The sequence below is a fragment of the Lysinibacillus sp. FSL R7-0073 genome (assembly GCF_038009065.1).
In the GTDB taxonomy this organism is placed as follows: domain Bacteria; phylum Bacillota; class Bacilli; order Bacillales_A; family Planococcaceae; genus Lysinibacillus; species Lysinibacillus fusiformis.
In genome coordinates, this window is sequence record NZ_JBBPAS010000001.1 from 120,001 (window position 1) to 177,671 (window position 57,671).

56 protein-coding genes and 2 rRNA genes (2 of these 58 only partly in view) are annotated in these 57,671 nt (G+C 38.0%); 42 read left to right on the forward strand and 16 right to left on the reverse strand.

The genetic code is table 11. The annotated features are described in order from the left end of the window. Together MKY88_RS00635 and rrf are read left to right on the forward strand one after the other, a co-directional pair. Window positions 1-1,477: ribosomal RNA gene (locus MKY88_RS00635) — 23S ribosomal RNA — on the forward strand (it extends 1,451 nt beyond the left edge of the window). Window positions 1,478-1,589: 112 nt separating this feature from the next. Continuing rightward, window positions 1,590-1,705, forward strand: a 5S ribosomal RNA gene (gene rrf / locus MKY88_RS00640). Window positions 1,706-1,796: 91 nt separating this feature from the next. Here the strand turns inward: rrf and MKY88_RS00645 are convergent. Continuing rightward, window positions 1,797-2,468 (reverse strand): LytTR family DNA-binding domain-containing protein, encoded by a 672-nt coding sequence (locus tag MKY88_RS00645; RefSeq protein WP_340812830.1) that lies wholly within the window; start codon window positions 2,466-2,468, stop codon window positions 1,797-1,799. Between the two features lie 214 nt (window positions 2,469-2,682). Here MKY88_RS00645 and aceA point away from each other — a divergent pair, with 214 nt between their 5' ends. Together aceA and aceB are read left to right on the forward strand one after the other, a co-directional pair. Further along, on the forward strand, window positions 2,683-3,966 hold the full coding sequence (gene aceA / locus MKY88_RS00650) for an isocitrate lyase (RefSeq protein WP_340812831.1): 1,284 nt from the start codon (window positions 2,683-2,685) through the stop codon (window positions 3,964-3,966). 103 nt (window positions 3,967-4,069) lie between these two features. Further along, window positions 4,070-5,668 (forward strand): malate synthase A, encoded by a 1,599-nt coding sequence (aceB, locus tag MKY88_RS00655; RefSeq protein ID WP_328204641.1) that lies wholly within the window; start codon window positions 4,070-4,072, stop codon window positions 5,666-5,668. A gap of 224 nt (window positions 5,669-5,892) precedes the next feature. Here aceB and MKY88_RS00660 read toward each other — a convergent pair whose 3' ends face one another. Further along, window positions 5,893-6,558, reverse strand: a complete 666-nt coding sequence (locus MKY88_RS00660) for an O-methyltransferase (protein WP_193833547.1) — start codon at window positions 6,556-6,558, stop codon at window positions 5,893-5,895. A 130-nt stretch (window positions 6,559-6,688) separates the two neighbouring features. Here MKY88_RS00660 and MKY88_RS00665 point away from each other — a divergent pair, with 130 nt between their 5' ends. The 6 genes from MKY88_RS00665 to MKY88_RS00690 all read left to right on the forward strand — a co-directional run bounded on the left by MKY88_RS00665 (window position 6,689) and on the right by MKY88_RS00690 (window position 11,740). Beyond that, on the forward strand, window positions 6,689-7,579 hold the full coding sequence (locus tag MKY88_RS00665; RefSeq protein ID WP_328204640.1) for a LysR family transcriptional regulator: 891 nt from the start codon (window positions 6,689-6,691) through the stop codon (window positions 7,577-7,579). Between the two features lie 73 nt (window positions 7,580-7,652). Further along, on the forward strand, window positions 7,653-8,048 hold the full coding sequence (locus tag MKY88_RS00670; protein WP_193833549.1) for a GntR family transcriptional regulator: 396 nt from the start codon (window positions 7,653-7,655) through the stop codon (window positions 8,046-8,048). Window positions 8,049-8,052: 4 nt separating this feature from the next. Beyond that, window positions 8,053-9,147 carry a DUF1648 domain-containing protein gene (locus tag MKY88_RS00675; protein ID WP_328204629.1) on the forward strand — a complete coding sequence of 365 codons (1,095 nt, stop codon included), beginning with the start codon at window positions 8,053-8,055 and terminating at the stop codon, window positions 9,145-9,147. Window positions 9,148-9,220: 73 nt separating this feature from the next. Further along, window positions 9,221-9,892: a response regulator transcription factor gene (locus MKY88_RS00680; RefSeq protein ID WP_328204628.1), complete on the forward strand. Its 672-nt coding sequence runs from the start codon at window positions 9,221-9,223 to the stop codon at window positions 9,890-9,892. Beyond that, a complete protein-coding gene (locus MKY88_RS00685; protein ID WP_328204626.1) occupies window positions 9,889-11,262 on the forward strand; it encodes a HAMP domain-containing sensor histidine kinase in 1,374 nt (457 codons plus the stop codon). The genes MKY88_RS00680 and MKY88_RS00685 overlap by 4 nt, the downstream gene beginning before the upstream one ends. A gap of 73 nt (window positions 11,263-11,335) precedes the next feature. After that, the gene (locus MKY88_RS00690; RefSeq protein WP_328204625.1) at window positions 11,336-11,740 is read left to right on the forward strand and encodes a hypothetical protein; all 405 of its coding nucleotides are present in this window, start codon (window positions 11,336-11,338) and stop codon (window positions 11,738-11,740) included. 50 nt (window positions 11,741-11,790) lie between these two features. On the opposite strand, the gene MKY88_RS00695 is transcribed toward MKY88_RS00690, so the two are convergent. After that, a complete protein-coding gene (locus tag MKY88_RS00695) occupies window positions 11,791-13,710 on the reverse strand; it encodes an SEL1-like repeat protein (RefSeq protein WP_328204623.1) in 1,920 nt (639 codons plus the stop codon). 166 nt (window positions 13,711-13,876) lie between these two features. On the opposite strand from MKY88_RS00695, the gene MKY88_RS00700 reads away from it, so the two are divergent. From MKY88_RS00700 to MKY88_RS00715, 4 genes are all read left to right on the forward strand, one after another. Then, entirely contained in the window at window positions 13,877-14,590 is a 714-nt protein-coding gene (locus tag MKY88_RS00700) for a glycosyltransferase (RefSeq protein ID WP_328204621.1), read from the forward strand. Between the two features lie 85 nt (window positions 14,591-14,675). Further along, a complete protein-coding gene (locus MKY88_RS00705; protein ID WP_004233098.1) occupies window positions 14,676-14,936 on the forward strand; it encodes a metal-sensitive transcriptional regulator in 261 nt (86 codons plus the stop codon). A 218-nt stretch (window positions 14,937-15,154) separates the two neighbouring features. After that, a complete protein-coding gene (locus tag MKY88_RS00710) occupies window positions 15,155-16,294 on the forward strand; it encodes a transglutaminase domain-containing protein (RefSeq protein WP_258270182.1) in 1,140 nt (379 codons plus the stop codon). 85 nt (window positions 16,295-16,379) lie between these two features. Beyond that, window positions 16,380-17,684 (forward strand): transglutaminase domain-containing protein, encoded by a 1,305-nt coding sequence (locus MKY88_RS00715; protein WP_340812832.1) that lies wholly within the window; start codon window positions 16,380-16,382, stop codon window positions 17,682-17,684. 25 nt (window positions 17,685-17,709) lie between these two features. Here the strand turns inward: MKY88_RS00715 and MKY88_RS00720 are convergent, their stop codons facing one another. The 7 genes from MKY88_RS00720 to MKY88_RS00750 form a co-directional block, all read right to left on the reverse strand. Beyond that, window positions 17,710-18,657 carry an N-acetylglucosamine kinase gene (locus tag MKY88_RS00720; RefSeq protein WP_258270184.1) on the reverse strand — a complete coding sequence of 316 codons (948 nt, stop codon included), beginning with the start codon at window positions 18,655-18,657 and terminating at the stop codon, window positions 17,710-17,712. Beyond that, window positions 18,654-20,168, reverse strand: coding sequence for an argininosuccinate lyase (argH, locus tag MKY88_RS00725; RefSeq protein ID WP_328204616.1), 1,515 nt, complete (start codon window positions 20,166-20,168; stop codon window positions 18,654-18,656). Before argH ends, MKY88_RS00720 begins: the two co-directional genes overlap by 4 nt. Window positions 20,169-20,195: 27 nt before the next feature. Further along, window positions 20,196-21,917: an ABC transporter permease gene (locus tag MKY88_RS00730; RefSeq protein ID WP_291753665.1), complete on the reverse strand. Its 1,722-nt coding sequence runs from the start codon at window positions 21,915-21,917 to the stop codon at window positions 20,196-20,198. Between the two features lie 12 nt (window positions 21,918-21,929). Beyond that, a complete protein-coding gene (locus MKY88_RS00735; protein ID WP_328204612.1) occupies window positions 21,930-23,000 on the reverse strand; it encodes an ABC transporter ATP-binding protein in 1,071 nt (356 codons plus the stop codon). 95 nt (window positions 23,001-23,095) lie between these two features. Beyond that, window positions 23,096-24,202: an extracellular solute-binding protein gene (locus tag MKY88_RS00740; RefSeq protein ID WP_340812833.1), complete on the reverse strand. Its 1,107-nt coding sequence runs from the start codon at window positions 24,200-24,202 to the stop codon at window positions 23,096-23,098. 205 nt (window positions 24,203-24,407) lie between these two features. Continuing rightward, the gene (locus tag MKY88_RS00745) at window positions 24,408-25,316 is read right to left on the reverse strand and encodes an EamA family transporter (RefSeq protein WP_328204611.1); all 909 of its coding nucleotides are present in this window, start codon (window positions 25,314-25,316) and stop codon (window positions 24,408-24,410) included. A gap of 18 nt (window positions 25,317-25,334) precedes the next feature. Beyond that, window positions 25,335-25,898, reverse strand: a complete 564-nt coding sequence (locus tag MKY88_RS00750; protein WP_328204610.1) for a GNAT family N-acetyltransferase — start codon at window positions 25,896-25,898, stop codon at window positions 25,335-25,337. 145 nt (window positions 25,899-26,043) lie between these two features. Here MKY88_RS00750 and MKY88_RS00755 point away from each other — a divergent pair, with 145 nt between their 5' ends. From MKY88_RS00755 to MKY88_RS00775, 5 genes are all read left to right on the forward strand, one after another. Beyond that, a complete protein-coding gene (locus MKY88_RS00755; RefSeq protein WP_012292424.1) occupies window positions 26,044-26,991 on the forward strand; it encodes a carbohydrate kinase family protein in 948 nt (315 codons plus the stop codon). A 20-nt stretch (window positions 26,992-27,011) separates the two neighbouring features. After that, window positions 27,012-27,443, forward strand: a complete 432-nt coding sequence (locus MKY88_RS00760; protein ID WP_193833563.1) for a protein-tyrosine phosphatase family protein — start codon at window positions 27,012-27,014, stop codon at window positions 27,441-27,443. A 224-nt stretch (window positions 27,444-27,667) separates the two neighbouring features. After that, complete coding sequence (locus MKY88_RS00765; RefSeq protein ID WP_081937092.1) at window positions 27,668-27,871, forward strand: PLDc N-terminal domain-containing protein; 204 nt, start codon at window positions 27,668-27,670, stop codon at window positions 27,869-27,871. Continuing rightward, on the forward strand, window positions 27,868-28,752 hold the full coding sequence (locus MKY88_RS00770; RefSeq protein WP_258270193.1) for an ABC transporter ATP-binding protein: 885 nt from the start codon (window positions 27,868-27,870) through the stop codon (window positions 28,750-28,752). Before MKY88_RS00765 ends, MKY88_RS00770 begins: the two co-directional genes overlap by 4 nt. After that, the gene (locus MKY88_RS00775) at window positions 28,749-29,531 is read left to right on the forward strand and encodes an ABC transporter permease (protein ID WP_193833565.1); all 783 of its coding nucleotides are present in this window, start codon (window positions 28,749-28,751) and stop codon (window positions 29,529-29,531) included. Before MKY88_RS00770 ends, MKY88_RS00775 begins: the two co-directional genes overlap by 4 nt. 51 nt (window positions 29,532-29,582) lie before the next feature. Here MKY88_RS00775 and MKY88_RS00780 read toward each other — a convergent pair whose 3' ends face one another. After that, window positions 29,583-30,236, reverse strand: a complete 654-nt coding sequence (locus tag MKY88_RS00780) for a GAP family protein (RefSeq protein WP_193833566.1) — start codon at window positions 30,234-30,236, stop codon at window positions 29,583-29,585. Continuing rightward, window positions 30,233-31,000 carry a MerR family transcriptional regulator gene (locus MKY88_RS00785; RefSeq protein WP_232540780.1) on the reverse strand — a complete coding sequence of 256 codons (768 nt, stop codon included), beginning with the start codon at window positions 30,998-31,000 and terminating at the stop codon, window positions 30,233-30,235. Before MKY88_RS00785 ends, MKY88_RS00780 begins: the two co-directional genes overlap by 4 nt. 193 nt (window positions 31,001-31,193) lie before the next feature. On the opposite strand from MKY88_RS00785, the gene MKY88_RS00790 reads away from it, so the two are divergent. Next, window positions 31,194-31,898: a CBS domain-containing protein gene (locus tag MKY88_RS00790; protein ID WP_340812834.1), complete on the forward strand. Its 705-nt coding sequence runs from the start codon at window positions 31,194-31,196 to the stop codon at window positions 31,896-31,898. A 19-nt stretch (window positions 31,899-31,917) separates the two neighbouring features. Here MKY88_RS00790 and MKY88_RS00795 read toward each other — a convergent pair whose 3' ends face one another. Continuing rightward, window positions 31,918-32,637: a DUF421 domain-containing protein gene (locus MKY88_RS00795; RefSeq protein ID WP_193833569.1), complete on the reverse strand. Its 720-nt coding sequence runs from the start codon at window positions 32,635-32,637 to the stop codon at window positions 31,918-31,920. A 105-nt stretch (window positions 32,638-32,742) separates the two neighbouring features. Between MKY88_RS00795 and MKY88_RS00800 the strand changes: the two genes are divergently transcribed. Continuing rightward, complete coding sequence (locus MKY88_RS00800; RefSeq protein ID WP_193833570.1) at window positions 32,743-33,948, forward strand: MFS transporter; 1,206 nt, start codon at window positions 32,743-32,745, stop codon at window positions 33,946-33,948. A gap of 201 nt (window positions 33,949-34,149) precedes the next feature. Beyond that, window positions 34,150-35,507 (forward strand): IS3 family transposase gene (locus MKY88_RS00805; protein WP_340812835.1). Its coding sequence is split into 2 segments (ribosomal slippage): window positions 34,150-34,603 and window positions 34,603-35,507, totalling 1,359 coding nucleotides; the frame shifts between segments, so codons are not numbered across the junction. Window positions 35,508-35,585: 78 nt separating this feature from the next. Here MKY88_RS00805 and MKY88_RS00810 read toward each other — a convergent pair. Further along, window positions 35,586-36,272: a universal stress protein gene (locus MKY88_RS00810; RefSeq protein WP_012292434.1), complete on the reverse strand. Its 687-nt coding sequence runs from the start codon at window positions 36,270-36,272 to the stop codon at window positions 35,586-35,588. A gap of 565 nt (window positions 36,273-36,837) precedes the next feature. Here MKY88_RS00810 and MKY88_RS00815 point away from each other — a divergent pair. From MKY88_RS00815 to MKY88_RS00860, 10 genes are all read left to right on the forward strand, one after another. Then, the gene (locus MKY88_RS00815; RefSeq protein WP_328204605.1) at window positions 36,838-39,249 is read left to right on the forward strand and encodes a Na+/H+ antiporter subunit A; all 2,412 of its coding nucleotides are present in this window, start codon (window positions 36,838-36,840) and stop codon (window positions 39,247-39,249) included. Continuing rightward, on the forward strand, window positions 39,239-39,661 hold the full coding sequence (locus MKY88_RS00820; RefSeq protein WP_036122157.1) for a Na(+)/H(+) antiporter subunit B: 423 nt from the start codon (window positions 39,239-39,241) through the stop codon (window positions 39,659-39,661). The genes MKY88_RS00815 and MKY88_RS00820 overlap by 11 nt, the downstream gene beginning before the upstream one ends. 3 nt (window positions 39,662-39,664) lie before the next feature. Next, window positions 39,665-40,003: a Na(+)/H(+) antiporter subunit C gene (locus MKY88_RS00825; RefSeq protein ID WP_004233143.1), complete on the forward strand. Its 339-nt coding sequence runs from the start codon at window positions 39,665-39,667 to the stop codon at window positions 40,001-40,003. Then, a complete protein-coding gene (locus MKY88_RS00830; RefSeq protein WP_328204603.1) occupies window positions 39,996-41,501 on the forward strand; it encodes a Na+/H+ antiporter subunit D in 1,506 nt (501 codons plus the stop codon). The genes MKY88_RS00825 and MKY88_RS00830 overlap by 8 nt, the downstream gene beginning before the upstream one ends. Continuing rightward, entirely contained in the window at window positions 41,501-41,983 is a 483-nt protein-coding gene (locus MKY88_RS00835) for a Na+/H+ antiporter subunit E (RefSeq protein WP_069479713.1), read from the forward strand. The genes MKY88_RS00830 and MKY88_RS00835 overlap by 1 nt, the downstream gene beginning before the upstream one ends. Beyond that, a complete protein-coding gene (locus tag MKY88_RS00840) occupies window positions 41,983-42,267 on the forward strand; it encodes a Na(+)/H(+) antiporter subunit F1 (protein ID WP_025116881.1) in 285 nt (94 codons plus the stop codon). The genes MKY88_RS00835 and MKY88_RS00840 overlap by 1 nt, the downstream gene beginning before the upstream one ends. After that, window positions 42,245-42,604: a Na+/H+ antiporter subunit G gene (locus MKY88_RS00845; RefSeq protein ID WP_036122161.1), complete on the forward strand. Its 360-nt coding sequence runs from the start codon at window positions 42,245-42,247 to the stop codon at window positions 42,602-42,604. Before MKY88_RS00840 ends, MKY88_RS00845 begins: the two co-directional genes overlap by 23 nt. A 313-nt stretch (window positions 42,605-42,917) precedes the next feature. After that, a complete protein-coding gene (locus tag MKY88_RS00850; protein ID WP_328204638.1) occupies window positions 42,918-43,715 on the forward strand; it encodes a transporter substrate-binding domain-containing protein in 798 nt (265 codons plus the stop codon). 200 nt (window positions 43,716-43,915) lie between these two features. Next, a complete protein-coding gene (locus MKY88_RS00855) occupies window positions 43,916-44,575 on the forward strand; it encodes an amino acid ABC transporter permease (protein ID WP_031418079.1) in 660 nt (219 codons plus the stop codon). Then, window positions 44,568-45,290, forward strand: a complete 723-nt coding sequence (locus tag MKY88_RS00860) for an amino acid ABC transporter ATP-binding protein (protein WP_069479714.1) — start codon at window positions 44,568-44,570, stop codon at window positions 45,288-45,290. Before MKY88_RS00855 ends, MKY88_RS00860 begins: the two co-directional genes overlap by 8 nt. A 75-nt stretch (window positions 45,291-45,365) precedes the next feature. Here MKY88_RS00860 and MKY88_RS00865 read toward each other — a convergent pair whose 3' ends face one another. Continuing rightward, entirely contained in the window at window positions 45,366-46,436 is a 1,071-nt protein-coding gene (locus MKY88_RS00865) for a saccharopine dehydrogenase family protein (protein ID WP_340812836.1), read from the reverse strand. After that, the gene (locus MKY88_RS00870) at window positions 46,433-47,134 is read right to left on the reverse strand and encodes a class I SAM-dependent methyltransferase (protein WP_340812837.1); all 702 of its coding nucleotides are present in this window, start codon (window positions 47,132-47,134) and stop codon (window positions 46,433-46,435) included. The genes MKY88_RS00865 and MKY88_RS00870 overlap by 4 nt, the downstream gene beginning before the upstream one ends. Window positions 47,135-47,230: 96 nt before the next feature. Here MKY88_RS00870 and MKY88_RS00875 point away from each other — a divergent pair, with 96 nt between their 5' ends. The 10 genes from MKY88_RS00875 to MKY88_RS00920 form a co-directional block, all read left to right on the forward strand. Further along, window positions 47,231-48,277 (forward strand): helix-turn-helix transcriptional regulator, encoded by a 1,047-nt coding sequence (locus MKY88_RS00875; RefSeq protein ID WP_340812838.1) that lies wholly within the window; start codon window positions 47,231-47,233, stop codon window positions 48,275-48,277. A 280-nt stretch (window positions 48,278-48,557) separates the two neighbouring features. After that, window positions 48,558-49,697: a hypothetical protein gene (locus MKY88_RS00880; RefSeq protein WP_340812839.1), complete on the forward strand. Its 1,140-nt coding sequence runs from the start codon at window positions 48,558-48,560 to the stop codon at window positions 49,695-49,697. A 1-nt stretch (window position 49,698) separates the two neighbouring features. Beyond that, window positions 49,699-50,094, forward strand: coding sequence for a hypothetical protein (locus MKY88_RS00885; protein ID WP_340812840.1), 396 nt, complete (start codon window positions 49,699-49,701; stop codon window positions 50,092-50,094). A gap of 20 nt (window positions 50,095-50,114) precedes the next feature. After that, a complete protein-coding gene (locus MKY88_RS00890) occupies window positions 50,115-50,576 on the forward strand; it encodes a GNAT family N-acetyltransferase (RefSeq protein WP_069479720.1) in 462 nt (153 codons plus the stop codon). Window positions 50,577-50,597: 21 nt separating this feature from the next. Beyond that, window positions 50,598-51,110 (forward strand): phage tail protein, encoded by a 513-nt coding sequence (locus MKY88_RS00895; RefSeq protein WP_193833579.1) that lies wholly within the window; start codon window positions 50,598-50,600, stop codon window positions 51,108-51,110. 15 nt (window positions 51,111-51,125) lie between these two features. Continuing rightward, entirely contained in the window at window positions 51,126-51,626 is a 501-nt protein-coding gene (locus MKY88_RS00900) for a phage tail protein (protein ID WP_069479722.1), read from the forward strand. A 13-nt stretch (window positions 51,627-51,639) separates the two neighbouring features. Continuing rightward, window positions 51,640-52,182: a phage tail protein gene (locus MKY88_RS00905; RefSeq protein ID WP_193833581.1), complete on the forward strand. Its 543-nt coding sequence runs from the start codon at window positions 51,640-51,642 to the stop codon at window positions 52,180-52,182. Between the two features lie 5 nt (window positions 52,183-52,187). Continuing rightward, on the forward strand, window positions 52,188-55,268 hold the full coding sequence (locus MKY88_RS00910) for an InlB B-repeat-containing protein (RefSeq protein ID WP_340812841.1): 3,081 nt from the start codon (window positions 52,188-52,190) through the stop codon (window positions 55,266-55,268). 330 nt (window positions 55,269-55,598) lie between these two features. Continuing rightward, window positions 55,599-57,302 (forward strand): RTX toxin, encoded by a 1,704-nt coding sequence (locus MKY88_RS00915; protein WP_340812842.1) that lies wholly within the window; start codon window positions 55,599-55,601, stop codon window positions 57,300-57,302. Between the two features lie 24 nt (window positions 57,303-57,326). Next, window positions 57,327-57,671: the 5' portion of an immunoglobulin-like domain-containing protein gene (locus MKY88_RS00920; protein WP_340812843.1), read on the forward strand. 2,127 nt of this gene lie beyond the right edge of the window; 345 of the gene's 2,472 nt are visible here — the first part of the coding sequence; the start codon lies at window positions 57,327-57,329; its stop codon lies beyond the right edge, outside the window.

Below are 57,671 nucleotides of genomic sequence, written 5' to 3' on the forward strand. Positions count from 1 at the left end.
TCCTCACCGTTTGAGAAATGGGGGGACGCAGTAGGATAGGGTAAGCGCGCTGTTGGTTATGCGCGTCCAAGCAGTAAGGCGTGTGTGTAGGCAAATCCGCACACTGTAACGTTGAGCTGTGATGGCGAGTCCGTATGGACGAAGTTCCTGATTTCACACTGCCAAGAAAAGCCTCTATCGAGGTGAGAGGTGCCCGTACCGCAAACCGACACAGGTAGTCGAGGAGAGAATCCTAAGGTGTGCGAGAGAACTCTCGTTAAGGAACTCGGCAAAATGACCCCGTAACTTCGGGAGAAGGGGTGCTCTTGAGCGTGCAAGCGCATGAGAGCCGCAGTGAATAGGCCCAGGCGACTGTTTAGCAAAAACACAGGTCTCTGCAAAACCGTAAGGTGACGTATAGGGGCTGACGCCTGCCCGGTGCTGGAAGGTTAAGAGGAGTGGTTAGCGCAAGCGAAGCTGCGAATTGAAGCCCCAGTAAACGGCGGCCGTAACTATAACGGTCCTAAGGTAGCGAAATTCCTTGTCGGGTAAGTTCCGACCCGCACGAAAGGCGTAACGATCTGGGCACTGTCTCAACGAGAGACTCGGTGAAATTATAGTACCTGTGAAGATGCAGGTTACCCGCGACAGGACGGAAAGACCCCGTGGAGCTTTACTGTAGCCTGATATTGAATTTTGGTACAACTTGTACAGGATAGGTAGGAGCCAGAGATCTCGGAGCGCCAGCTTCGAAGGAGGCGTCGGTGGGATACTACCCTGGTTGTATTGAAATTCTAACCCATGCCCCTTAGCGGGGCAGGAGACAGTGTCAGGCGGACAGTTTGACTGGGGCGGTCGCCTCCTAAAAGGTAACGGAGGCGCCCAAAGGTTCCCTCAGAATGGTTGGAAATCATTCGTAGAGTGTAAAGGCACAAGGGAGCTTGACTGCGAGACCTACAAGTCGAGCAGGGTCGAAAGACGGGCTTAGTGATCCGGTGGTTCCGCATGGAAGGGCCATCGCTCAACGGATAAAAGCTACCCCGGGGATAACAGGCTTATCTCCCCCAAGAGTCCACATCGACGGGGAGGTTTGGCACCTCGATGTCGGCTCATCGCATCCTGGGGCTGTAGTCGGTCCCAAGGGTTGGGCTGTTCGCCCATTAAAGCGGTACGCGAGCTGGGTTCAGAACGTCGTGAGACAGTTCGGTCCCTATCCGTCGTGGGCGTAGGAAATTTGAGAGGAGCTGTCCTTAGTACGAGAGGACCGGGATGGACACACCGCTGGTGTACCAGTTGTCTTGCCAAAGGCATCGCTGGGTAGCTATGTGTGGACGGGATAAGTGCTGAAAGCATCTAAGCATGAAGCCCCCCTCAAGATGAGATTTCCCATTACGCAAGTAAGTAAGATCCCTCAAAGACGATGAGGTAGATAGGTTCGAGGTGGAAGTGTGGTGACACATGGAGCTGACGAATACTAATCGATCGAGGACTTAACCAAAAAAAGTTTGAAGCATTCAATGAACTGTTTATCCAGTTTTGAAAGAACAATTCTTTCAAAAAAGAGAGCTTCTAGACACAGCAATACGCCGTGTATGGAAGGTCGACCATAGTCTAGTGATGATGGCAAAGAGGTCACACCCGTTCCCATACCGAACACGGAAGTTAAGCTCTTTAGCGCCGATGGTAGTTGGGGGCTTCCCCCTGTGAGAGTAGGACGTCGCTAGGCAATAGAAAGACCAGAGAATTTTTTCTCTGGTCTTTTTTCGTTTTCAACAGAAAAATCAAAGCTGCCCTCTTGAGTAAGACAGCTAATATATTTAAAACTCAAGCGCACTTCTCAAGTTATTGATATATGATTGACTCACTGGTAATTCACTACCATCCACTAATGTAATAATAAAGTTTGATGTCAAATCACGCGCCATTTTTTTTATAAAATAAATATTTACGATATAGGATCTATGAATACGAATAAAGTATGATGGTAATCTTATTTGAAGTTCTTTAAGGGTGATATTCGTTTTAAATTGTTCGCGCTCTACATAAAACCATGTCTTTTTTTGAAGACTTTCGATATGCGATACTTTATTAATGGCTACAGGATTCCATTCTTCATCTTGTTTTCCTGTTATAAACTCAAATGGTTCTGTCTTTTTAATAGAGAAAGTAGATGGCAGTATGACTACTAGAGCTGCTGGTTCATCTTGAATGAGTATCGGATAGCCGATACCGTAAAAGGGTATATCGAATGACAAATTATCTAAAATTGTTTCTGTTTTTTTCTGTGTACGCAATACTTGATCGGCAATACTTCCAGGTAACACTTGTTGACCCATTTCTAAATGGATACTAGGATGCCCTGATTGAATAAAGATATAAGAATTATCAACGGCAATTGCAATGGATGAATCAGTAGGAATCCAATCGCTCAACATTGAAATATATTGTTCTGAAATATCTTTTGTGCAAGAATTTAACTCATTATTCATTGTGAATATCCCCCTTGTTTGTAAATAACCATCCAAATTTCGTCGCAAAAAAGAATAGCTTTGTCATGAAAATTCGGTCTTTTATCAAAAAATAATGAAAATTCAAATACTCTGTTATATATTAATTTACAACAAATAAACCTGTTATGGAACAGTGATTTAAAAGTTTTTTAACAGAGTATATTGTACACAAAGGGGAAGGTGGAATTTCAATATGTCAACTCGTCAAGAAAGAATCGGAGCATTAGAGAAACAATGGGCTGAAAACCCACGCTGGGCTGGTATTGAACGCACATATTCGGCTGAAGAGGTTATTAAATTACAAGGTACTGTAGTAATTGAACAAACTTTGGCAAAAAAAGGTGCTACTCGACTATGGAATTCATTACATGAGGAGCCGTTTATTAATGCATTGGGGGCATTAACCGGTAATCAGGCGGTACAGCAGGTTAAAGCTGGACTCAAAGCTATCTATCTATCAGGCTGGCAAGTAGCTGCGGATGCAAACCTTTCGGGTCAAATGTATCCAGATCAATCACTATACCCAGCCAATTCTGTACCAGCAGTAGTTAAACGAATTAATCAAGCACTTCAACGCGCAGATCAAATTGATCATGCTGAAGGACGTGTCGATCAATTTGACTGGTTTGCTCCAATTGTAGCAGATGCAGAGGCAGGTTTCGGAGGACCTCTTAATGTATTTGAGCTTGTTAAAGGCATGGTTGAAGCAGGGGCAGCTGGTGTTCACCTTGAAGATCAGTTAGCTTCAGAGAAGAAATGTGGTCATCTAGGCGGTAAAGTTTTACTTCCAACACAAAATGCTGTTCGTAATTTGGTAGCTGCGAGATTAGCAGCTGACGTTATGGGTGTTGATACAATTCTAATTGCTCGTACAGATGCTGATGCTGCAGATATGGTTACTTCAGATATCGACCCACGTGATGCAGAGTTTATTACTGGTGAACGTACTCCTGAAGGTTTCTTCCGTACAAAGGCAGGCATCAAACAAGCAATTGCTCGGGGCTTAGCTTACGCACCATACGCTGATTTAATTTGGTGTGAAACTTCTAAACCATCTCTTGAGGAAGCTCGAGAATTTGCAGAAGCTATTCATGCAGAATTCCCAGGTAAAATGCTTGCATACAACTGTTCACCTTCATTTAACTGGAAAGCAAATCTTTCAGAAGAGGAAATTGCAGAGTATCAGCGTGAGCTTGGTAAGATAGGTTATAAATTCCAGTTTGTTACTTTAGCAGGATTCCATGCATTAAACCACTCTATGTTTGAGTTGGCAAATGATTATAAAGATAATGGTATGGCTGCATATTCTAAGCTACAGCAAGCTGAGTTTGCTTCGGAATCTAAAGGCTATACAGCGACACGCCATCAACGTGAGGTCGGTACTGGATACTTTGATGAAATTTCTCAAGTTATTTCAGGTGGTACTTCTTCAACAACGGCAATGGCCGGATCGACAGAAACTGAACAGTTCGTATAAAAAATTCGTGTTTTCCTAAATTCATAATCATAGAGTATTCTCCTCCGCTCCTCCTAAAGCGGAGGAAGACAAAACTAAAATCGCAAAGGTGGGTAAACAACTAATGAAACAAGCAACGACAGGTAAGCTTAGAATTGTTGGAGAACAAAATGAGCATACAAATGAAATTTTAACGCCTGAAGCTCTTGAGTTTGTTCTTGCCCTGCACGAGAAATTTGATGCTCGCCGTAAAGAGTTATTGAATGCTCGTCAGAAACGCCAAAAGCGTCTAGATGCTGGAGAGAAACTAGATTTCTTACCTGAAACAAAGCATATTCGTGAAGGTGATTGGTCAATTGCACCTCTTCCACAAGATTTGCAGGATCGGCGTGTTGAAATTACAGGGCCGGTTGACCGTAAAATGGTTATTAATGCGTTAAACTCTGGAGCAAAGATGTTTATGGCTTGCTTTGAGGATGCTTCTTCTCCAACATGGGAAAATATGATTGGTGGTCAAATTAATATGCGTGATGCTATTAATAAGACGATTGAGTTTACACAAGCATCCAATGGAAAAACGTATAAACTAAATGCTGAAACAGCCGTGTTACTAGTTCGTCCTAGAGGCTTACACCTGCTTGAAAAGCATGTACTTGTTCATGATGAACCGATTTCTGGAAGTTTCTTCGACTTTGGTTTATATCTATTCCATAATGCAAAAAATGCACTGGCAAAAGGAACGGGGCCGTACTTTTATCTACCGAAGCTTGAAAGCCATTTAGAGGCTCGTCTATGGAATGATATCTTTGTATTTGCCCAAGATTATATTGGCATTCCACAGGGCACTATAAAAGCTACTGTATTGATCGAAACCATTTTGGCGGCATTTGAAATGGATGAAATTTTATATGAGCTACGTGAACATTCAGCTGGTCTGAATTGTGGACGTTGGGATTATATTTTCAGTTATATTAAACGCCTTCGCAATCAAGCAGATGTCATTTTACCAGACCGAGGTCAAGTTACAATGACCGTTCCATTCATGAAGGCTTATACATCTTTATGTATTCAAACTTGTCATAAGCGGAACGCACCAGCAATGGGCGGGATGGCTGCCCAAATTCCTGTTAAAAATGATGATGAAGCGAATGCGGTGGCATTTGCAAAGGTTGCTGAAGATAAGCGACGTGAAGCAACAGAGGGGCATGATGGTACATGGGTAGCGCATCCAGGTATGGTGGCAACAGCAATGGAGCAATTTGATGCCATTATGACGACCCCCAACCAAATTCATAAGAAGCGTGAGGATGTAGAAGTTACTGCGGAAGATTTAGTAGCTGTACCTGAGGGCACAATTACTCTTGAGGGACTTCGTGTTAACTGTAGTGTTGGTGTACAATATATGGCTTCATGGCTTCGTGGTAATGGTGCTGCACCAATTAACAATTTAATGGAGGATGCTGCGACAGCAGAAATCTCTCGTACACAAGTGTGGCAGTGGATTCGACATCCAAAAGGTATTTTAGATGATGGGCGCGGAATTACTTTAACGTTTGTCCTTGAAATTCTGGAAGAAGAGCTTGTAAAAATTAAAGAGGCTGTTGGGGAACAAGCCTATAACAGTGGTCGCTTTGAAGAAGCCGCTGAACTGTTTAAATCCTTAATTGAGCAAGATGAATTCGCGGAATTCTTGACACTTCCAGGCTATGAAAAATTAGCGTAAATGCAAATCTACTAAAAACATATTCAACTTTCCTACTAATAAAATGTGACGGGGTCTGTTCCCCCGTTACTAAAGAGATGAGCACAATTGTACTAAAGGGGTCTACTTATAAAAGCAATTTAGAGGAAAAAGATGTTTTACGAGCTTAGATGGGGAGCTTATAAGACATCTTTTTTAATTAATCCGCGTAACTGTTTTTCCAGGCTACGCGGATTTTTTCTATATTAGCTGACTATGGCTAGGATAAAGCCATCATAGCCCTTGACGCCAACCGTTTGTATAGCTGTTGCTTCAATACGAGGTTCCTCTTTTAGCAGATCTATAAATTGCTGTACGCCTCTAACACTTTCGTCCACATTATTTATATCTGTGATAGCACCATTCCTCACTACATTATCCGCAATAATAACAGCACCTGAATTCGCTAGCTTTAATGCCCACTTTAAATATTCAGGATTATTGGGCTTATCTGCATCAATAAAAATGACATCAAAAAATTGCCCCCTTTTTTTCAAGTCTGGCAATGTATCCAATGCATGACCGACGATAATTTCAATCTTTTCCTCTAAGCCTGCATGTCGTATATTTTGAAGAGCGACAGAGGCATAGTCTTCATTAATTTCTAAAGTCACCACTTTCCCTTCTTTTGAGAGAGCTTGAGCTAAGCAAATACTGCTATACCCACCAAGTGTGCCAATCTCTAAAACATTAACGGCTCCTTTCAATTTAGTTAGTAAATATAAAAATCTCCCTTGGGTTGGGGATACATCAATTTCAGGTATACCTGCAGCTTTATTTGCCAGTAGTGCAGCGGTAAGACAGCTGTTATCTGGTAGAAGCTTATCCGTAAAATAATTATCTACATTATGCCAAACATTTAACTCTGTCATCGTACAGCCCTCATTTCTATGTCGTTTAAAAAGTGCAAGCTTGCATATATAGTGTATGATAAAATGAATCATAAAAAAAATATATTATAATTATTCATATATAACTAAATGTTATGGATAGGAGAAAATGATGAATATTCATGGCTTAAAATTGTTTTATCATGTTGCTTCTACTGGTAGTTTCACAAAAGCGGCAGAATTATTATGTATTAGCCAGCCTGCTGTTTCGAGCCAAATTAAACGATTTGAGCATGAAATAGGTGTACAACTTTTTAAGCAGCAGGGGCGAGGGGTCGTACTTACGGAGTTTGGCATATCTCTAGCTGAGAAAGCTCTACATTTGATGGCCCTTGAACAGCATATAGAAACATTTATAGAAGAATACCGCCTTGCCAAAGCAGGGGATTTACATATAGTAGCTACTTACCTACCAGCCAATTTTTTAATTCCCAAATGGGCGGCAACTTTTAAGGCTGCTAATGAACATGTAAATTTAATGATTACAACTACCAATACCAAGGATGCCTTTGAGCAACTAATACACTATAAAGCCGACATTGCCATTTATGGCGGAGGAATTTCAGAGAGGCCTCAAGAAATAGGGTGGGAGGAATTATATGAGGATGAATTATGGTTTGTCGTGTCACCCCAACATAGGTATGCTCATCAAACTATTACTTTAATTGAAATGTTTCAGGAGCCATTTATTATGAGAGAGAAAGGGAGCTCGATGAGAGAGCATCTTTTTTCCTTATGTCAAACGTACCAAGTAGAGCCACCAAAAATTGCGTTACAATTTAATGGGATCAATGAGACAATACGTTCTGTTATAGCGGGATATGGTGCAAATTTTATTTCATCCCTTGCAGTTAGGGAATATGTTGAGAGTGGGCAATTGGCAAGAGTCTATATTAAAGATATACATCCCGTTAAACATAAAATTTCCATTTGTACGAGAAAAAATGAAAAGCCAAATTTGCTGGTGCAAAATTTTATCGAGACGATTAAGCGCTCACTATAAATAGTTCGTACTCCATGTACATTTGAAAAATATTTGTTATACTAAACATATAACAAATATGGAGCTGATAAACATGTTTATTCAAATAGAGCCGCAATCTGACGTTCCCATCTATGAGCAAGTGTCACGTCAAATCATTGAAGGGATAGCAAGAGGCGATATGAAGCAAGGAGAGACCTTGCCATCTGTTCGGAGTTTAGCTGCTGATTTAGGTGTTAATATGCATACAGTTAATAAAAGCTATCATGAATTAGAGGCTAAAGGAATAATAGTTATACGTGCTAAATCAGGAGCCATTATACGCTCAACAGAGGAGAGGGCTTTGACGCCAGAACAACTACGACAAATTGAAAAGAATTTAAAGCCTGTTGTGGCAGAAGGTATGGTGCTCGGCGCAACAGTAGAACAAATTGAGCACATGATGAAAAAAGTGTTTGCAGACTTGCATATTCCAGCAGAGGGAGTGTAGCAAAATGCTACTTGGTATTTTTATATCTATTTACATCATGACATTAGTTTTACAAATGATCGTTCCTTTTATCGTACGTGAGACCATTGTTTTTGGGGTCACTGTGCCAGATCAAAATATTAAGCATCCTGCCTTAGCCAATGTGAAAAAACGTTATGCCCAAATAGTCGGAGTCACAGGTGTTGTGTTTTTAATTGTTATGATTATTAGTTACAACTTACTTACCTCTGAATCCATTCAAGGTATGTTTTTACTCGGGTGTTTATGGAGCATGCTTACAGTGAGTATGGGGCTATACTGGGTATATCACCAAAAGATATCAGCCTTAAAAAGGCAGGAACAGTGGGGCGTAAATCTTAAACAGGTACGTGCAGTCGATCTCACAGCACGAAGCCGTGATGAGATGCTTCCTTGGTCATTCTTTGCTGTGCCTTTGGTGATATCAGGATTTTTAATTATTTATACAATCCTTCATTACGATCAAATGCCAGCTAATATAGCCGTACATTGGGGACCAAGTGGAGTGGCTGATGCTTGGAGAAAAAAGACGTATTTAACAGCCATTTCATTGCCTCTTATTATGCTAATGATACAATTCATGATGTGGGGCATTACTGATTCTATAAAACGTTCTGCCATCAAAATAGCGGTGAATCGCAAGGAGGAGTCGTTGGAGGATCAGCTAAAAACGCGAAAATTTATGAGTTGGCAAATTTTATTGGTAAGCTATGCTATAACCGTGTTATTAACGGTGCTACAACTTAGTAATATTTATCCTGCCATGACTGTGGGCTATAAGCTATTACCGCTATTTGTTTTATTTTTAGTTGTTGTAGTCGGTTCCCTTTTAATTTATGTTGTGAAAAAGCGCAAATATAGAGTTCGCTATGAAAAAAATATTGACTCACAGGTCATGGATGTGGATGAAGATCGTTATTGGAAGGGCGGCTTAATTTATATGAATCGTCAAGATCCTTCTGTTTTTGTAGAGAAAAGATTTGGGGTAGGGTGGACGATGAACCTTGCCAATCCAAGAGGATATATTGTCATTGGGTTACCTTTTCTCTTATTGCTGTTGATTTCTATACTTTCGTTATAAAATAATAGGGATCTATGATGAAAAATTCGTTCCAAGTGAGCGAATTTTTTTCATATTGACTGGAGGTAAGCAGATGAGAATTCTTGTTGTCGATGACGATGTGCATATTTTACAGCTAATAAATATTTATTTAACAAGAGAGGGCTTTCAAGTGTTACGTGCGGAAAATGCTCAGCAGGCACTAGCATTACTTAACGGGAATCTACCCGATTTAGCAGTTGTAGATGTGATGATGCCAGGTATGGATGGATTCACACTGACCGAGATTTTAACACAAGATTATGATATCCCTGTTTTATTATTAACAGCAAAGGGTGAGCTTGAAGATAAAGAGCGAGGTTTTTTAGCCGGCTCAGATGATTATGTTGTGAAGCCCTTTGAGCCGAAGGAATTATTGTTTCGTATAGCCGCTATATTACGTAGATTGGATAAGAAAAATCAAATAACCATCCAAGTGGGCCAACTAGTAATTGATCGTCGTAGCTTCGAGGTTATTATTGGAGAAGAGACACTTATCTTACCTTTAAAGGAATTTGAATTGCTGGCGTTATTGGCATCACGTCCTAACCAGGTATTTACAAGGAGCTTTATAATGGAGCAAGTATGGGGCTATGACTATAATGGAGACGAGCAAACACTGAATACGCATGTGAAGCGGGTTCGAGAAAGATTAAATCGTTTTGATACGGCTGTTGAAATTATAACGGTAAGAGGTGTTGGCTATAAGTTAGAGGCAACGTCATGAAGACTTTATATAGTAAATTTGTAATGACCACATTGTTAGTGATGGTTGGGAGCTTGTGTCTTGGTTTTTTAGCGACGAATACCTACTATCATCAAGTCGTAAAAGAAAAAAATGATACAAAAAACGTTGTCATCGCACAGGAGATTGTGCAATATATTGAGACTGCTAAGCCAGAGGATTTAAATAATTATTTCATGACACTTGGCGAAATTGGCTATCAAATATATGTAACAGCTGGCGAGGAAGGGCACTTTTTTGGTGGCGATTATCGTGATAAGACATTGTCAGCATCCGTTGTAGAGCGTGTTTTAAATGGTGAGGTCTATCATGGTATGCGAGATTTCCCAAAAGAAACATTTGTAACAGGCTTTTTTGCTAATGAGTTAATTAATACAATTGGTGTGCCATTTACGTATGAAAATAGATCATATGCATTGTTCGTAAGACCAGATATTCGCTTATTGTTTTCGGAGGTACATACATTGCTTGGTGGATTAATGCTCGTCATGATAGTGCTCAGTTTACTGGCTATGCTACTATTTGCTAAAGCATTAATTCGTCCCATTACAAAGCTAACAGCAGCGACTCAACAGCTTGCACATGAAAAGTTTGATACCGTCTTGGACATTGACCGTAATGATGAATTAGGCCAATTAGCTACTAGTTTTAATATAATGACAGAAAAATTACAGGAGAATGATCGCGTGCGAAAGGAATTTATAAGTAATGTATCGCATGATTTTCAATCCCCTTTATTAAATATTCAAGGATATGTTGACTTACTAAAAAATCCTTTGCTGAAGGAGAAGGAAAGACAGGAGTACGCAGCCATTATCGAATTGGAAACAAAACGTTTATCAACTTTAACGAAGCAATTATTGTTATTAACATCGCTTGATCAATCGACACGAATAGTCAAACGTGAGCGTTACCAATTAGATGGACAGCTAAAGGAAAGCGTACGAAAATATCGCTGGCAAATGGAAGAGGCTCAGCTCCAAATCACTTACAAAATGGAGCAAGTTATTTTTAATGGGGATGCAGGGCTTCTACAAAATGTTTGGGACAACTTGCTGACAAATGCGATTAAGTACAATGTGGAGGGAGGTCAAATACATCTAGATTTACAGCAAAAACCTGCTTCGCTTGCAATACTTGTTGAGGATAATGGAATAGGTATGACTGCAGATCAATTAGCAAAAGTTTATGACCGTTTTTATCGAGCAGACACTTCTAGAACGAAGCAAGGGACTGGATTGGGGCTAGCAATCGTCAAGCAAATCGTAGAGCTACATGGAGGCACTGTCCATATAGAAAGCGCAGTCAATGAGGGGACAAAGGTATATATAGATCTCCCCATTTTGTCATGAGGAGTTCATGTAAAGTTCATGTTCTCCCGATAAACTGCTACTTAGTTGAAACAAACTAAGGGGGAGTTTTCGTATGGAACAGAAGTGGAGCATACGCCTTATTCGATTGGCTGCTATTTTTGCTTTAATCGGAACCTATCTAGGTTCACATATGACCGGTTCAGGTAGCTACGAATATAGACCGATACATGCACATATTTTACTTGTTGGTTGGCTGAGTATGTTTGCGTGGGGTATTTTTTATAGAGCTTTTAAAGTCAAATCACAAAAATTAGTGAATATACATGGTTGGACAGCTATTCTTGGTGTTTTTGGCTTAACATTAGGGATGTGGTTTTACAATATCAATCCATTTAATTTTGGCAGCACATTTACTTTAGTGTTCTTTATTGTAGGTGGAACTACGTTATTAATTAGCTTTGCCTTGTTCATTTTAGTAACATTTATGATTAAACAACAAGAAGATATGAAAAATTAGAAAAACCTACCGTGTTACATAGTCAACGTGACGCGGTAGGTTTTTCATGTTTATTGAATATCTTCAAGTGATTTTTTCAGCCATTTTGTGGCTTCTTGATAATCTTGGGCAACACCCTGCCCTTTTTTATAGAGCAGACCGAGTTGGAATTGTGCCTTTTGATGCCCCTGATTAGCAGCTAATCTATATAGTTGGGCAGCTTTAGCAAAGTCCTTTGGAACGCCTTGCCCATGACTGTACATTTGAGCTAATTGATATTGTGCTTTTATATGCCCTTGTGTCGCAGCTTGCTCAATCCATTTGGCAGCTTCTGTGTAATCCTGTGTAACACCCTTGCCTTTATCAAATAAATTTCCGAGCTGATATTGAGCACCCGCATGCCCTTGAATCGCAGCTAATCGATAGCAGCGGCGTGCCTCTTCCAGATCCATAGAAACCCCTAATCCTTGCTCATATAATAGGCCTAATTGATATTCAGCCTGAATATGTGACTGATCAGTTGCAGCTCTCCACCATTGCACGGCTTCCGGATAATTAACAGGAACACCAGCTCCTGCAGTTAATAAAAGACCTAGCTCGTATTGAGCATCCACATAACCCTTTTCAGCTGCAGCCTTTAGATAGGGTAGAGCTTTATCTGGTTGTTGAAGTTGATAAACATATAGACGCCCAAGCTCGAAGCCAGCACTAATATGTCCTTCTTTAGCAGCTAGGAGTAGCCATTTCTCAGCTAAAACGATATCCTGTTCTTTTTCATAGAGAAGACCAAGGTAATATTGAGCATGTACATGTCCTTTATGTGCCGCTAGCTTAAACCATTTCAAAGCCTCAATATGGTCCTTGTCTATACCTTGGCCAGTATTGTAAAGCACAGCAATTTGAAATTCTGCATTCATATGGTCTTGTAAAGCGGCCATGTGAAACCATTTGGCTGCCCCTGCAAAGTTTTGTGGAATACCACGACCTTTCAAATGCATATAGCCTAGATTATATTGCGCACTTGCATCTCCGGCTAAGGCAGCCATTTCAAAATAAGTGCTGGCCTTCGCATAACTTTGCTCTACACCTGTTCCATTATGATAAAGAAATCCTAAATTGTTTTGTGCACTGGTATTCCCTTGATCCGCGGCTAAGGTGTACCATTTGGCTGCCTCATTGAAATCTTGAGATATGCCAAGCCCTTGATTATAAAGCACACCAAGATTATACTGAGCATCTGCATTTCCTAAATCAGCTGCTATTTGGTAGTGATGAGCGGCCTTCCCATAATTTTGTTCCGTACCTTGTCCTAGATGATAGAGTACACCGAGACTATAGTGTGCATTGGGATCGTTCTGAGCTGCGGCTCGTTCATACCACATTTTCGCAAGCGTATAATCTTTTTTAACCCCTTGCCCATGGTTGTAAAGTGCCCCTAAATTATATTGCGCACTTGCATCACCATTTTGAGCCGCAATTTCGAACCAATCAACTGCATGTTTATAAGCATCGGTTGAATGGTCCCGCTGATATAGGTTGTTTTCCAACATGAAAATTTCCTCTTCAGCTACATTCGATTTAATGCTACGATCATAGCGCTTCATAAACCATTCAACAATATCACTTATATAATCAAGAACTATTTTGGCCGCCTTTGCCTCCACAAGTTCATTACTAGTATGGCTCGTCATTTTATAGACGAGATTCATTAATAGGAAAATTCGCCGAGGATGAATCTGGGCTGTAAAACTACGATTATTTAACAGCATGCGGACATTTTTTAATTTGGGCGTAGTACGCATTTCCAATTGATAAACCTCATATAAAATTTCTTCTAATACTAGCAGTGATTTTTGTAAAGAAACTAGAGGGTTCGAAATGGCGAAAAAACTAGCTTCCTGTAAATTTTCAGCTAATGTTGCGAAGGAAAATTGCCTTAACTTGTGACATTGTTCTTCAAGAATTTCGTAATGTATGACGATAGTACTCACCCACTTTCATGGTATTCTCTTTTTTCATATATCGGAGAAATATCGATATTATTGATATGTTTTCATGGGATTCATCAGTTGAATTGTTGCTGTTACATGATACTATTTGATATAAGGGGAATTCATAAATATGAAGAGCCTGACAGCCTATAGGTGGAGGATAGACATGAAAAATATTGCAGCTATTATTCCAGCATATAATCCGCAACAATCACTCATTACCTATGTACATCAATTACTAGCAACGACCATTACACAAATTATTATTGTCAATGATGGAAGTGATCAGAAATATAAAGGGATTTTTGACGACCTAAAAAAAGTAGAAGGTTGCCAAGTCCTTCAGCATAGAGACAATATTGGAAAAGGTGGTGCCCTAAAAACAGCCTTTACATATATACGAAAGCAAAAAAGAATATTTCATGGGGTACTCACAATAGGGGCACATGGTCAGCACACATTACAAGATGTAAAGCTTGTTTTAACGATGACGAAGGTCTTTTCAGAAGGTATTGTGCTAGGCGTGCGAAACTTCCATTCGTTTGATAGTACCTTTCTTTCTTATTGGGGAAATCGTGCAACAAGTCTCTTTTTTGAGCTGTTATATCACCGGAAATTGATGGATACTCAAACAGGTTTACGTTATATTTCGATAAATGAATTGCCATGGCTAATGAAGGTAAAAGGTGAACGCTATGATTATGATACAAATATGCTAATCGCTGCACTTAAAAGAAAGTGCCCTATTTTCGAGGTAGAGATTGGGCAATTACGAATAAAAAAGAACTCCATTATTCAGTATGATGAAATAACAAATGCAAGCTCCATTATAACGAGAATGCTTATGAATTATTTACGACCAAGAAACAATGATAATTAGGGTTTAAAATTGAAATAAAGAGCTAGGATAAAGAATAACAATTACTCAATAGAACGTAGCGAGTATAGAAAGAAGGAGCATGTTTATGGAATATTCAGATCAAGTTAAAAATCGTGTGAAAAGGATGGAAGGTCAGCTACGTGGTATTTTGAAGATGATGGAGGAAGAAAAAGACTGTAAGGCAGTGATTACGCAGCTATCAGCCGTCCGCTCCGCTGTAGACCGAACAGTTGGTGTGATTGTTAGTACAAATTTATTGGAATGTGTGCAAAATGCGGAAGGGGATGGCGAAAAGATGAATGAGGCCATTCAGGAAGCGGTTAACCTAGTAGTAAAGAGTCGTTAATTGTCGTAAAACTCACTGGAATGTAGTGAGTTTTATTTTTTTACAATTTAATAGTTATAATCGACCCCTATATTCTATTTTTAGGTAATTTATAGTATAAGGATCATTTTATTTTTTTTAGTTGAAAGTCTTAGTTGGGGCACTTGTCTCATAGCCTAGTAGTCACTTTCTTTGTTATGCTAACTAATAATGATAGCGTAAAGGGAAGGTGATCGTGTATGAAGAAATGGTTATTATGTGGCGCTACTTTACTTATGTTAAGCCCGACTGCGGTTTATGCACAACAAAAAGAAACTAATTCCGTAATAAATCCTGTTGTAGCAAATTCAACAGTTACAACTTGGGAGCAGTTTACAAAAGAACTAATAAAGAAAATTAATAGTTTTGAAACAGATATAAAAATTACATATACTGGGCCGATGGGTGACTTCAAAGAAGAGATTATGGATGCCTTTGATCAAGCTAAAAAGCAGGCTGTATACGCAAGCGGACATATGGAAAGCACTACAATTTCCGCAGACTCTTTAGGTAATGTATCCTATAAAATAAAGTACCTGACAAACCAAACACAAGAAGCAGCCGTACAAAAAAAGATTGGTCAAGTATTGAAAAATATTATAAAACCCACTATGACTGAATTCGATAAAGTAAAGGCTATTAATGATTATATTGTATCAAATACTAGTTATGGTACTAAAACAAAGGCAAGCCCCCATAGTGCCTATGCTTTGCTATTTGAAGGACAAGCTGTTTGCCAAGGCTATGCCTTAACTGCACAAGCAATGCTGTCACAGAGTGGAATGGAAACAAAATATGTGGTGGGATTTGTGAATGGAAATGAGGCCCATGCCTGGAATTTGGTAAAGGTAGACGGCAAATGGTACCATTTGGATACAACATGGAATGATCCACTACCAAATCGCATTGGTGCTGGATCATATGATTACTTTTTAGTGACGGATGAAGTGCTGAAGAAGGATCATTCTTGGATTCAGACAGATTACCCTGCTGCCTCAAGCACTAACTATAGCTTTATGCATAATGTTCATTTTGCGTATCAATTAAATAATGTCGTCTATTTTAGTAATACGGCTGATCACGATAAATTATATAAGCTAGAAATGGCAACTGGTAAAAAAACAAAAGTGTTGGATAAACGAGCGTTGTATATTACTGGAATGGGCCAAAATCTATATTATAGTGATTATAGCAACAGCGGTTATTTAACAAAACTAAATCTGAAAACATTAAAGGCTGAGGTGTTGGTCAAACAGCCAGTAACAAATCTAAAGATTAGTGACAATTATCTAATCTATAACATGAATGCCAAAGAGCATAAACTTACATTAAGTCAATAAACAATTATTAACAGGCATAAAAGGACTCTGAACGGGTTCTTTGTGCTTGTTTTTGTATATAATGAATAGAAGAAGACGGTTGGAGGTGAGGAGTTTGTGGAAGAAATTAGCTATTATTATGATCATCATTATTTTCATTGACCCCATTTATACGGCAGGTAAAGCAGTTGTCCGGCAGGTAGCGGAATGGACAAATAATGATGAGATAGAAACAATGCTTCTTTCAACAAAGGAAAAAATCGTTGATGTAACCGCTAGACTTTCAGACAATGCCTCAATAGAAACGGCCATACCTATAGAAGACATGCATGATATGGAGGTAGCACCTACTGCTCAAGCAATTCAGAAGCCAGAGACAAAGTTAGTTGTGACAAACGTTAAGGAAATGACTGATGCAATGTATGCGTATTATAGTAGTTTCTCACCGAAATTTGAAATTCAATATAAAGGGAATACACAACGAATTGAACAAATTGTAGAAGAGGCCTATAACAATGCCATCGAAAGAGATGATTATGTGTATGGCCATATTAGTAAACATTCAATTCGTTTTGAATATGGAAGAAACCAGGCAACAATATTTGGGGAGCAAAGCTATTTAATGACGCCAGAACAGGCTGCCTACGTGGAGATGAATGTCCAAGAAATCATTTCCAAAATCAGTAATACATCTATGTCAGACATAGAAAAGGTACGAGCAGTTAATGACTATATTGTGGCGAATACGGCTTATACCGATCAAACAAATTCTAGTCCGCATAGCGCCTATACCGTTCTTGCAGAGCACGGAGGGGTATGTCAGGGCTATGCTTTACTTGCACACTCCATGTTACAAAAACTTGGGATTGAGACGAAATATATTGTAGGATATGTAGGTCAAGAAGGACATGCGTGGAATTTAGTGAAGTTAGGTGGACAATGGTATCACCTTGATACGACCTGGAATGATCCAGTACCAGATCGTAAAGGGGCGATTCGTTACCAATACTTTTTAGTTGATGACCGCACAATGGCAAAAGACCACTCATGGATTGCTGAAGATTATCCAAAAGCTACAAGTACACTCTATAGCTACTATCATGATATAGACTTCCCAGCACAGGTTGACAATCAGTTATATTTTAGCAACATCTCTGATGACAATAAGCTATATGTGCTGGATATGAAGACAGGGAAGACGAAACGAGTAACAAATTCCCGTGTACAATACGTCGTTTATGCAGATGGATGGCTCTATTACAGTAATTATTCCCGAGGCGCTTATTTAACAAAGATTCGTCCAGATGGTAGTGGGGAACAGTCCCTAAACCGAGAAGATACGAAGGATTTATTTGTGAAAGATGGCTATCTTTATTTCACAACGAATGAGTTGAAGAAAATGGCCCTATAAATGGGGACAACAAAAAGGGCCTGACTTATAAACAGTCATAGGCCCTTTTTGTTCGTTCAATTAAATAAGCAATTGGTTGCTGTTCACAAAGAGAAATGGAAATCTGCGGATACGTTACTGCTAATATATTTGTAAATGTTTTTAAAATTAGTGGATTATATTTGATGGCACCCCCATTACAATAAAGAGGAAACGGTCCATTCTGATAGCCTACCTTTTTTAACACGGCTCTTGCTAAAAGAGCCAATTCTTGAGCTGCCTGTTGTGATATTTGAATGGCACAAGTATCTTGTTGTTCAACTGCTTGAGCAACAAATGACCCCATTTTAGCCAACTGTGCATTTGTATAGGATGGCTGAAATAACCATTCAGCGAGCTCGGTTACATTTTGTATACCTAAGGAATGATAGACAGCCTCTTTTAAAATAGTGGTCTCACCTCGACCATCTTCCATTTTAAAGATGGCTCTTACCACCTCTTGCCCTAGCCAATAACCACTACCCTCATCTCCAGCTCGGTGTCCCCAACCTCCAGCCCGAACGATTTGCTGTCCATCATAGGCGTAAGCGATTGCTCCTGTTCCAGCAATGAGTAATGCACCTGCCTGTCCAGCAGTCACACCAAGTAGTGTGGCTTCAGCGTCATTTTCAATAATAAAAGTAGCAATAGAAAGCTGTGTGGCTGATAGGGCATTTTCAACAATGGCTGTAACCATTTCTTTGTCTTTTGGAGAATCAATCCCAGCTAAGGCAAAGGTAGCTACAGCAATTTGAGAGCAGGGATACTTTTGCAAAAAATTTTCTACCTTTGCTAAAAGCTCATGTAATATCACTGTAGCTGCTTCCATACCAATGGCTTGATAGTTGGAGCCCTTTGTTGAAGCTGAATATTCCATAACACCAGTTTCCGCGTGAACGACTGCGCATGCCGTTTTTGTCGCACCGCCATCAATAACTAGAAGCCATTTCATCATTGGCTCCATTCCTCAAGAAAAATCGTTAATTCTTTCTCCGCTTCAATAATGGAACTTTCCTTTAATTGAATCCATTCATAAAGACTTTTCGTATTCATTTTGGCATGTTCAAGCGCTGCTTTCATTGTGGAGGGAGCTGGGCCACCTGGTAGTGTTCGAACACCCACAAAAGACTCTGGCTGTAAGGTTTTATAAAAATCCTCTTCTGAAATATTTAATTCTTTTCCCGTAATCAATTTAGATTGAGTATTCACGAGTCCCCATGTAAGGCTTGCTAGTGATTCCTCACTATGAGCAAGTAGTACTTTAATGCATTTACTAACAATGCTATGTGCTTGGCGGAAGGAAATATCCTCTGAACGTACTAATGTATCTGCCAGCTCAGTAACATTGGCAAAGCTGTTCTCTGCACGATTTCTTAATTTTTTCTTGTTCACATCCATTGTGACAACAAGTGAGCCAAATAATTTATAAATCCCAACTAAGCGGTCGATGGCACGCCATAAATAGGGTTGCATATCATCCTCAGTATCGACGATATCTCCAAACGGTGTATTATGTACCATCTGTAACACTGTGCTTGCATCTCCAACAACGGCCGATAGTAACGAACGCGTATGTTCAATTGAAACAGGGTTACGCTTTTGGGGCATAATAGAGCTTATTTGAACATATGGACTTGCGAGTGTGAAGGCATTGAACTCCTGGGTAGCCCATAATAAAAAATCTTGAGAGGTACGGCCAAGATTGAGTGCAGCAAGCTGTACAATACTTGCTGCTTCAGCAATATAGTCTGCTCCTGCCACTGCATCCCAAGCATTTTCGATAATATCGTCGAATGCCAACAAATCACGCATCCGTTCTCGATTTATATTAAATCCTGTTGTAGTTAAGGCTGCAGCCCCCATACTGCTACGATTAACAGTTTTATAGACATGCTGCATGCGCTCAAAATCTCGTTCAAGCTGGTCAATGACAGCCTTTAAATAATGGGCAAAGGTTGTAGGCTGAGCCTGTTGCGTATGCGTGTAGCCAATCATAATAGTATCTACATGCTCCTCAGCAGCTGCGATTAAATCATCTCGCAATGTTAGTAGTTCTCGCATTAATAATAGTAATTTTTGCCTTAGTGTCATACGATAAATCGCGATGCCCATATCATTACGACTTCGTCCAATATGAAGATTTCCAGCAACGTCGCCAGCAAGCTCTATTAATTTATTTTCAATGCGGAAAAATAAATCTTCGTATTGGGGGCTATAATCTTCTAAACGATAATAATTTAAATCTATTTTCTTTAGTGCAGCCCCAATTTGTTTCGCTTCCTCTTTTTTTACAAGTCCTTGTTCTTCTAACATTTTTAAATGAGCTATATTAATTTGTAGCATAATAGTTAGAAAATTTTTCTTTGCCTCTTCATAGGCTGGCTGTAACACAATTTTCCGATAGATGTTAGAAGGGAAAATCATCCCATCTTCCTGCTGCGTTTTGTTGCGAAAATCTTCAAACATTATCATGGCCTCCTAATAGATTAGCAGTTAAATAGCTGTACCAGCACTGCCTTTTGATAGTTTTTCAGAAATAATAAGGACAACTAAAATTAAGCAAATTTGCAAGACACCATAGGCACACGCAGTCCCAAATTTAAATGCATATAATTTTTGGAATATAGCAACAGACAATGGAATAGTAGATGTACTGTATATAAGAATGGATGCAACAAATTCACCAAAGCTTTGTACTAGGGCCAATAGTGTCCCCGCTAATATTCCGGTGAATGTTAAAGGTACGACGATTCGTCTAAATGTATACCACCAATTGGCGCCTAATCCTCGTGATGCTTCTTCAATTGACGGATCTAGTTGGACAAGAGAAGCAGATGTTGACCGAAAAACAAGTGGTAAATGTCGGATAAAATAGGCTAATGGTAAAATCCAAAATGTCCCGATTAATACTTGATTAAAGGCAAAGATGTTTTCCGTGCTAAAGGCGGCAATTAAATTGACTGCTACCACTGTCCCTGGTAAAGCCCAAGGTACCATTATTAAAATATCGAGTAATGTTTTTCCTTTAAAATTTAAACGGACCATCGCATAAGCGGCGGCAACACCAAAGATAATATTGCCAAATGTTGCGACGACACCCATCTGTATAGAATTCCAAATAGGTCGCCATGTACGCTCATCAGTAAAGAGAGCCATATAATGATCCAATGTATAGTTTGTAGGGAGTATTTGAGTCTTCCATGCCCCATCAACAGAAAAGGATATTAATATCAGCACTAATATCGGTAAAATTAAAATCAACGTGCCGATAAAGGAGGCAATAGTTGCCGCTATTTTTATTTTCTTGGAGGATACCTCCGAGCGATGGACACTTATCCCTTTACTGAGATTTTGATAATTTCGGCGATTTTGATACCAACGCATCATCATTAAAAATGTAATAGAGACAAAGGACAGTATCATCGACTGAGTTGCGGCCATCTCAAGATTTCCATTAGTACGCGATAAGTAGATTTGCATGGTCATAGTTCGTTCTACACCAAACATTAAGGGTGCCGTGTAAGAGGCCATAGATATCATAAACACTAATAAGGAGGAAGCAACAATGGAAGGGGTCAGCATGGGTAAAATAACCTTTGTCCACACGCGAATACGCCCTGCACCTAAACTAGTTGCAGCTTCTTCAAGAGCAGGATCTAGCCCCTTGATGGCAGCTGACGCGGTTAAATAAAAATAAGTATACATGGTGAAAGTATGAACAACGATGACTCCCCAAATCCCTTTCAATGAAAAGGGTACATGATCTAAGCCAAATAAATGCTGAAAGATTCTAGGGAAAATGCCACTATCTCCGTACAAAAAGGAAAAGGATAGCACACCGACTAGGGGGGGAAGTGCCATAGGGACTAATACTAAAATAGAAAGTATTCGTCTCCCAGGGAAATTATAGCGTTCAAGTAAAAAAGCCATAGTTACCCCAACGATAGCGCAGCAAAGGACGCTAATAATGGAAATATAAATACTGGTCCACAAAGCCTCTAAATTTGCTGGGCTTGCTAGATTGAAAAATTTTTTATAGTGAAGGAATGGCTCATCACCAGCAAAGCTTTGAGTAAATGTTTGATAGAAGGGATAGACGACATAGGCGAACAACACTAAAAATAATGGCGATATTAAAATATAGATGAACCAATTGGAATGAAAAATTCGTGTCCATATACTTTCTTGAGAAGCATTGACAGTTTGCTTTTCCATATTGGCTTCCTCCTATTCCCCTAAAAAATACAGCGAGTCATGTGTTATATGAATGGTAATATCCTCGCCAATCTTTTTTATTTGGTCATAAGAATTAATAAGCATTACTTTAAGTGAAAAGGCGTTACAATCTACAATATAATTGACGCTAATGCCTGTGAATTCAACAAAGGTTATTTTTCCTGTTAATGTATTATCTCCAGTCCCCAAATGAATAGATTCTGGACGAATTGAAATAAATACTTTGTCTCCAATCATATGCGTTAATGCTGGAGAGCTCTGTTGCTTTCGCCCAGTAAAAATATGCCCATTTGCTGTTTTCACTTGTATTTCTTCGCCTTCAATTGCTTCTAATATGCCCTCAATTAAATTGGTTTCGCCAATAAAGTTAGCTACAAAGCGATCTACAGGTCGGTGATATATTTCCTGAGGAGTCCCAATTTGCTTCATATAGCCGTTTTCCATGACCATGATTCGGTCAGACATCGCCATGGCCTCCATTTGATCATGGGTAACATAAATCGTCGTGACACCTAGCTCAGATTGAATCCGTTTGATTTCAATACGTGTTTCCTCACGTAACTTTGCATCTAAATTGGATAATGGTTCATCAAGTAATAAAATATCTGGCTCAATTACTAGTGCTCGAGCCAAAGCCACACGTTGCTGTTGCCCACCAGAAAGCTCATTTATTTTTCTGTTTCCGTAATTTGACAGATGTACTTGTCCTCTAATTCGATCAACCTTGCGCTGAATCTCAGTTTTAGAAAATTTACGAACCTGTAAACCAAATGCGATGTTTTCATCTACTGTCATATGGGGAAAAAGGGCATAGTTTTGAAATACCATACCGATATTGCGTTTATTTGGCTGAAGCCGAGTGACATCTTGTTCATCAAATAGAATCTTACCTTTAGTAGGGTAATAAAAACCGGCAATCATTCTCAAAGTAGTTGTCTTGCCACAGCCACTAGGCCCAAGAAAAGTGAAGAATTCACCAGCCTTTATTTCGAGATCTACATCTTTCACACCAGACAACTGACCAAATTGCTTCGAGACATTTTCGATTGTGACTCTTTTCAACAAAAAACTCCTCTCCAACAAAGGATTCATAGCTATATAGGGGATAAGATAGTAAGGTGAAAATCCACTAAAAAAGCTGGATTTTCACCCGGATACTATTTACCGCGGCCTTTAATATTGTTATCCCAGTATTCCATCCATTCAGCCTCTTTGTCAGACATTTGCTGCCAGTCTATATCGAATGTTTTTAAATCTAATTCTTGATACCACTCTGGCATGGAGGCCTTATCGATATCAGATCGTGTAGGAATTTGATAATAATCAATTGCTAACTGTGTCACCATCTCTTTTTCGAATAAAAATTCGACAAATAGTTTGGCATTCTCTAGATTTTTCGCATTGTTGACAACTGCAACACCATCTACCAAAATAGGTGCTCCGCTTTTTGGATAAATATAATCAAAGGGATAATCAGTTGTATATTTCTTTAATAAAATATCTTGTAGATTCCATAAGGAGACACTGCCTTCTTGTCGTGTTAGCTTTAAGTACAAAGCATTAGGATCTTGCGTATATTCCTTCGTATTAGCGTCTAATTGTAATAGCCATTCATAGCCTTTATCAGGAGAGTTCGCATCTTGTCGTACAATCATAGAGGAATATATGGTGCGCATTGTTCCTGAAGCCAGCACACCCCTAATTAAAATTTGATCCTTCCATTTAGGGTCAAGAAGGTCATCCCAGTCCTGTGGCCCATTTTCTTTTGTTAATAAATCACTATTGATCATAATGACTTCTGGTAGCAGCATCTCTCCAAACCAGCGGCCATCTACATCTTTATGTGTAGCATCAATAGAGTCAATAAAGCTAGGCTGCCAGGCATGTAATAAGTCTTCATTTGCCCCAACAATGAGCGCTGATTGTGTGCCGCCCCACCAAAAGTCTGCCTGAGGATTAGCCTTTTCGCCACGTAAACGTTCTAAAATTTGCTGAGCTCCCATTGTTAAAAACTCTACTTCAATATCTGGATACTTTTTATTAAACTGGTCGATTACACTTTGCACCATTTCTTCGTCACGCCCTGTGTAAATAACAAGCTTACCGGATGGCGTTGTTGCCGCTACTTCCGTTTTGTCGCCATCTGTCGTTTTATCGTTATTGGCAGCATCATTAGTAGTTTTTTGGTCATCGTTTCCACTACATGCAGCTAAAACAAACAGTATGAACACAAGGAAAAAACTAAGAATACGTGTTTTTTTCATCAACTTCCCCTTTCTTAAAGTAAGGTACTTACATATTGCAGTATAATACGAAGGGGTAACATTCATGTTAGAATTATTAAAAAATTACATTTCCCTTCATCATAGCGAAGTGCCAATCCATTAGCAACGGCATTTCATTGAAGTTCAAAAAAACTCCTTAAAAAGGAATATTTCCATTTTCAAGGAGTTTTCTATCTGTTTAAGTTTATGCATCCAATAGGCTATCATTTTGTCGGCGTTGCGAAATAATTGTCGGCAATAACATACCGACTATCACTAGACCAATGCCCATAATTTGCAATGCAGTTAAAGGTTCATGTAGGACAATAACGGAAACGGTAACTGCAACAGGTAATTCAATAGCGCTTAAGATGGAAGCGAGTGCACCACCAATTTTCGGAATAGCAATGGAGAATAAGTATATAGGTAAAATGATACCGAATAGACCGAGGGCTAATCCATACCGCCATAAGCCTTCCATAAACAATTTACCGTTCCAAATCACTTCAGGACTTAAGAAAATACTGATCATTATAAGGGCTACAAAGGAAACGATAAATACCCTTGAAGTGGTTGTAACACCCTCCACTGGTCGAGAGTTAAATTGAATGAAGCAGGCAAAGGTAACGGCAGCAGCAAAGCCGAATAACCATCCTTGGAGAGGGATTCCACTTAAATCTACATTTAAAACGCCTGCAGCTAAAATCGTTCCTACAAATAAGATGATAATAGAAAATACTTCAGGTCGACTTGGTAATCTTTTATGTAGAGCACAATCAATTAACAAACCAATCCATGTAAATTGAAACAGCATCACTACCGCAAGAGAAGCGGGTAAATACTTGAGAGATTCTCCGTACACTATACCTGTCGTCCCGGTAAAAATACCAGCGCATAATAATATAAGTATGCCCTTTTTGGATGGCTTAGGTAATTTTCTGTCTGTCAACATAAAAATAACTAAAACGAGTATAAAGCCAATAATATATTGGCTCGATACAGCCTCTGCAGATGTAAAGCCATGCTGCATCGCTACTTTTACAATAGTCGACAAAATTCCGTAGCTACTAGAGGCAATGACGATCAAAAGAGGATAAATTAAATTTGTTTTCATGAATACAATCTTCACTTCCTAAAACTGTTTCACCATATGATGAAAAGGTTCATCGATAATGGACCATGGCTCAGTTATAACAAAGCCTAAACGTTCATAAAGTCGACGAGCATCTTCTTTTTGAGTTTCTACATTTAAGGATAACTTTGTATAGCCATGCTGCTTTGTCAGCTCTTCGGCATATTGTAAAAGTACTGTACCAATTCCTTTACCGCGTGCTTCTGGTGTTACACAAACTGTATCGATATAAGCCTCATCTTCGTGGGCTTCTTGATCGATGATGATTGATGGAGCATTTTTAGCCGCTAACCATTTCACAAGGTTAGCATCCATAGCAATGGCATGTGCGCCATAATAATAAACGAGAATTCCTACTATTTGCCCATCCTCCGTAGCGACATAAGTATTTAAATAAGAATGTCGATTGTCATCACGCTGAAAAAGGGTTGTCAGTTCTTGACGAACAGCTTCGGTCGATTGCTCGCCAGTTAAACGATTAGCAATCTCACCAATCGCATCAATAATTAAAGGCACAACGGCATGGGCATCTTGTGGTTGCGCTTGTCGAATTGTAATACTCATCTTGAAAATCCCTACCTTTCTATAGGCAAGTATAACAAAGTTAGTGGATGACACAAATTTTCAGGCATACTCTCAAAAGTTAAACCTTTATAGAATGACAATTTTCGTGTTAATCTATAATGACTAGACTTTCAGGAGGACAATCATGACGAAGCAAGATAAGGATTTTATTTTAGTCTATGGAGATGCATTTATTGACTATATTGCTGATGATGTAACAAACACATCATTTACAAAATATATGGGTGGTGCAACAGTAAATGTTGCAGCAGGTATTAGCCGAATTGGGGCACCATCTGCCCTAATTACAATTACAGGGGATGATGAGGGTTCTCAGTTTGTGCGTGATGGGCTTGTAGAGGAAGGTGTCAAGCTTGACTATGCCATATTTGACCCAGCTAAACGAGTAAGTGGTGTTTATGTGCATCTGACAGAAGCCTGTGAACGAATTTTTAAAGATTATGTGGATGAAACACCTGATTTACAAGTGGAGCCACTACAGTTAAATGAAGCAGCATTTAAACATGCTTCTGCTTTAACAGTATGCTCAGGGACCATGTTCCATCCGACGGCTCTAGCTACAACTCGAGCTGCCGTAGAAATGGCGAAGGACAAGGGTGCGATCATTGCGATGGATGCAAATATTCGTCCATTACGCTGGAGTAGTGAAGAAATTTGTCGAGAAACGATTACGTCCTTTTTTGAGGATGTAGATATTTTAAAGGTAACAGATGATGAGTTATTCTTCCTGACGGAAACGACTAGTTTAGAAGAAGGAATTGAACAACTAAGTAGCTATTTAGTGCCTATTATTTTAGTAACAGTAGGAGAAAATGGCACTTATGCTGTGTTGAATGGGGAGGTTATCCATGTACCAACTGAAAAGGTGATACCTGTAGATACAACTGGTGCAGGGGATGCATTTATGGCGGGGGTATTACGTGATGTTCATTACAATGGCTTACCTACAACAAAAGAAGAGCTTGTTCGCTGTACAAGCTTCGGCAATAAATTAGGAGCATTTGCAGCAACAAAAGCAGGAGCTTTAACGGCTTTACCCTATTACGAGGATATTAAGCATTTACTGAAATAATCCTATGGAGTGTGACCAATATGGAAAAAAACTATGATGTTTTAGTAAAGGATCAAATATTCTTTGGCGGTGCAAAAGATGCGGAGGCGGCTTTTGAGCAAGAAGCTGTAGATATTGTAATAGATGTTCGTATGCAGGGACTTACTTCAGAAGAGCAAGAGGCCGTTTCTTACTCGTATAAGCATATACCAATTGCAGATGAGGATAATGCGGTAGCATCATCTATTCAGCATGTAGCTAAGGAAATTGCTTCGTCCTATGAGGCGGGACAGAAGGTGTATGTTCACTGTGGGAGTGGCGGTGGTCGTGCTGGTGTAGCAGCTACTGCTGTGTTAATAGAGCTAGGGCTGGCTAATTCTCTAAAGGAAGCGGAGGAAGCAGTCAAAAAGGCTCGTCCACAAGTTACGATTCGTCCTAAAATGGAAGAAGCTCTACAACAACTTTATAAATAAAGGAAAAGATGTACTGATTAAGGTACATCTTTTTTGTTTTTATAAAAGAGGCAGGGCGTATAGAAAATAGGCGACTACCTTAAACATGACACCATATCCTATGAAAATGGTGCAGAATATTTGGAAGAGCTATTTGTGGATTTGAAAAAAACATCAATTTTGTTCTATACATGTTAGAACAAAATTGTTATAGTTAGTATATAACAACTAATGGGGTGATCTGTATGATGGAGGAATTAGCAAAAGTTCCATGGGCAGTGATAGCACCGCTCATCGTCGTTCAATTAATATTAATGATCGTAGCACTTATTGATTTGCGTAAAACACATGCAACAAATGGGCCTAAAATTTTATGGGTATTTATTATTTTATTTACAAATATAATAGGGTCAATTGCGTACTTTATAGTTGGGAGAAAGCAGTCATGACAACATTACTTCAAGTAACTGGTTTGACCAAACGATTTGCAGAGCACAATGTTGTAGATAATGTTCAATTTATTCTAGAGGAAAAGACTTCAACGGCGTTAATAGGGCCAAATGGCGCGGGTAAGACAACAACATTGTCCATGTTAACAGGGCTCTTAACGCCGACTGCCGGAAGTGTAGAAATGCTAAATGGGGATTTACGTGAAAATATAGGGTTTTTACCCCAATATCCACAGTTCCATCCTTGGCTAAGCGCGTTAGAATTTACGGAGATGGCTGCGCGGCTAAATGGTGTATCAGCAAAAAATGCTAAATTAGAAGCCCAAAAAACATTAGAGTTTGTGGGGTTAGGAAATGTCCAACATAAAAAAATAGATACTTTTTCTGGTGGGATGAGGCAGCGCCTTGGTATTTCCCAGGCAATTGTGCATAAGCCCAAATTGCTGTTATTAGACGAACCTGTTTCAGCATTAGACCCTGTTGGTCGTAGGGAAGTTCTTGATTTATTAAAAGGTTTACAACAAGAGACAACTATTTTATATTCAACCCATATTTTAAACGATGCGGAAGAAATGACGGATCAATTATTATTCTTACAAAATGGAAAACTAGTAGAGCAAGGAACATTACGAGAGGTACGACAACGTTTTGATGAGCAAAATTATATAGTCGAGTTTTCCAGTGAGGAAGAGGCAAAGCTTTTTGCAAGCTCGACTGATCATGTAATAGGTTGTTATGTATATATCGAGATATTAAATGAGGAGCCTACGATGAAGGAGCTACTTCATCGTTTAAGTAATTGTCCTTATACCATAAGAAAAGTAGAACGACAAACAGCATCGTTGGAAGAAATTTTCATGAAGGTGGCGAAAAAAGCATGAGAGGATTCAACGTACTTCTACAAAAAGAATTTAGAGAGGCATGGCGAAGCTGGAAATTTTTGTGGATACCTCTTGTGTTTGCCTTGCTGGGAATGAATGATCCCCTGATAAATTATTATATTATGGATATTTTAAATGCTGTTGGAAATGTGCCAGAAGGTTTTGAAATGTTGATGCCCGAATTAAAGCCCGTTGACCTATTACAGGCCTCTATAGGGCAGTTTCAAACGATAGGGTTATTGGTGATAATGGCTTCTTTTGTGGGGATTATAAGTAAAGAACGTGCAAGTGGTATGGCTACTTTATTATATGTAAGACCTATATCTTTTGGAGCCTATTTTATGAGTAAATTTATTGTTATGAGTGCAGTTTGTTTTGTGAGTATTTTAGCAGGCTTTGCAGCCAGTGTGTATTACACTAGTATTCTATACGGAACTTTAGAAATTGGACCACTGCTTGCGAGCTTTTGTACGTATTATGTTTGGCTAATATTTGTAATTGCTGTCACATTAATGATGAGTGCTGGTTTTAAAACGATTATAGCTACTACATGTGCCTTTACGGTTATCTTTGTCGGGCAAATAGTCGATATGGTAGTAGGTCTATTCTGGACTATATCCCCTTGGAAGCTAGCAAGCTATGGACCTTTACTAGTTCGTGGAACAATGGAGATGTCTGATTACTGGTGGAGTTTAATCATGACAATAGCGCTGATATTTCTTTGTATTTGTATTGGAATCATAATGATGAAAAGAAATGCGGCTATGACCAAAATTTAAAAAATATAGGACGGAAAATCTAATTCGTATAGATTTTACCGTCCTTTTGTTTTAAAGCATTCCACCATTGATAAGCAGGATGAGCCCAACAAAGAACATGATCCATGATAGGGCCGAGCTAGTACTTTGATTAAAGAATGTATGGATTTTTCTAAATGGTTCATTCATCAACCGACGGAATATTAGATGGAGGACTAGTAGGATTATGGCTGGGGTAATCATCACCAAATTATAACCAGTTATTATGGGTAGCCATTCATAAAATGCCAGATGATTGCTTGTTAGAATACCTATTGTTGCAAAATAAGGAAGAGCTGTAGCCACTTCAAGAATAGAGGTAGTGAGGCCTAAGGCTACCATAGCACCCATTCGTAAGGACTTCGGTTTAGGAGCTCCTTTCGCTTTTTTCTTAGGTACTAGCCAACTACCTACAAATAATAGTCCACCTACAATGGTCATCAGTAGCCGAGCAGAGTAACTATTCAACAAATTTTCAATAGGGTTCAATATAATATCAAAGCCTAACATTAGAAAAATCCCTGTACAAAAATAAAATAAGGTAACCGTCATTAAATAAGTTAATAACAAACGAACTTGTTGTTTTTTTGCGACGAGTAATATATAGACTGTTACACCAAGGATAGATGGGCTAAACATGTCCAATAAAGCTAAAGCACCAATCAGTAGTAATAATTCGGTGCTCATTGTGAATTACCTAATGTTTGACTGTTTTCTTCATAAAATTTGAAGGCTTGCTCGATAAAACGCATGAATTCATCTTCTAAAGGATATAATCCAATTTGTTCTGATTTTAGAGGAGATTTACGAATTGCCCATATTTTTTCTATAAATTCATTGTTTCCTTTGTATTCTGCCTCTGCTTTCTCCATCATTCGTTTTATAATGGACTGCACGGAATCTGCCCCAGGACTGCTATTTCTCAGCCGCTCTAGCTGACCTAATAATCCAATCCATTCTAAAGAAGTTGGATCATTACGATTGACATTAGGGAGTTTGCTCATTAGATCCATTTCGGATGCAACAAAAATCTTCTGTCGAATAGCTTGCTTCTTATCATGCTCCTGATTGGAAAGCTTAATGAACTTTTGTAAAAGAGATTCGGTAAGGCCTCCCTCAATGGATGAGGCGTTCTTTAAACCTAGTATAGCGCTCTCCATCTGTTGTAATTTCCTTTGCTCCTCTACAAGAAAAGCAAGTTGTTGATCTAAGCTTGCCTCCCACTCCCATGTATTATTAAGAAGCGCTTGTATTTCTTTTAATTTGAACCCTAATGTTTTTAAGAAAACAATTTGTTGAAGAATTTTTAATTCATTCTCACTGTAAACCCTATGTCCACCCTCTGTCTTAGTGGCTGGTAACAACAGTCCGATTTCCTCATAATAACGTAACGTCCGAACAGAAATGCCAGTTTGTTTGGAAATTCTTTGAATTGTCAGCAAAATAACCATACCCCTTTCCATGTTAGTGCCATTATACAAAATGACGTAGCGTAACTTTCAAGGGAGAATGTAAAAATAAATGACAGCAAAAATTACATTCTTGGAATATCCATTACTTAGGAATATAATGGTGGTGTAACTCGAAATTTGTCAAATAACTCGGAAAATACATAAAGTTACTAGAGAAAGAGGGTACGTAAAGGTGGAGACTGAAAATTCCGATCGTTTCCTGACAGCATTTAATCGAATAGACCATAGATTACGAGATATTGTAGGCACTAAGGATTTTACGCCCTTTTATCGGCTCGTTGATCAAGCGAAGAAAAAAGAGGTATTGGTGAAAAAATACGAAGATGATTTACGGTCATACGCCGATCTGCGAAATGCAATTGTCCATCATCGTACTTCTATTAACTATGTAATTGCTGAACCACATACCGATGTAGTCGAAAGAATTGAATACATAGATGCTACGCTCGCTAAGCCTATGCTTGTCGGTCAAATGTTCCGAAAGAGAGTACTTGTTTTTCAAGAGAATGATTCCCTCAAGCATGTGTTAAAGGTTATTCACCAGCGAAAATATACGCAGTTCCCCGTCTATTTTAATAAACAATTTAGAGGGCTAATTACAACTGTAGGAATCACCAATTGGCTTGCCTCTAAAATGGGTGGCGACCATTTACCTAAAGGAATTCCTACGTTGCATGATATTTTAATGCATGAGAAAAATAGGGTGAATTACAAGTTTGTTAGCAGATACATAACGATATATGAAGCCGAAGAAATTTTTAAACAGGGAGTGGAAAGAGGTAGGCGTTTTGAGGCATTACTAATAACAGAGCATGGCAAACCACACCAAAAATTAATAGGAATTATTACACCGTTAGATATTGTAAAAATTGATTAAAAAAAAACGAGACAAGCATTTACGGGCTTGAATGTCTCGCTTTATCTTTTAGGCTAATGTATAAGGACCCATTTGTTTGAACCTGTGCAAAAAAGACATCTTCAACGGAATGCACATTTTGTTTTTTCAGCTTCTTCATTACCCAGTCCTCTGTTAATTCGAGCTCAACAATGTTTTCCTTGATGAGTTGCCCATCTGAAACAACCTCTGTAGGCAAATAAGTAGGTGGGGAAACATCAGCTTTAACATCCTGCTTCGTGGCAACTTGTTCGGAGGTTTTTTGCAGGACACTTAGTTTTCCGTTTGTTTCCAGTAACGCATATTGTATATCTTGTACAGAAAAGATGGCTTGCTCACGTAGCATCATTGTCAGCTCGTCCATATGCAAACGATTTTTTCTTAAGGCAGATTCTAAAATAAGACCATTTTGTACGACAATCGTAGGCTTGTCATCAATAAGTACGCGAGCTTTTTTTGATTTAATCGTAATAATCGTCATTAAGTAGGTTAAGGCACTCCACCAGATAAGAGATATTAATCCATCTAAAAAGGGCGTTTCCTCCTGTGAGGCGATCTCTGAGGCAATCGATCCAAATGTAATACCAGTAATATAATGGAAAAATGTAAGTTGGCCCAGTTGTTTCTTTCCAAGAATACGCGCCAAAATAAGTAATATGAAGAATGAAAGTGTTGTTCGAAGAATCATTTCCCAAAAATGAGCATGAATAAAGCTTTCCATACATACATCAACTCCTTTTACAGTTGTCGAAACATAGCTTGTGCAAAATGGTTGATAGTATGCGACAATCGTCAATAACAAAAACTAAAAGTGCGAGGTGGCAGCATGAATAATCAAATAAACATCGCAAATCCAATCTATCCCATCATGATTTTAATAGGTGTTGCTCACCTGATCAATGATACGATGCAAGCTGTTATTCCAGCTATGTTTCCAATCTTTAAAAGTGAGTTAGGACTGACCTTCACACAAATTGGCCTCATATCATTTGTCTTAAATATTTTTGCGTCTGCATTACAGCCTATTGTTGGTTTTGTTAGCGATAAAAAGCCAATGCCCTATGCATTACCAATAGGTATGATAAGTTCTTTTATTGCTATTACAATTATTGCTTTTACTACTCAATATTGGATTATTCTTATTGCTGTATTATTTTTAGGCTTCGGTTCAGCAATATTTCACCCTGAGGGTTCTAGAGTATCCTTTATGGCAGCAGGTTCTAAAAGAGGGCTTGCTCAATCGATTTATCAAGTTGGGGGAAACTCAGGACAAGCTCTTGCCCCATTAATTAGTGCCTATATTTTTGATATTTTCGGCCAGCGTGGTGCAGCGATTGTATTAGTAGCGGCAACATTCGGTATTATTCTATTAACTAAGATTGCAAAATGGTATAAAAATCAATTAGAGCAGGAGCGCACAGCGAAGAAAAAACGTGTGTTGATTTCGACATTACCACCATTAACAAAAAAGCAGGTAGGGGTAGCTTTAACCTTACTATTTACGATTATTTTTGCACGATCATTTTATACAACAAATATAACTAGCTTTTATGTATTTTATTTAATGGATCATTATGATGTGAATCTTCGGCTAGGACAAATCCTTATTTTTCTATTCATGGCATTTGGGGTAGTGGGGACATTTTTTGGAGGCTCTCTGTCGGACCGAATTGGAAGAAAAAATGTCATTATTCTTTCCGTTGTAGTACCAATGCCGTTTTGCCTAGCATTGCCTTATGTACCGCTATGGGCTGCTATGATATTTTTAGTGATTATTGGTACATTGATCATGATTAGCTTCTCTGTAACAGTGGTATACGCGCAAGAGCTAGTTCCTTCTAAAATTGGCACAATGGCCGGCTTAACAACTGGCTTTGCTTTTGGTATGGGGGCTATTGGAGCAATGGTTATTGGTGTTTTAATGGACCACAAAGGTATTGATTTTACAATGATGGTTGTTTCATTATTGCCGTTATTATTACTAATAGCTTTTTTCCTACCGAAGGATAAACCAGCATCTTCAGCAGCTTAGTAAAAACATATCCAGACTGTAGGCGAACTCAAGAAAATTGAGTTTGCCTACAGTTTTTTACAATGAAATAAAGCTTCAACTGCTGTCGGAGTGTGGTTAATCTCAGTCCAGAGAGTTAAATTGAAATGATAAAAGCCATCGAGAGATTGAACTGCCCCGTAAAAGTTGGACATCAATCTAACTTTTACGGGGGTTTTTTTTATGGCAAAAGTAAGTGTTGAACAACGTATTCAAGCAGTTCAACGATATTTAAATGGAAATGAACCTATGATCGAAATTGCGAAAGATATAGGTGTGACAGCTCAGATTGTCAGTGAATGGGTTCGCCGTTATCAAAAAAATGGCGTAGAGACTTTCTTAAAGTCCTATACAAAATATTCAGCTGACTATAAAATGAATGTACTTAATTATATGAACGAGACAGGTACATCTTCGAGAGACACAGCTGCACTATTCAATATTTCATCTCCTGGCATGATTCGGAATTGGAAGTTGAAGTTTGAAGTTGGTGGTTATGATGCCCTTGTTTCTAAGAAAAAGGGGCATCCATCTATGAAAAAAGAGACAAAAAGAACAACGAAATCAACACCAGCTGAAGGATCTGTTGAGGCGTTAGAAGCACGAATCAAACAATTAGAAATGGAGAATGCGTACTTAAAAAAGTTGAATACTTTAGTTCAAATGCAAGAAAAATTACCAATCAAATCAAAGCGCAAGTAATTTATGAACTAAAGGAAATCTATGAAGTAGTGGAATTAATCAAAGTCGCTGATATTCCACGTAGTACGTATTATTACTGGGAAAAGCGTTTGAATCGTCATGATAAATACGCTGATGTGAAAGTCGCAATTCAGTCCATTTATCATGAACATAAGGGACGTTATGGTTATCGTCGGATCACCAAAGAACTAAAAAAATTTGGTATTCACCATGATCCGAAAACGATTAACTGCTTGATGAATGCCATTGGCATAAAGTGTGAAGTCCGCATGAAGAAATATCGTTCGTATAAAGGTAACGTCGGAAAAATTGCCCCAAACATATTACAACGCGATTTTACAGCGGAAAAAATGAACGAGAAATGGGTAACAGACGTGACAGAGTTCCATCTATTTGGTGAGAAACGCTATTTATCACCCGTCCTTGATCTATGTAATGGCGAAATCATTGCATACACGGTTATGAAGCGTCCAGTGTATAAACTAGTCCATAATATGTTAGAACAAGCATTGGAGCGCCTCGAATCAAGTGATCAAGTTATTCTTCATTCAGATCAAGGTTGGCATTATCAAATGAAAAAGTATCAACAAACATTAAAGCAACATGGTATTACGCAGAGTATGTCCCGTAAGGGTAATTGTTTGGACAACTCAGTCATCGAAAATTTCTTTGGCTTATTAAAATCTGAACTCCTGTATCTACAAGAATTTGAATCCATGGCACATTTTGAACAGGAACTCAACGACTATATTCACTACTACAATCACAAACGAATGAAAGAAAAATTAAAAGACCTAAGCCCGGTGGAGTACCGAACTCAGGTCTTAGCAGTTGCTTAACTAAATATGTCTAACTTTTTTGGGTCAGATCATTTATCAACAGTTTGAACCCTCCTTTAAAAAAGAGGGCGCGTTTTTTTATTGTCTTAAAGGGGATAAAAATTCTGCAGGAAGCTTCTCTTGATCGATCACATAGCCCTCTGAAATATGAACCTCATGCATTTTATCATTGTAAGTAAATTTAAAGACACCATTGTCAAAATCCGTGCCGATTTCCTTGAAGAAGATACCTTCGATGGATACATATTTCGGACATGTAAATGCTACTTTAAAGTTCTCCTGTTCTTTAATTAAGTAAGCACGAACACCTTTTTCGTATGTCTCGTTAGCATCATCATCAGTAGGACGTTGAACAGCTACAATATGAAAATCTACAAATGGAACTTCTTTTAACAGCACATTAAGGAATGATCCTTTAGTGATTTCTTCCCAACGACTTTGTGCGCTTTGTCCTACAATAATTTGTGAAATGCCATAGTTTTTCGCGACTTCTGCAATGACTTTCTGAATGGGGCGTTTTTCATTATCTTGCAAAATGAATTTTTCGACCTCAAGTTCGTCTGATAACTTTTCCCATTGCTCAATATAACTAGATTTCTCAGCGTCAAATGCATCAAGGGGTTGCGAATCAACTGAAAGAATATAGAGTGGGCAATCTAGCATTGTCGCCATTTTGTGCCCTCTACGTATCAAACGTTCACCATTTAAGCCATAGTAAACACAAACTAATATACTTTCGTCTAAACGCCCTTTTACATGCCTCATAAAAAATGTACACCTCTTATCTGTTGGTATTTTGTTAATTTCACTGTTGATTTCGAAAAAATTATCCTAAAACAGCTAAAATTGATGCTGTTACAGTGCATTATGCTCATTTATATTGTATACTTAAAAATGTATAAAAGTTAACGGAAATATATTGGAAAACCCTTGAAGGAATAAGCTTATATCAATAATTTAAAGTTATTTAATTTATGCATTGCGTGCATCTAAGCTAAATTGATTTCATATGCCACACTATTATGCAGTGTGTTAAATAGATAGTCAAGTGTCTTTATAATGCTGATATAATTGAGTTGTAACTGTATAAATTATCTGATTTTCCACAAGTTATTTAGGCTTGCATCGGGTTAGAGGTGACTAAATAACTAAACATACCATTTTCTATGAATGACAAGACACTTTAACACCCCATCACTTTCCATTTGCAAAATTTCAAGAATATATCTGATATGTTACTTAGCTTAAACAAATTGCTATAGTTTTAGCACTTACCATTCCAATCACCACAAAAATTTGCTTGATGATTTTGATAGTAGGAGGTTTTCATTTGGTTACAGTTCTTATCGCGATACTTTTGCCATTTGTCTGTGCTGCACTTATCCCATTGCTGTATAGGCGACTAAGGCGTATAACACATCTTGGCTGGTTTGTTTTTTCTGTTCCATTCATCTTGTTTCTTTTACTTGCGCGCTATATTCCTCAAATTGCCGGAGGTAAAACATTTATCCATACATATGAGTGGATTCCCTCTTTTAATATAAATATTACAACTTACCTAGATGGGCTCAGTATGATTTTTGGCTTGCTGATTACAGGTGTAGGTAGTTTAGTCATTTTATATTCTATTTTCTATTTGTCAACGAAAGAATCACTTCACCATTTTTACTGCTATTTATTACTATTCATGGGCGCTATGCTTGGCGTTGTTTTTTCAGATAACCTAATGGTATTATACACATTTTGGGAATTAACAAGTGTGTCATCATTCCTATTAATTGCATTTTGGCATCATAGAAAGGCCTCACGTGCAGGTGCTAAAAAAGCAATGATGATCACAGTATTTGGTGGTCTCTCTATGCTTGCAGGTTTCCTGATGCTCTATGTAGCTGCTGATACATTCAGTATTCGTGAAATTGTAGCTCATGTAGAGGTTATCCGTGATCATGCCCTATTTACTCCAGCATTAATCTTAATTTTACTAGGGGCATTTACAAAATCTGCACAATTTCCATTTCATATTTGGCTACCGGACGCCATGGAAGCACCAACACCGGTTAGTGCATACTTACACTCAGCCACAATGGTAAAGGCAGGAATTTATTTAGTTGCCCGTTTTTCACCAGTCTTTGGCGGAGAAGCGATTTGGTTTTGGCTTGTAAGTGTTATTGGTCTGGTTACACTCTTCTGGGGGTCATTTAATGCGGTTCGACAAACAGATTTAAAGGCGCTCTTAGCCTTTTCAACGATAAGTCAGCTAGGCTTAATTATGAGCCTATTAGGTCTAGGGTCTGTTGGCCATTACTATGGCTACACGAAAGACTCTATTATATATACACAAGCAAGTTTTGCGGCTCTGTTTCATCTCATCAACCACTCCACATTTAAAGGAGCCTTATTCATGATGGTTGGAATTGTCGACCATGAAGTGGGAACTCGGGATATTCGTCGTTTAGGTGGTTTAATGTCCTTAATGCCTATTACATTTACTATCGCAGTCATTGGCAGTTTTTCTATGGCAGGATTACCACCATTTAATGGTTTCTTGAGTAAAGAAATGTTTTTTGCAGCGGTCTTGGCTATACGGGATGTAGAGGCCTTTTCCATTGCTGATTTAGGGTTATTTTTCCCTTTAGTAGCGTGGGTAGCCAGTATCTTTACCTTTGTCTACAGCTTAATTTTAATTAGTCGAACATTTTTGGGTAAACTACAGCCTGAGAAGATAGATAGAAAACCACATGAAGCTCCATTGGGTATGCTAATATCACCCATTATTTTATGCCTGTTAGTAGTCGGTATCTTTTTCTTCCCGAACGTGTTAGGCCATTATATTTTAGAACCAGCCATGGCAAGTATTTATCCTACATTCCCATTAGCCAATGAATTAACACCACATATTTCTGCTTGGCATGGAATAAATGCGGAATTGTTAATGACGTTAGGTGTCATTGTGCTCGGGATCATCTTATTCAAAACATTGAAAAGCTGGAAGCCGATGTATCGCATTTTTTCACAAAAATATACGTTTAATACTTACTACAATCGATTGATAGAAATAAGTGAAAGTGGTTCAGAGAAGCTTACTCGCAAATATATGACAGGTAATTTAACCCATTATTTTGTCTATATATATGTATTTTTTGTGGCACTTATCGCTGGTTATTTTATTTATTCAGACGCAATGATCTTTAATTTTGATATGGACTCTACGATTGAGTCATACGAATTAATTCTTGTATTTGTTATGGTATTCGCTGCAGTTTGGATGATTTTTGCAAAGGGCCGCGTTACAGCCATGCTATTAAATGGCGTATTAGGCTATTCAATTGCCTTCTTCTTTGTCATTTTCCGCGCACCAGATTTAGCGTTAACACAATTAGTTGTAGAATCAGTAACAACTGCATTATTCCTTTTATGCTTTAAGTATTTACCAGATTTAATGCCTGAGGCACCTCGCAAAAGGGTGCAATGGTCGAAAGCCATGATCTCTATTTTTGTCGGGGCAACAGTGACAATGGTTGGTCTAGCTGTAGTGCACTACGAGCAATTTGAGCCAGTATCGACTTATTTTAACGATGCCTATGAGCTAGCAGGTGGTTCCAACATTGTTAATACAATTCTAGGGGATTTTCGTGCCTTTGATACAATGCTTGAGGTAGTTGTGCTTCTGATTGCTGGCTTAGGGGTTTATACACTAACAAAGCTTAAGCCTCGGAAGGAGGAAGCAGATCATGAAAATTAATGATGTGATATTACGGACAGTCACTAAGGCAGTCGTCTTCATTATTTTAACACTTGGAGTGTATTTGTTCTTTGCGGGACACCATGCTCCGGGTGGTGGCTTTATTGGCGGCCTCGTGTTAGCTTCTGGCATTGTTTTATTGTATCTTGCTTACGATATAGAGACTGTGCATAAGGGAATGCCGTTTGACTTTAAAAAGGTTGCGGCTCTTGGTGTTTTGCTTGCAACAGGTACGGCAATTGGTTCTTTGTTTTTTGATGTACCATTTCTAACGCAGGCTTATACGTATATAAATGTCCCGATTTTCGGGAAAATGGGTTTTTCAACCGTAACCATTTTTGAAGCAGGAGTAGCTTTGACGGTGGTGGGTGTTGTCGTGACAATTATTTTAAGCATAAGTGAGGATGAGTAGCCGATGGAATCTTTAATACTTGTTTTAGTAGGTATATTAGTAGCTGTTGCGACGTACTTAATCCTCTCTAAACAGTTATTACGTGTTATTTTAGGCACTGCTGTTTTATCACATGCTGCCCACTTGCTGATTCTAACAATGGGAGGTCTTAAAAAAGGGGATGTACCATTATTAGGTGAATCAGAGGGTCCTTATACAGATGCATTGCCGCAAGCCCTAATTCTAACAGCTATCGTTATTAGTTTTGCTGTGACTGCGTTTGTTCTCGTTTTAGGTTATCGAGCGTACAAAACAAATGGTTCAGGGAATTTTGATGAATTGAGGGGTACGCCGGATGAGTAATATGATTGTTTTACCATTAATAGTACCAGTAATTACAGCTATTTTACTGGTGTTTTTAAAAGAGCATGTCTTTTTACAACGGATTATTAGTTTATTGACATTAAGCTTTATCGTTATTATTAGCGTGATTTTATTAGTAGAAATTCAAGAACAAGGGATACTGCGCATTGACTTTAGTGGTTGGGCACCGCCTTTTGGTATCTCATTTGTGGCAGATTCCTTCGCTACGCTGCTCGTGTTAATAGCAAATCTTGTAGCAGTTATTTGTATGCTATATGCAATTTTTACAATGGAGTTAAGGTATGAAAAGATGTATTTTTATCCGTTTACCTTACTAATGATAGCTGGTGTTAACGGTTCATTTTTGACAGGAGATATCTTTAACTTATTTGTATGCTTTGAAGTGATGTTGCTGGCTTCATATGCACTTATTAGCCTAGGTGGAAAAAAGATTCAGCTGCGTGAAGCATTAAAATATGTGCTTATTAATATTGTTGCATCTTGGATTTTCTTAGTGGCATTGGCCTTTCTCTATGGAACAGTCGGTACATTAAATATGGCCCATATTTCTGTGCGTGTGATGGAAGCGGGAGCAAATCCACTTATTACAACAGTGGCACTCATTTTCTTAATTGTCTTTAGCTTAAAGGCCGGATTGTTATTATTCTTCTGGCTCCCTGGCTCTTATAGTGTACCTCCCACTGCCATTGCCGCTTTATTCGCAGCATTATTAACAAAGGTTGGGATTTATGCACTTGTAAGAACATTTACATTGCTTTTCCCAAATAATACTGAAGTCACACATATGGCACTTGGCATTATGGCAGGTATTACAATTATAGCAGGCTGTATCGGTGCTCTTTCAGGGCGTGATGTTAGAACTATTGCTTCTTATAATGTATTAATTGGTGTTGGGTTTATAGTAGCTGGTCTAGCGATTGGTACAGAGTCTGCTTTACAGGGCGTTGTCTATTATTTAATGCATGATATGGTGGCAAAGGCTATGTTATTTGTAGCTGTCGGTATGATGATTTATGTAACTGGGGAAACGGTCATAGATAAAATGAGTGGGCTTATTCGGAACTATCCGTTCTTTGGATGGCTATTCTTTGTGGCCATGTGTTCATTAGCTGGTATCCCGCCATTGAGTGGCTTTTTAGGGAAGGTTTTAATTGGACAAGGTGCGATAGAGGGCGGTAATTTTGTTCTATTAGGTCTAGGATTTTTCTCTAGTTTAATTGTTTTGTATTCATTACTGCGGATATTTCTCTCCTCCTTTTTTGGCGAAACCATTATTAGTTTAGAGGATGAAAAGCCTTTACCCAAACGTGTAATACTGCCGTTAACTTTACTGGCTGCTTGTACAATTAGTTTAGGAATAGGGGCTGAGAAATTGGCACCCTTTGTAACCGATGCAGCAGAAACGTTATATACACCATCTATCTATATAGACGCTGTTCTAGATGGTGAACAATGGCAAGGTGAGGTGAATAAATAATGGCGATGCAGTTTATTTTAAACTTATTTATCGCAGCACTTTGGTTACTCTTGCAAGATGAAGTGACTCCACAATTTTCAACGTTTTTAATGGGGTTTATCGTAGGAATGGGTATATTATATGCGATGCACCGCTTTTATGGGACCCAATTTTACTTGCGCCGAGTCTTTTCGATTATCAAGCTATTATGGCTATTTAATTGGGAGCTATTTTTATCAAGCTATAGCGTATTAAAACAAATTACTACACCAAAGCTAAACATTACGCCAGGTATTTTTACTTATAAAACCGTACTCGAGGGTGATTGGGAAATTACGGCGCTAGCATTATTGCTAACTTTAACACCTGGCTCTGTCGTCATGGAAGTTTCTGAAGAGGGCGATGTCTTTTATATTCATGCGATGGACATTGAGCAGTCTAAGGATGCTGTCATTCGCTCTATTGGAAAGTTTGAACAAGCAATAATGGAGGTGACGCGTTAATGATAGAGAATATTTTACTTCTGGCTCTCGCCTTCTTTAGTATTTCCATCGCGCTGTCGTTGTATCGGGTTATCCGAGGCCCATCTATGCCTGACCGAGCCATCGCTCTCGATACAATTGGTGTAAATCTTTTATCCGCTATTGCGATTGTTTCGATCATATTAAAAACAAAGGCTTACTTAGAAGCCATTCTTATACTAGGTATTTTAGCGTTTATTGGGACCATTGCCTTTACAAAATATATTGAAAGAGGTGTGATTGTTGAACGTAAATCAAATGATTGAATGGGCGGCAGTCATCCTCATTTTGATCGGTTCGATTGTGAGTGTTATTAGCGCATTTGGCATGATTCGTTTACCAGATGTCTATACGCGATCACATGCTGCTACGAAAAGCTCCACATTATCCGTGTTAACTTGCTTATTAGGTGCATTTATATACTTTTGGGTGCACGATGGTTATGTCAGTGTCCGATTAATTTTAGGTATTCTATTCGTCTTTGTTACAGCTCCAGTTGCCGGACATTTAATATGTCGTGCTGCATATCGTTCTCATGTTCCATTAGCGGAAGGCTCTGGTGAGGACGAATTAAAAGATAAATTATTTACGGAAGACAAATAAGCAAGAGACCTCCAAATGGGGGTCTTTTTTATTTCCACAGAAATTTTGATAAAGAATGAAGGGATAATTATTAAGCTTTCGGAAAATAGTAAGGAAAGCGAACTCGAAAATAATAAATTTACTTATCTGAAAATTTCGTATATAATATTTCGCTAAAAATTTTCTAGTTTATCTTGATTATTATTTCAAAAGAGTATATCTTAATTAGCAGATAGTTTTTTTATTCTCAAACATGAATAAATATCCAATCGACTACTTTCGAGAAATGTATTCTCATACACAATACATTATAAATAAAAGGAGATGCTTAATGATGAAAAATAAGTTATTCATGATAATTCTTGTCCTAGCTATTGGCGTACTATCAGCTTGTGGCGCTAAAGAGGATAATGCAGATAATTCTGGCTCAAATACTGATGGTAGTACAGACAAACAAGTATTAAAAGTTGGTACTTCAGCAGACTATGCGCCATTTGAATATGTTGACGCTGCAAAAGGTGAAGAAATTATTGGATTTGATATTGATTTAATTAAATTGGTTGGGGAAAAAATAGATGTAGATATGCAAGTGCAAGATATGGACTTCAACAGTCTTGTACCAGCGTTACAAGCAGGGAAAATTGATGTAGTAATTTCTGGTATGACACCAAACCCTGATCGTGAAAAGGTAGTAGATTTTTCTGATCAATACAATGAAACAGAGCAAGTAATCATTGTTAAAAAGGATAGCGGTATTAAAAAGGAAGCTGATTTAGCTGGTAAAAAAGTCGGTGTGCAAACAGCCTCTATTCAAGAAAATTTAGGTAATAAAATTGCTAAAAAAGTGGATGTTTCAGTTGAAGGACGTACACGAATTCCTGAAATTATTCAAGATATGATGTCTAAGCGCTTGGACGCAGGTATTTTAGAGGGTGGCGTTGCGAAAGGTTATTTAAAAACAAATGATCAATTAGCAGCCTTCCCTGTAGAAGAACAGCCCGAGGATTTCAAAGCGATTGCTGTGCCAAAAGGCAGTGATCTAAAAGAAAAAATAAACAAGGCATTAAAAGAACTAGCTGAAGAAGGTAAAATTCAAGAGCTAGAAGAAAAATGGTTAGAAAAAGTTGAATAATACATGCATGCGATAGCTCTTATTTGAGCTATCGCTTATGCTTTTCAGTTCAAACTAATACGCTTCGGCATGATTACGTCTAGATTTTTTCGAGTGTGCTAGAAAACCCCCACTCCAATATCTGTGACATCAAGCTTCTGTATTTGTTGTTTCGTTTTCGGTACAGCTGAATCAAGATGAAAAAGAAAGGAGGGAGCGCTGTGAATTTGGATTTTACAGCTATCGTTCCCTCTATTCCTTATATTTTAAAAGGGATAGGTGTTACACTTCAAATTGCAATAGGTGCATCCATCATTGGTTTTATCGTCGGTATATTACTAGCCTTATGTAAAATTGGAAAGGTAAAAGTTTTACGCTGGTTTGCTGATTTTTATACGTCGATTTTCCGTGGTACACCACTAGTATTACAATTATTAATTATTTATTATGCGGTACCACAATTATTAGATATTCAAATCGAGCCTATTCCAACGGCCATTATTGCATTTGGATTAAATTCGGGTGCTTATATTTCAGAAATTATTCGTGCAGGTATTAATGCTGTGGATAAAGGGCAAATGGAGGCAGCACAAGCTCTTGGCATTCCTTATGCAAAGATGATGAAGGATATTATTATTCCGCAGGCAGTAAAAAATATTTTGCCCTCTCTAGTTAATGAATTTATTACACTAAATAAAGAAACAGCAGTTGTCACAGTAATTAGTGCCCTTGATATAATGCGTCGTGCTTATATCGTAGGCGGTTCGACCTATCGATATCTTGAACCTTTACTATTTGCCGGTATTATCTATTACCTCATGACACTTGTTTTAACGTTCCTTGGTAAACGAATCGAGAAAGGAATGAGAAAAAGTGATTAAAATTGAAGATTTACACAAATCATATGGACAGAATGAAGTACTAAAAGGTATTTCAACCGAAGTTAAAGAAAAAGAAGTAATTGCTATTATCGGACCTTCAGGATCTGGCAAATCAACATTCCTTCGTTGCCTTAACTTATTAGAAATCCCTACGAGTGGAAAGGTAACAATTGCTGGGGATGTTCTTACAGATAAAGGGACAAATATTATGAAAATACGGGAAGAAGTAGGGATGGTATTTCAGCATTTCCACCTTTTCCCACATAAAACAGTGTTAGAAAATTTAACGTACGCTCCAATTAATGTAAAAGGAATGGATAAGGCGGTTGCGATAAAAAGTGCAGAAGAGTTACTTAAGAAAGTAGGTCTCTTTGAAAAGCGCCAAGAGTATCCAAACCGTTTATCTGGTGGACAAAAACAACGTGTTGCCATTGCCCGAGCACTAGCAATGGATCCAAAGGTCATATTATTTGATGAACCAACGTCAGCACTTGATCCAGAAATGGTTAAAGAAGTATTGGCTGTTATGAAAAACCTAGCAGATAGTGGCATGACAATGTTAATTGTTACACATGAGATGGGCTTTGCACGTGAAGTTGCTGACCGTATACTCTTCTTAGATGGTGGTAAGCTTATTGAGGATGCCCCTCCCGAGCAGTTTTTTACAGCACCTTCAACACAGCGAGCAAAGGATTTCTTAGAAAAGGTTTTATAAATAATCAAACGCAGTAATTTCTCTCTGAGAAGGGAACTTACTGCGTTTTTTTATTCAGAACGCAAAAATATAAGGTTATGCCTTTTGTGATGTAATGAATTGAGAGAAAGAAGATGCATCAAATTGATTTTGTAATGTTTCGAATGTAAATAATTCCTCAATATGATAAGTCCCTGCTGGATATTTGTTATCTAAGAGTTCTCTAGCAATTGCCGCTGCAACTTTTGCTGTCACAAGTGATTCATCACGATCTTTAAAGTCTAGTGTCACAGTCGCTTCTTTATGTTGTATCTTACCAATGGCTTCAATTTGTATGGAGCACACATCTGTACCCATTTTTATTTTTTGAACGAGGGAGGCAAGCATGGATTGTATTCCTTTAAATTTCAATAAATAGGAAATACGACTTTTTTGTAAGAAGGCGACAAACCAATTAAGTGATTCGACATCAAAGCCTAATCTCGTCACGATGGGCACACTAGGAAAATAATGAGCTAATGTGTGCTGATCTGAAAAGTTGAATTGGTACACGCTACGTTTTCCAATACCTCTAAATTGCACAGATCTCTTACTAGTGAAGTTAGTAATAATCTGATTTTCGTAATGGTAATACGGAATATTTAATTGTTGCAAAATCCAGAGAATAGCTGCAGTGCCATGGGTATCTCCTGCTCCAAGTAAAATAGAAATATGGAGTTTCTCGATAGTGGTTAAAGGCTTGGTCGCATGCATGGCCATTATATTAGTTAATCCCGGAGCCATACCGACACTGAATATGGCAGTTGAACGATACTCTATAGCTGTCGTATGAAGATTTTTTAATTGTTTGAGGAAGGTATGGCTAGCTGTAATATCAATATACTTAATCCCTTCTTTCAAGCAGGTTTCTGCAAATGCAGTATCTTGTTGTTCCAAACACATAATGACCAAGGCTACATTGGCTAATTGCTGTGGATGTACAGTATTAGATACATCCATTTGTAAAGGTGTCGCAAGACCATTGAGCTGTGCACAAAACTGTCTGGCTTTTTCTAAATGCCTTCCGGCGATACATACATTATTTGGGTAGCTAGAGAGTAGTATTTTTGCAATTTTACGTCCAACTTCACCATAGCCACCAACAATTAATATATTGTCTCTTGTCATTTTTTTACTTCTTCTTTAATGGCTAATAAGGCTTCAACCATATGTGATTTAAAATATGGAGTAACCTTTGAAAATCCGACTTTTTGTAGGAGGTCAGTTAGCAATTCAAGTGTAATTGGATGGGTAGAAGAGCCAAAGGATTGCTCAAAGCGAAGCCAGTGTTCTTCAGACAAATTATTTTGCAGCATAGAGCTTCGCCAATACTTGAGTTGGTGTTGGAATGATACAGCTGACATGTCTGCATTAATGGATGATATAAATAAAATTCCGCTATCCTGTAAGCTATCCGCCATTTTTTGTAGTAGAGCTTTCTTTTGTTCAAGTTCCTCAATAAAATGTAAAACTAAGTGACAGGAAGCCACTTCAAACTGATGGTCAAACACTACCGAAAGTAAATCTTCCTCATACCACTCAATATGAAGAGGGTGTTCCAATTTCTCTATATGTTTATGGGCAGCCTGTAGCATAATTTTAGAAGTATCAACGGCTGTAAAGTGAGAGAAGGGGAAAGCTTCCCCTAGAGAAGAGAGTTCCTGACCGCCACCAGCTCCAACTATAAGCATGTTATCAATAGTCGGGTAACTTTGAAGAATATCGGTCATCATGTCATAGATAAGGTCGTAACCAATAATTTTTTGTCGAATAGTATATTGGTAGTTAGAATTGAAATTATGCCAGTCATGTTGTGGATTTTTCATTTTTACCTCCTTGTTGTACAATTTAATTAAGAATTATTCTCAATTATAAATACTTATGGAAAATGTGCTATCCCATAATTCTGGGGGAGGAATTTCGTGCAAGATATTCATTACTGGAAAAGAAGGTCAGAAATCCACTTAAGAAATAGCCAGACTTCAGTTCAATACCGACAAAAGATGATAGAAGAATTGCGAAATTTTATTAGTTTTGATGCATATTGTTGTACCATGACAGATACCCAAACCCTTTTTTCTATAGGAGCTGTTACAGAGCAATCAATAGAGGATATTCATCAGCAAATAATGTCTTTGGAATATGGCTCAGATGATATAAATAGCTATGTATATCTCGTGGAGAGTGGCCAATACATCGGTAAACTTAGTGATGTGAGTAGTCAGAGTAAACGTTATCGAGAGGTGCTAAAACCTAATGGATTCAGTGATGAAATTCGAGCTGCATTGATATTTCAGGGGCAATGCTATGGTTTTTTAACACTATTTAAAACGATAGAAAACGGACAGCGCTATTTCCAAGATGCTGAGGTAAATCAAGTGAAAATACTCATGCCTGTTATGGCTGAGGCATTAATGGGGTTTTACCATACGATTATAGAAGAGCGGCTCTTCATCGAAGAGGAACAGAGTGGAATTATGATTTTGGATAAAGAGTATCGTATTATTTCCACCAACACAATGGCTGCTCAATTGTTAACACTTTTAAGAAACAATGAAGGCTTGCTTGATTGGCAAATACCTAAACCAATTCAGTCGTTTTGTGCAAAGCTACAGGCTAACAAATTGAACAGCCAAACTTCGTTATTAGTGCCGATTAATAACACGGGTTATGTAACAGTCCAAGCATCAGTTCTCATGACAGCAGATTCACAGCAGCAAATAGCCATACTATTAAATGAAGCATCACCTAAAGAAATGTTAACCTATTTACTGAAAGCCTATCATCTTACACCTAGAGAAAAGGAAGTAGTAGTAGAAGTAATGAAGGGGATGCCAACAAAAATTATTGCACAAAACCTTAGGATTTCTAGTTATACCGTTCAAGATTATTTAAAGCTAATTTTTCAAAAGGTAGATGTTGGAGATCGAAATGAATTAGTATGGAAACTCTTTACGCGTTTTAATTGAATAAATAAGCCTTACTTCAATCTGTTTATGTTCATTCATGGAGCATGAGCAGATTTTTTTGGTTCTTTGACAAAATAATAGGTCGAAAGGTTAAGAAAAATTAACCTAAAAAATGGAATTATTCCGTAGAAGAAAATAGGGAAGTTGTAATATAATAAAAAACAGTAAGAGAGTCCTAAGAAAAATACAATGCTCGACACCGATTTTAGGTAGTAAGAGATAGAAAATAAAATACATCCGCTTTTATTATTCAGAAAATTCAGATAAAAAGGAGGGAAAAATGATGACGTGGACTTTTTATTTAAATGTCACAAATAACACAGATCGAGATTTAGAGTTAGTAGAATCGCAGTTACATTGGGGTTATTGGAATACAAATGGTGAAGAGGATAAAAAACCTCAATCGATTAAGGCAGGGGAAACGATTCAAGCAGTTGGAGCCAAATCAGCCTTTGGACCAAATGGCTATGAGTTTTCTTGCTCCTGGAAAGATAAAAATAATACAACACAAGCACCATATGGAGTAGTAAGCCTTTATGTAAATGTTCCCTATAATGACCCAAATGAAGCTAGATGTCTAGCAAATGGATATTTTGAAGTAGCTGAGTGGAAAGACATTCCACACGATGGTCATAACTTTGTTCGAAATATACGGATCTCTAATAAAATGGATAAATTGAAACAAAAAGAAACAAGAAATAATTTATTTACGGACTGGTCCAAAATAAAAACTTTAAACGAAATTGAAGATGTTCGAGAAATTGATTTGAACCAATCGATTCCGAGTGGTGTTCATTTTGAAAAAATGCCATTATTCAGAACGCCTCTCTTCGATATTTCTAAAAAATTATGGGACGGGGTCAATGATTTAGAGTTTGATAGCCTTTATTTAAAGCAGCGAGAAGCACAACAGTATTTTTCTGTAGAGGTAACTTGCTTAAGAGGAGATGCTTCTAAAATTGAAACTGTTACTAAAAAGGGAAAAATTACAGTAATAGATGAGTATGGATTATCTACTACTAGTAAAGTAGTGGAGGAAAAGGTTTGTACTATTGAAACTGCCTTTAAATTTACTGAAAAGGTATCTGTATCTGATGAAAAAGTAGTGAAAGCGAGCGTAGCACAGGAACTACAGGCTGAATTAAAGGCGAAATTTAATATATTAAATGCTGTTACAAAAGAGCAACATCAAACAGAGAAAAAGACAAAGACAAGAGTTTTTGAAGCTCCCTCGGATAAGGATATGGACGTTGTGCCATGGATTTTTAGTAAAATGATTCTTCTTTACCGAACAGACAATCATAATATCACAACACTCATTGGCGCATCGGAATGGGATTATGCAGTCTTACACCGTACGCATGTATACGATGTGATGGATAACGCGAAGAAAAAAGTACCGACAGGAGGAGCTTACTAAAATGGCGACTTGGACATTTTCATTAATGATTACAAATGCAACAGACCGTGAGCTTGAAGTGTTTCAATCACAGTTGGAATGGGGAATCTGGAACACCCAAGATGAGGAGAACAAGAAGCCGGTTAGTATCCCACCAAATACAACATTGCAGGCATTGGGCATAAAAGCATCCACTGGTCCAAATGGTTATGAATGCTCTTGTTCGTGGCGTGACAAGACACAGCTAGGTGAAAAATCCTATGGCACCATCTCGCTTTTCCTGGACGTACCTCAAAAAAGTAAGAATCGATCTGAATGCTTAGCTGACCATCAATTGCACGTAGATAGCTGGGAAGACTTGCCTGAAAAAGGACATAATTTTGTAAGATCTATCATTGTGACCAATAAGAATGCTTAGAAGAAAGTGGAACAAACATCATGAAAATAGAGCTTAAATCTATAGTAAAGGAAGATGAAGCACTTCTCTATGAAATCTACGCCTCTACAAGAAATGAAGAAATAAATTCATGGGGATGGTCGACTGAACAAAAGACACCTTTTTTAGATATGCAATGGCGTGCACAGCAAGCTTCCTACAATCAGCAATTCCCAAGAGCGAGTCATTGGAAAATTGTCGTAGATGCTGAGGACGTGGGCAGGTTTCTCACGGAAGAGCAACCTGAATACCATCATCTTATAGATATAGCTTTATTGCCAAATTACCAAGGGAGAGGTATTGGGACACTTCTTATTGTTCAACTTCAGAAAAAAGCGAAGGAACAACACAAAGCAGTTGTATTACAAGTTCTTAAAACTAATTCTGCAAGAGACCTTTATGAAAAACTAGGATTTCAAGTTATTCAAGAAGATGAGATTTATATGAAAATGCTATGGAAATAAAAAGAAAAGGAGAGTGTTGGCATGTCAGAGGCGTATTTAGGTGAGATTCGTATGTTTAGTGGTCAGTTTGCTCCAATGGATTGGGCGCTTTGTAATGGGCAACTGTTATTGATTAATCAGTATCAGGCTCTTTATTCATTAATAGGAAATAAGTATGGAGGGGATGGAGTAACAAATTTTGCTTTACCAGACTTACGTGGAAGAATCCCCATTCATCTAAGCCCGCAATATCCTATTGCGAGTAATGGTGGAACGGAAAAAGTAATACTGACAGAAGGTAATTTACCATCCCATACTCATATGGTTTCAGCAAATAAAGAAAAAACGGATACAACAGAAAGTTCACCAGCTAATAATGTCTGGGGAAAAGCTGATTTAAAGAATTATCAAACAAATTTAGCTAGTGATATTGTGCAGATGAATACCACTTTAGTGTCGTCTGTGGGTGGCAATCAACCTCATGAGAATATGATGCCATCATTGGCCATTAATTTTATTATTGCAACGCAGGGTCTTTACCCTGATTTTTCTTAAAAGGGGGAGAGTATATTGGCAGAACCATTCTTAGGAGAAGTGCGGCTATTTAGTTTCGACAAAATACCTCAAAATTGGTTACCGTGTGATGGCCGGCTATTACTAATAAGACAGCATACAGCACTTTATTCTTTAATAGGAAACCGCTACGGAGGAGATGGTAAAACAACTTTTGCTCTACCTGATTTGCAAGGAAGAGTACCACTTCATAAAAGTGATCAAATTGCCTATGCGTCGATTGGCGGTGAGGCAACACATACATTGACAATAAATGAAATGCCTAATCACACGCATGAAGTTTATGCTGATGATGGCGTAACAAATAAACCATCCCCAATGAATAATGTGTGGGGAAAATTCGATGGGAATCCTATGTTTTCCAGTAATATAAATACTCAAATGAGTTCAACGGCGATGACAGTTACAGGACAAAGTCAGGCGCATAATAATATGCAACCTTATCTAGTAGTATCGTTTTGTATTGCAATAAATGGAATTTATCCACCTAGAAGCTAAGGAGGGACAAAAAATGGCAGATGCCTATACAGGAGAGATTCGAATATTTGCTGGAAATTATGCACCAAGAGATTGGGCTTTTTGTGATGGCAGTACATTACTTATTCAGCAGCATGCCGTGTTATATTCGATTATTGGTAATAGATTTGGTGGGGATGGCAAAACAGATTTTAAGTTACCAGATTTAAGAGGTAAAGCGCCCATGCACTACGGAACTGGCACAGGACTCACAACAAGAGAATTTGCCAAAGAAGTAGGGGTAGAAAATGTGACATTAAGTAATGAGCAGATTCCTGCCCATAAACATGTATTACAAGGAAGCTCGAAAACTACTGGTGGAGATAGTAGTCCTGAAGGTGCTGTTTGGAGTGCTATAGGTGGACTAAATCCGAAAAAATTATATAAAGAGTTTACAGCAAATACAAAAGTAAATATGCATCAGCAAGCGATTGGTACAACTGGAGGGAATTTGCCACACAATAACATGCAGCCTTATGTAGCGTTGAATTATATTATTTGTTTGTATGGAGAATACTACCCAGTGAATGAAGGGTGAAGGAAATGAAAAATGATAAACAGGTAAATGTGGCATTAATGTTGGTTGCAATGTTGCTTATAATTGTGCAACCATTTTTAGAATTACAAGTTGTGAGGGCAGCAGTTACAACTATTTTCCCTAGTAAGATTGTGACGGGAACGGTCTATCAAGGAATACCAAATAGTGTTGACATTTTAGAAGAAATTGCTGGAGTTGGGGGTTATGATTCAGGTGATCAGACAAACACTGCTTATGTAAAATTTAACTTACCATCAAACTATGATTATTCTAATGCAAAATTAAGTCTTACACCTATTCCTGGTTCGGATAGTGGTGGAGATATATCCAATTTAACAATTAATATTGGCAGCTCGGACGATTGGATAGTTACTGACGGGAATACATATCCTCTAACTTCTTTGCCAAGTAAGAAGGTAGGTATTGAGAAGGATTTTTCAAAACCAACTTATAGTTTTAATAATTTTAATTCCCCTATTTTATTACCTATCGGTGATTTACTTACGGAACAAAATATTAATGATATAGGTAGTAGTAATATTATTACACTAATTCTTTCCTCACCAAATATGAAAGATGACTATGCTGTTTTTAACAACATATCATTAGTCGATTTTAACACCTCGCCTCAAGTGAAACATACAGTCAGTTTTGAAACAGATGGTGGGAGTGCAGTGCCAAGTCAATCTGTTGTTAATGGCGGAATGGCAACGATGCCGGAGGTAGAGCCAATAAAAGCTGGCTATACATTTGGCGGCTGGTATAAAGACGCTGATCATACAGAGAGCTATGATTTTAATAGTAATATTACAGGAAATACGATAATTTACGCCAAGTGGAATGCACAGGCGTATACCGTGAGCTTTAATACAGACGGAGGAAGTGCAGTATCTAACCAATCAGTACTGCACGGTGGTAAGGCAACAATACCAGAGGTAGAGCCGACGAAAGCGGGCTACACATTTGGAGGCTGGTATAAAGATATAGGCGGTACACAGGTCTATGATTTTAATAGTGTTATCACTGAGGCTACGACAATTTACGCCAAGTGGAATGCACAGGCGTATACCGTGAGCTTTAATACAGACGGAGGAAGTGCAGTATCCAATCAATCCGTAGCGCATGGAGAAAAGGCAAGTGAACCAACCCCAGCTCCTACAAAAGGAGGCTATACATTTGAAGGCTGGTATAAAGACGTTGGTTATACACAGACCTATGATTTTACTAGTGTCATCACAGAAAACACGACAATTTATGCCAAGTGGAATGCGCAGACGTATGTCGTGAGCTTTAATACAGACGGAGGAAGTGCAGTATCCAATCAATCCGTAGCCCATGGAGAAAAGGCAAGTGAACCAACGCCAGCGCCCACAAAAGGAGGCTATACATTTGGAGGCTGGTATAAAGACGCTGGTTATACACAGACCTATGATTTTACTAGTGTCATCACAGAAAACATGACAATTTATGCTAAGTGGAATGCACAGACGTATATCGTGAGCTTTAATACAGACGAAGGAAGTGCAGTATCCAATCAATCTGTAGCCCATGGAGGGAAAGTAAGTAAACCAACGTCAGCGCCAACGAAAGCAGGCTACACATTGGGAGGTTGGTACACAAGCAATACACTAGAAAAACTATTTGACTTCGAAAGTAGTTCTATTACAAGAAACATTACTATTTATGCCAAGTGGGTCAGTAATGTATCACCACCTACCAGCAATAATAGTAGTAACAGTGATAGCTTTACTCCTACAACAAACACAGAACGTATTGTTGTAGAGGTCGAAGGAGAAGACGGTGTAAATTTATCTAAAACACCTATTACTCGTACAACGATGCCAGATGGAGTTATAAAGGATCATGTTTCTATGTCAGAGAATATCGCTAAGGAAACTATAGAAAAAGCGAAACAAGTGGGTAATGATTTTGCTCGTATTATTATTCCTGATACAACTGATAAAGTTAGTGAAGTTGTCATTGAGATTCCCAAATCTTCATTAATACAATTAAGTTCTGGAAACATAAAGTTAGAAATGGCTACTGCGAATGTGGTGATTTCTATCCCAGATTTATCGAATTTTAACGATGATTTATACTTCCGCTTGGTTCCTATTAAGTCATCAGAACAGCAACATCGAGTGGAAGAAAGAATATTAGAAGAAGAAATAATTAAGAATTCAATAAAAAGTGAAAAAGTGCATTTAATTGGTCGTCCAATGACAATTGAAACGAATATGCAAAATCGTCCTGTGACTTTAACACTACCATTACCAAAAACTATCACTCAAGAACAACTTGATAATTTAGCTATTTTTATCGAGCATAGCGATGGCACAAAAGAGTTATTGCGTGGGAAAGTCGTAGATTATCAAAAAGATATGCAAGGTTTGCAATTTGAAGTTCAGAAATTTTCTACCTTCTCGATTCTCTATTTGCCAGAGAAGGGAAAAGTGGAGGAACCTACAACTAACCATGTGACACATATACCTTATATTCAAGGCAATTCAGATGGTACATTCAGACCGAATGCTTCTGTAACTCGCGCCCAAATGGCAAGTATGTTTGCTAGACAACTAACTGGTAATGCAATCCCTACGTCGAAGGCAACATTTACAGATACTGTTCAGCATGATGCCAAAGATGCAATTGAATTTGTGAAAAATACAGGTTTATTTAACGGTGTTACGGAGACAAGCTTTCATCCAAATGGCTTCATTACACGTGCCCAAATGGCTGCAGTAGCGGCTCGTTGGATAGAAAAGCATTGCGCAAACAATCCAAACGCAGATTTTTGTAAACCGACTTCACAAGGTAGAGTTTTCAAAGATGTTAGTAATAATCATTGGGCTGTTCAAGCCATTAATACTGTTAATGCAAGAGGGATTATGACCGGTACAATGGCAGACGCATTTGACCCCGAGGTTTATTTAACACGTGCACAAGCAGTGAAGGTACTTAATCGCTTGTTTGAGCGTCAAGCAGTGACAGAACTTCAACAGCCAATATTTAAAGATGTCCCAAGCGATCATTGGGCATTTAACGAGATTCAGGAAGCGGCAGTAAAGCATATCCATAGTAAATAACGAATTAGATAAAAATGCTAGATGTTGTAAGTACTTTAGCTAAGTAAAACCCAAACAATATTACAAAACTTTCATTTTGAGTTTTGTAATAGTTTGGGTTTTCTGTTTTATTGCTTCGTAAGTTTCAACTTTTTAACGACAGCAAGATTATGTAATTGTCTTTGATATATCAAATAAAGGTTAAGAAAAATTAACTTTTGTTATTATGATATTCCGTAGTTAGGTTTTTAGTACTGATATATAATAAAAAATGAGTTAAAAGTCATGATGAAGGAGAAGTTATTTGCCAACAGTTGTATTTACATAATTTTGAAAAGAGGAGGGGTCACCTTGTATCGAAAAGGTCTTATGATAGCCATTTTACTAACTTTAATCTGTAGTTTTTGTTTTCAAGAAAAATTATCCTATGCAGCATCTGTTAATCGTCCACCTGTTGTTGTAGCTTCAGAAATAATTCCAAAGCAATCCATGACACTTGGTCAAGAGAAAATTGTCATTGATTTAAGTAAGTTATTTTATGATGCTGATAATGATCCTTTAATACTTAAAGTTATTACTGAAACTGTAGGCATTGTCACAACCGAGGTAAGTTCAAATTTATTAACAATTGAGGCACTATCACCAGGAAAGACAAAAATTAAGGTTAGTGCTGATGATAGAAAGTTAGGGAGAGCAAGCAGTAGTTTTGAAATAGAAGTTCTACCTAAGTCAAATAATATACCAATAGTAACGCAATTAATAAATGATCAAACTGGGCTTGTTGGTGATACGCCAATTCTGATTGATGCAAGTCACGTATTTACTGATCTAGATGATGATACTTTAACATTGTCAGTTAGTTCCAATGATGAATCTGTTGCTACAGCACAACTGAATTCTCAAATGATAAGTATCGCACTAATAGGCATAGGTCAGAGTATCATTTCAGTACAAGCGGATGATGGTAACGGAGGTAGCGAAATGACAACATTTGCTGTTACCGTAACGAGTCCACCAAACCAACCTCCTGTGGTTGCACAACCTATAAGTAACCAATTATGTATTGTGGATGATGAAATCATTATAGATGGCACTGGTATATTTTCAGATGCAGACAATGATGTTCTCACAATAAACGTTACTTCCAGTGATGAATCCATTGCTACAGTTCAAATAAATGCACAAACCATTACTGTTCTGCCGATTGCTGCTGGTATAAGTACAATTACAGTCCAAGCAGATGATGGAAAAGGAGGGCAAGTATCTACAAGCTTTTTAGTTACTGTATCTAATCCGACTGTAAACCATTCCCCAAAAGTTGCTAAGACCATTAGTAATCAAAGAGCAACAATGGGAGGGAATAGTTGGAATGTCTTAGTGGATGGTATATTTTCAGATGATGATAACGACCCATTAACATTAACTGTAAGCTCAAGTAATAGTGGAGTGGCAACTGCTAGTCTGAATGGTACGTCACTTAAAATTACTCAACATTCATTGGGGACAAGCGTTATAACTATCACAGCAGATGATGGAAAAGGAGGACAAGTATCCACAAGCTTTATAGTCAGTGTAGATGCCCCAGGACTTTTTATATCAGATTTTGTGCAAAATGGAGAATATAATGATGTTCTAGAAATTTATAATGCAACAATGGTTCCTCTATCAAATTATAAAGTAGAAATACAGCAGTATAATCTAATTTTTAAACAACATACGGTCAAAACATTAGATATACCTTTAATACATCCAAATACTAATTTTGTAGTAATACATTCTTATTTTTATGATTTTTTTGATATTACTGTTTCACCATATTTCAATGATGAATTTGTTTTTAGAGATGCATCTAAAATAACAGTGTCCATTACATTAAAAGACAGTACTGGAAATGTTGTAGATATGTTAGGAGCTAGGGATTCAAACATCTCTATATTGCAAAGTAGCGGTGGCTATATAAGAGATAAAAGGCTACAATCTGGTACTTCAAATTTTAATCATTCGGAGTGGCTATTATTGCCTAAAGATGACTACTCTACAATCGGTCATTATTAAAATTTGATTCTAAATAAAGAGAGGGTGATTGTTATTCGATACTCTAAAAGAAAAGTAATAAATTTAATGCTGCTAACTATTTTAATAATTTATATGATGCCTATATCTCCAGTAGCAGCAAAAAGTGATTATTATTCATTTAATGCTGCAACTAATAACGAAGAAATGAAATTGGCCATGACTACGGATTGGCATGTATTACATTACTCTGCTAAAGGAAATGAATTATATCAAAATTTTAAATTAGCTGATCAAAATTATTTGGCTAATAAATTACTAGTCGAACGTCCACAGACAGGGTATCAATCTACAAGTACATTGCGACAAGTATATTTAAATGCTGTCAATGATCGTTCCTACCTTATAAAT

Coding starts and splice junctions, on each gene's coding strand:
- MKY88_RS00645 (WP_340812830.1), bottom strand. CDS start 2,468: ATGAATAATGAGTTAAATTCTTGCACAAAAGATATTTCAGAACAATAT.
- aceA (WP_340812831.1), top strand. CDS start 2,683: ATGTCAACTCGTCAAGAAAGAATCGGAGCATTAGAGAAACAATGGGCT.
- aceB (WP_328204641.1), top strand. CDS start 4,070: ATGAAACAAGCAACGACAGGTAAGCTTAGAATTGTTGGAGAACAAAAT.
- MKY88_RS00660 (WP_193833547.1), bottom strand. CDS start 6,558: ATGACAGAGTTAAATGTTTGGCATAATGTAGATAATTATTTTACGGAT.
- MKY88_RS00665 (WP_328204640.1), top strand. CDS start 6,689: ATGAATATTCATGGCTTAAAATTGTTTTATCATGTTGCTTCTACTGGT.
- MKY88_RS00670 (WP_193833549.1), top strand. CDS start 7,653: ATGTTTATTCAAATAGAGCCGCAATCTGACGTTCCCATCTATGAGCAA.
- MKY88_RS00675 (WP_328204629.1), top strand. CDS start 8,053: ATGCTACTTGGTATTTTTATATCTATTTACATCATGACATTAGTTTTA.
- MKY88_RS00680 (WP_328204628.1), top strand. CDS start 9,221: ATGAGAATTCTTGTTGTCGATGACGATGTGCATATTTTACAGCTAATA.
- MKY88_RS00685 (WP_328204626.1), top strand. CDS start 9,889: ATGAAGACTTTATATAGTAAATTTGTAATGACCACATTGTTAGTGATG.
- MKY88_RS00690 (WP_328204625.1), top strand. CDS start 11,336: ATGGAACAGAAGTGGAGCATACGCCTTATTCGATTGGCTGCTATTTTT.
- MKY88_RS00700 (WP_328204621.1), top strand. CDS start 13,877: ATGAAAAATATTGCAGCTATTATTCCAGCATATAATCCGCAACAATCA.
- MKY88_RS00705 (WP_004233098.1), top strand. CDS start 14,676: ATGGAATATTCAGATCAAGTTAAAAATCGTGTGAAAAGGATGGAAGGT.
- MKY88_RS00710 (WP_258270182.1), top strand. CDS start 15,155: ATGAAGAAATGGTTATTATGTGGCGCTACTTTACTTATGTTAAGCCCG.
- MKY88_RS00720 (WP_258270184.1), bottom strand. CDS start 18,657: ATGATGAAATGGCTTCTAGTTATTGATGGCGGTGCGACAAAAACGGCA.
- argH (WP_328204616.1), bottom strand. CDS start 20,168: ATGTTTGAAGATTTTCGCAACAAAACGCAGCAGGAAGATGGGATGATT.
- MKY88_RS00730 (WP_291753665.1), bottom strand. CDS start 21,917: ATGGAAAAGCAAACTGTCAATGCTTCTCAAGAAAGTATATGGACACGA.
- MKY88_RS00740 (WP_340812833.1), bottom strand. CDS start 24,202: ATGAAAAAAACACGTATTCTTAGTTTTTTCCTTGTGTTCATACTGTTT.
- MKY88_RS00745 (WP_328204611.1), bottom strand. CDS start 25,316: ATGAAAACAAATTTAATTTATCCTCTTTTGATCGTCATTGCCTCTAGT.
- MKY88_RS00750 (WP_328204610.1), bottom strand. CDS start 25,898: ATGAGTATTACAATTCGACAAGCGCAACCACAAGATGCCCATGCCGTT.
- MKY88_RS00755 (WP_012292424.1), top strand. CDS start 26,044: ATGACGAAGCAAGATAAGGATTTTATTTTAGTCTATGGAGATGCATTT.
- MKY88_RS00760 (WP_193833563.1), top strand. CDS start 27,012: ATGGAAAAAAACTATGATGTTTTAGTAAAGGATCAAATATTCTTTGGC.
- MKY88_RS00765 (WP_081937092.1), top strand. CDS start 27,668: ATGATGGAGGAATTAGCAAAAGTTCCATGGGCAGTGATAGCACCGCTC.
- MKY88_RS00770 (WP_258270193.1), top strand. CDS start 27,868: ATGACAACATTACTTCAAGTAACTGGTTTGACCAAACGATTTGCAGAG.
- MKY88_RS00775 (WP_193833565.1), top strand. CDS start 28,749: ATGAGAGGATTCAACGTACTTCTACAAAAAGAATTTAGAGAGGCATGG.
- MKY88_RS00780 (WP_193833566.1), bottom strand. CDS start 30,236: ATGAGCACCGAATTATTACTACTGATTGGTGCTTTAGCTTTATTGGAC.
- MKY88_RS00785 (WP_232540780.1), bottom strand. CDS start 31,000: ATGGTTATTTTGCTGACAATTCAAAGAATTTCCAAACAAACTGGCATT.
- MKY88_RS00795 (WP_193833569.1), bottom strand. CDS start 32,637: ATGGAAAGCTTTATTCATGCTCATTTTTGGGAAATGATTCTTCGAACA.
- MKY88_RS00800 (WP_193833570.1), top strand. CDS start 32,743: ATGAATAATCAAATAAACATCGCAAATCCAATCTATCCCATCATGATT.
- MKY88_RS00810 (WP_012292434.1), bottom strand. CDS start 36,272: ATGAGGCATGTAAAAGGGCGTTTAGACGAAAGTATATTAGTTTGTGTT.
- MKY88_RS00820 (WP_036122157.1), top strand. CDS start 39,239: ATGAAAATTAATGATGTGATATTACGGACAGTCACTAAGGCAGTCGTC.
- MKY88_RS00825 (WP_004233143.1), top strand. CDS start 39,665: ATGGAATCTTTAATACTTGTTTTAGTAGGTATATTAGTAGCTGTTGCG.
- MKY88_RS00830 (WP_328204603.1), top strand. CDS start 39,996: ATGAGTAATATGATTGTTTTACCATTAATAGTACCAGTAATTACAGCT.
- MKY88_RS00835 (WP_069479713.1), top strand. CDS start 41,501: ATGGCGATGCAGTTTATTTTAAACTTATTTATCGCAGCACTTTGGTTA.
- MKY88_RS00840 (WP_025116881.1), top strand. CDS start 41,983: ATGATAGAGAATATTTTACTTCTGGCTCTCGCCTTCTTTAGTATTTCC.
- MKY88_RS00850 (WP_328204638.1), top strand. CDS start 42,918: ATGAAAAATAAGTTATTCATGATAATTCTTGTCCTAGCTATTGGCGTA.
- MKY88_RS00865 (WP_340812836.1), bottom strand. CDS start 46,436: ATGACAAGAGACAATATATTAATTGTTGGTGGCTATGGTGAAGTTGGA.
- MKY88_RS00870 (WP_340812837.1), bottom strand. CDS start 47,134: ATGAAAAATCCACAACATGACTGGCATAATTTCAATTCTAACTACCAA.
- MKY88_RS00880 (WP_340812839.1), top strand. CDS start 48,558: ATGATGACGTGGACTTTTTATTTAAATGTCACAAATAACACAGATCGA.
- MKY88_RS00885 (WP_340812840.1), top strand. CDS start 49,699: ATGGCGACTTGGACATTTTCATTAATGATTACAAATGCAACAGACCGT.
- MKY88_RS00890 (WP_069479720.1), top strand. CDS start 50,115: ATGAAAATAGAGCTTAAATCTATAGTAAAGGAAGATGAAGCACTTCTC.
- MKY88_RS00895 (WP_193833579.1), top strand. CDS start 50,598: ATGTCAGAGGCGTATTTAGGTGAGATTCGTATGTTTAGTGGTCAGTTT.
- MKY88_RS00905 (WP_193833581.1), top strand. CDS start 51,640: ATGGCAGATGCCTATACAGGAGAGATTCGAATATTTGCTGGAAATTAT.
- MKY88_RS00910 (WP_340812841.1), top strand. CDS start 52,188: ATGAAAAATGATAAACAGGTAAATGTGGCATTAATGTTGGTTGCAATG.